The 55,706-nt window shown below is 69.2% G+C and carries 57 protein-coding genes and 3 tRNA genes (2 of these 60 only partly in view); 27 read left to right on the forward strand and 33 right to left on the reverse strand.

Going from position 1 to position 55,706, the window contains the following annotated elements; translation table 11 throughout:
- From ACQP1O_RS15450 to ACQP1O_RS15465, 4 genes are all read right to left on the reverse strand, one after another.
- Positions 1–1,222 carry the 5' portion of an Ig-like domain-containing protein gene (locus ACQP1O_RS15450; RefSeq protein ID WP_433566470.1) on the reverse strand. It extends 266 nt beyond the left edge of the window, so 1,222 of the gene's 1,488 nt are visible here — the first part of the coding sequence; it begins with the start codon at positions 1,220–1,222; the stop codon falls past the left edge of the window.
- 221 nt (positions 1,223–1,443) lie between these two features.
- Positions 1,444–1,998 carry an exonuclease domain-containing protein gene (locus ACQP1O_RS15455; protein WP_433566471.1) on the reverse strand — a complete coding sequence of 185 codons (555 nt, stop codon included), beginning with the start codon at positions 1,996–1,998 and terminating at the stop codon, positions 1,444–1,446.
- Between the two features lie 71 nt (positions 1,999–2,069).
- The gene (locus ACQP1O_RS15460) at positions 2,070–2,849 is read right to left on the reverse strand and encodes an META domain-containing protein (protein WP_433566472.1); all 780 of its coding nucleotides are present in this window, start codon (positions 2,847–2,849) and stop codon (positions 2,070–2,072) included.
- Between the two features lie 87 nt (positions 2,850–2,936).
- Positions 2,937–5,105, reverse strand: a complete 2,169-nt coding sequence (locus ACQP1O_RS15465) for an acyltransferase family protein (RefSeq protein ID WP_433566473.1) — start codon at positions 5,103–5,105, stop codon at positions 2,937–2,939.
- 408 nt (positions 5,106–5,513) lie between these two features.
- Between ACQP1O_RS15465 and ACQP1O_RS15470 the strand changes: the two genes are divergently transcribed.
- A complete protein-coding gene (locus tag ACQP1O_RS15470) occupies positions 5,514–5,984 on the forward strand; it encodes a VOC family protein (protein WP_433566474.1) in 471 nt (156 codons plus the stop codon).
- Positions 5,985–6,004: 20 nt separating this feature from the next.
- Positions 6,005–6,760: a MerR family transcriptional regulator gene (locus ACQP1O_RS15475; RefSeq protein WP_433566475.1), complete on the forward strand. Its 756-nt coding sequence runs from the start codon at positions 6,005–6,007 to the stop codon at positions 6,758–6,760.
- 55 nt (positions 6,761–6,815) lie between these two features.
- Here ACQP1O_RS15475 and ACQP1O_RS15480 read toward each other — a convergent pair whose 3' ends face one another.
- Positions 6,816–7,307 carry a hypothetical protein gene (locus ACQP1O_RS15480; protein ID WP_433566476.1) on the reverse strand — a complete coding sequence of 164 codons (492 nt, stop codon included), beginning with the start codon at positions 7,305–7,307 and terminating at the stop codon, positions 6,816–6,818.
- A 282-nt stretch (positions 7,308–7,589) separates the two neighbouring features.
- Positions 7,590–7,898, reverse strand: a complete 309-nt coding sequence (locus ACQP1O_RS15485; RefSeq protein ID WP_433566477.1) for an excalibur calcium-binding domain-containing protein — start codon at positions 7,896–7,898, stop codon at positions 7,590–7,592.
- A 609-nt stretch (positions 7,899–8,507) separates the two neighbouring features.
- Between ACQP1O_RS15485 and ACQP1O_RS15490 the strand changes: the two genes are divergently transcribed.
- From ACQP1O_RS15490 to secG, 5 genes are all read left to right on the forward strand, one after another.
- Positions 8,508–8,581, forward strand: a tRNA-Met gene (locus tag ACQP1O_RS15490).
- Between the two features lie 87 nt (positions 8,582–8,668).
- Positions 8,669–8,747 (forward strand) — tRNA-Glu (locus ACQP1O_RS15495).
- A gap of 2 nt (positions 8,748–8,749) precedes the next feature.
- Positions 8,750–8,822 (forward strand) — tRNA-Glu (locus tag ACQP1O_RS15500).
- A gap of 90 nt (positions 8,823–8,912) precedes the next feature.
- On the forward strand, positions 8,913–9,047 hold the full coding sequence (locus tag ACQP1O_RS15505; RefSeq protein WP_433566478.1) for a hypothetical protein: 135 nt from the start codon (positions 8,913–8,915) through the stop codon (positions 9,045–9,047).
- 132 nt (positions 9,048–9,179) lie between these two features.
- Complete coding sequence (gene secG / locus ACQP1O_RS15510; RefSeq protein ID WP_433566479.1) at positions 9,180–9,413, forward strand: preprotein translocase subunit SecG; 234 nt, start codon at positions 9,180–9,182, stop codon at positions 9,411–9,413.
- A 66-nt stretch (positions 9,414–9,479) separates the two neighbouring features.
- Here secG and ACQP1O_RS15515 read toward each other — a convergent pair whose 3' ends face one another.
- Entirely contained in the window at positions 9,480–9,821 is a 342-nt protein-coding gene (locus ACQP1O_RS15515; protein WP_354846543.1) for a hypothetical protein, read from the reverse strand.
- On the reverse strand, positions 9,814–10,101 hold the full coding sequence (locus ACQP1O_RS15520; protein ID WP_357003288.1) for a hypothetical protein: 288 nt from the start codon (positions 10,099–10,101) through the stop codon (positions 9,814–9,816). The genes ACQP1O_RS15515 and ACQP1O_RS15520 overlap by 8 nt, the downstream gene beginning before the upstream one ends.
- 147 nt (positions 10,102–10,248) lie before the next feature.
- Here ACQP1O_RS15520 and ACQP1O_RS15525 point away from each other — a divergent pair, with 147 nt between their 5' ends.
- Positions 10,249–10,914, forward strand: coding sequence for a DUF1361 domain-containing protein (locus tag ACQP1O_RS15525; protein ID WP_433566480.1), 666 nt, complete (start codon positions 10,249–10,251; stop codon positions 10,912–10,914).
- Between the two features lie 19 nt (positions 10,915–10,933).
- Here ACQP1O_RS15525 and fadD8 read toward each other — a convergent pair whose 3' ends face one another.
- From fadD8 to ACQP1O_RS15540, 3 genes are read right to left on the reverse strand one after another with little or no spacing between them, the layout of a single operon-like run.
- The gene (gene fadD8 / locus ACQP1O_RS15530; protein WP_433566481.1) at positions 10,934–12,541 is read right to left on the reverse strand and encodes a fatty-acid--CoA ligase FadD8; all 1,608 of its coding nucleotides are present in this window, start codon (positions 12,539–12,541) and stop codon (positions 10,934–10,936) included.
- Between the two features lie 24 nt (positions 12,542–12,565).
- Positions 12,566–13,759: a thiolase C-terminal domain-containing protein gene (locus ACQP1O_RS15535; protein WP_433566482.1), complete on the reverse strand. Its 1,194-nt coding sequence runs from the start codon at positions 13,757–13,759 to the stop codon at positions 12,566–12,568.
- 43 nt (positions 13,760–13,802) lie between these two features.
- Positions 13,803–14,651 (reverse strand): SDR family NAD(P)-dependent oxidoreductase, encoded by an 849-nt coding sequence (locus ACQP1O_RS15540; protein ID WP_433566483.1) that lies wholly within the window; start codon positions 14,649–14,651, stop codon positions 13,803–13,805.
- 53 nt (positions 14,652–14,704) lie between these two features.
- Between ACQP1O_RS15540 and ACQP1O_RS15545 the strand changes: the two genes are divergently transcribed.
- Together ACQP1O_RS15545 and ACQP1O_RS15550 are read left to right on the forward strand one after the other, a co-directional pair.
- The gene (locus ACQP1O_RS15545) at positions 14,705–15,676 is read left to right on the forward strand and encodes an alpha/beta fold hydrolase (protein WP_433566484.1); all 972 of its coding nucleotides are present in this window, start codon (positions 14,705–14,707) and stop codon (positions 15,674–15,676) included.
- Positions 15,677–15,807: 131 nt separating this feature from the next.
- The gene (locus ACQP1O_RS15550; protein WP_433566485.1) at positions 15,808–17,205 is read left to right on the forward strand and encodes an amidase; all 1,398 of its coding nucleotides are present in this window, start codon (positions 15,808–15,810) and stop codon (positions 17,203–17,205) included.
- 16 nt (positions 17,206–17,221) lie between these two features.
- On the opposite strand, the gene ACQP1O_RS15555 is transcribed toward ACQP1O_RS15550, so the two are convergent.
- Positions 17,222–18,385 (reverse strand): lactate 2-monooxygenase, encoded by a 1,164-nt coding sequence (locus ACQP1O_RS15555; protein ID WP_433566486.1) that lies wholly within the window; start codon positions 18,383–18,385, stop codon positions 17,222–17,224.
- A 105-nt stretch (positions 18,386–18,490) separates the two neighbouring features.
- Here ACQP1O_RS15555 and ACQP1O_RS15560 point away from each other — a divergent pair, with 105 nt between their 5' ends.
- A complete protein-coding gene (locus tag ACQP1O_RS15560; RefSeq protein WP_433566487.1) occupies positions 18,491–19,540 on the forward strand; it encodes an Lrp/AsnC family transcriptional regulator in 1,050 nt (349 codons plus the stop codon).
- Positions 19,541–19,599: 59 nt separating this feature from the next.
- On the opposite strand, the gene ACQP1O_RS15565 is transcribed toward ACQP1O_RS15560, so the two are convergent.
- From ACQP1O_RS15565 to ACQP1O_RS15575, 3 genes are all read right to left on the reverse strand, one after another.
- A complete protein-coding gene (locus ACQP1O_RS15565) occupies positions 19,600–20,394 on the reverse strand; it encodes a hypothetical protein (protein ID WP_433566488.1) in 795 nt (264 codons plus the stop codon).
- Between the two features lie 196 nt (positions 20,395–20,590).
- The gene (locus ACQP1O_RS15570) at positions 20,591–22,021 is read right to left on the reverse strand and encodes an FAD-binding oxidoreductase (protein ID WP_433566489.1); all 1,431 of its coding nucleotides are present in this window, start codon (positions 22,019–22,021) and stop codon (positions 20,591–20,593) included.
- Positions 22,022–22,074: 53 nt separating this feature from the next.
- On the reverse strand, positions 22,075–24,978 hold the full coding sequence (locus ACQP1O_RS15575) for an AfsR/SARP family transcriptional regulator (protein WP_433566490.1): 2,904 nt from the start codon (positions 24,976–24,978) through the stop codon (positions 22,075–22,077).
- Positions 24,979–25,070: 92 nt separating this feature from the next.
- Here ACQP1O_RS15575 and ACQP1O_RS15580 point away from each other — a divergent pair, with 92 nt between their 5' ends.
- From ACQP1O_RS15580 to ACQP1O_RS15590, 3 genes are all read left to right on the forward strand, one after another.
- The gene (locus ACQP1O_RS15580) at positions 25,071–25,283 is read left to right on the forward strand and encodes a hypothetical protein (protein ID WP_433566491.1); all 213 of its coding nucleotides are present in this window, start codon (positions 25,071–25,073) and stop codon (positions 25,281–25,283) included.
- Positions 25,284–25,466: 183 nt separating this feature from the next.
- Positions 25,467–25,727 (forward strand): hypothetical protein, encoded by a 261-nt coding sequence (locus tag ACQP1O_RS15585; protein ID WP_433566492.1) that lies wholly within the window; start codon positions 25,467–25,469, stop codon positions 25,725–25,727.
- A complete protein-coding gene (locus ACQP1O_RS15590; RefSeq protein WP_433566493.1) occupies positions 25,724–26,140 on the forward strand; it encodes a hypothetical protein in 417 nt (138 codons plus the stop codon). The genes ACQP1O_RS15585 and ACQP1O_RS15590 overlap by 4 nt, the downstream gene beginning before the upstream one ends.
- Before the next feature lie 61 nt (positions 26,141–26,201).
- On the opposite strand, the gene pgl is transcribed toward ACQP1O_RS15590, so the two are convergent.
- From pgl to tkt, 5 genes are read right to left on the reverse strand one after another with little or no spacing between them, the layout of a single operon-like run.
- On the reverse strand, positions 26,202–26,936 hold the full coding sequence (pgl, locus tag ACQP1O_RS15595; protein WP_433566494.1) for a 6-phosphogluconolactonase: 735 nt from the start codon (positions 26,934–26,936) through the stop codon (positions 26,202–26,204).
- The gene (gene opcA, locus ACQP1O_RS15600; protein WP_433566495.1) at positions 26,929–27,837 is read right to left on the reverse strand and encodes a glucose-6-phosphate dehydrogenase assembly protein OpcA; all 909 of its coding nucleotides are present in this window, start codon (positions 27,835–27,837) and stop codon (positions 26,929–26,931) included. Before opcA ends, pgl begins: the two co-directional genes overlap by 8 nt.
- Positions 27,834–29,396 carry a glucose-6-phosphate dehydrogenase gene (gene zwf / locus ACQP1O_RS15605; protein WP_433566496.1) on the reverse strand — a complete coding sequence of 521 codons (1,563 nt, stop codon included), beginning with the start codon at positions 29,394–29,396 and terminating at the stop codon, positions 27,834–27,836. Before zwf ends, opcA begins: the two co-directional genes overlap by 4 nt.
- A 2-nt stretch (positions 29,397–29,398) precedes the next feature.
- Positions 29,399–30,529, reverse strand: coding sequence for a transaldolase (gene tal, locus ACQP1O_RS15610; protein ID WP_433566497.1), 1,131 nt, complete (start codon positions 30,527–30,529; stop codon positions 29,399–29,401).
- Between the two features lie 4 nt (positions 30,530–30,533).
- Entirely contained in the window at positions 30,534–32,678 is a 2,145-nt protein-coding gene (tkt, locus tag ACQP1O_RS15615) for a transketolase (RefSeq protein ID WP_433566498.1), read from the reverse strand.
- A gap of 385 nt (positions 32,679–33,063) precedes the next feature.
- Here tkt and ACQP1O_RS15620 point away from each other — a divergent pair, with 385 nt between their 5' ends.
- Positions 33,064–34,050 carry a heme o synthase gene (locus ACQP1O_RS15620; protein WP_433566499.1) on the forward strand — a complete coding sequence of 329 codons (987 nt, stop codon included), beginning with the start codon at positions 33,064–33,066 and terminating at the stop codon, positions 34,048–34,050.
- Positions 34,051–34,138: 88 nt separating this feature from the next.
- Positions 34,139–34,780, forward strand: a complete 642-nt coding sequence (locus ACQP1O_RS15625; RefSeq protein ID WP_433566500.1) for a dihydrofolate reductase family protein — start codon at positions 34,139–34,141, stop codon at positions 34,778–34,780.
- Between the two features lie 33 nt (positions 34,781–34,813).
- Here the strand turns inward: ACQP1O_RS15625 and ACQP1O_RS15630 are convergent, their stop codons facing one another.
- From ACQP1O_RS15630 to ACQP1O_RS15645, 4 genes are all read right to left on the reverse strand, one after another.
- Entirely contained in the window at positions 34,814–35,410 is a 597-nt protein-coding gene (locus ACQP1O_RS15630; protein WP_433566501.1) for a helix-turn-helix domain-containing protein, read from the reverse strand.
- Positions 35,411–35,747: 337 nt separating this feature from the next.
- Complete coding sequence (locus ACQP1O_RS15635) at positions 35,748–36,614, reverse strand: alpha/beta fold hydrolase (RefSeq protein WP_433566502.1); 867 nt, start codon at positions 36,612–36,614, stop codon at positions 35,748–35,750.
- A 547-nt stretch (positions 36,615–37,161) separates the two neighbouring features.
- The gene (locus tag ACQP1O_RS15640; RefSeq protein WP_433566503.1) at positions 37,162–38,541 is read right to left on the reverse strand and encodes a hypothetical protein; all 1,380 of its coding nucleotides are present in this window, start codon (positions 38,539–38,541) and stop codon (positions 37,162–37,164) included.
- 214 nt (positions 38,542–38,755) lie between these two features.
- Positions 38,756–40,222: an FAD-dependent monooxygenase gene (locus ACQP1O_RS15645; RefSeq protein ID WP_433566504.1), complete on the reverse strand. Its 1,467-nt coding sequence runs from the start codon at positions 40,220–40,222 to the stop codon at positions 38,756–38,758.
- A gap of 80 nt (positions 40,223–40,302) precedes the next feature.
- Here ACQP1O_RS15645 and ACQP1O_RS15650 point away from each other — a divergent pair, with 80 nt between their 5' ends.
- Positions 40,303–40,911 (forward strand): TetR/AcrR family transcriptional regulator, encoded by a 609-nt coding sequence (locus ACQP1O_RS15650; protein WP_433566505.1) that lies wholly within the window; start codon positions 40,303–40,305, stop codon positions 40,909–40,911.
- Between the two features lie 8 nt (positions 40,912–40,919).
- Here ACQP1O_RS15650 and ACQP1O_RS15655 read toward each other — a convergent pair whose 3' ends face one another.
- Positions 40,920–41,885, reverse strand: a complete 966-nt coding sequence (locus ACQP1O_RS15655) for a quinone oxidoreductase family protein (RefSeq protein WP_433566506.1) — start codon at positions 41,883–41,885, stop codon at positions 40,920–40,922.
- A gap of 107 nt (positions 41,886–41,992) precedes the next feature.
- Here ACQP1O_RS15655 and ACQP1O_RS15660 point away from each other — a divergent pair, with 107 nt between their 5' ends.
- Together ACQP1O_RS15660 and ACQP1O_RS15665 are read left to right on the forward strand one after the other, a co-directional pair.
- Positions 41,993–42,343: a hypothetical protein gene (locus ACQP1O_RS15660; protein WP_433566507.1), complete on the forward strand. Its 351-nt coding sequence runs from the start codon at positions 41,993–41,995 to the stop codon at positions 42,341–42,343.
- A gap of 41 nt (positions 42,344–42,384) precedes the next feature.
- Positions 42,385–43,095, forward strand: coding sequence for a GntR family transcriptional regulator (locus tag ACQP1O_RS15665; protein ID WP_433566508.1), 711 nt, complete (start codon positions 42,385–42,387; stop codon positions 43,093–43,095).
- A gap of 102 nt (positions 43,096–43,197) precedes the next feature.
- Here the strand turns inward: ACQP1O_RS15665 and ACQP1O_RS15670 are convergent, their stop codons facing one another.
- Both ACQP1O_RS15670 and ACQP1O_RS15675 read right to left on the reverse strand, forming a co-directional pair.
- Positions 43,198–43,647, reverse strand: coding sequence for a PTS sugar transporter subunit IIA (locus ACQP1O_RS15670; protein WP_433566509.1), 450 nt, complete (start codon positions 43,645–43,647; stop codon positions 43,198–43,200).
- Between the two features lie 5 nt (positions 43,648–43,652).
- Positions 43,653–43,883, reverse strand: a complete 231-nt coding sequence (locus ACQP1O_RS15675; RefSeq protein WP_379387209.1) for a glucose PTS transporter subunit EIIB — start codon at positions 43,881–43,883, stop codon at positions 43,653–43,655.
- Positions 43,884–44,006: 123 nt separating this feature from the next.
- On the opposite strand from ACQP1O_RS15675, the gene ACQP1O_RS15680 reads away from it, so the two are divergent.
- The 5 genes from ACQP1O_RS15680 to nagB are packed head-to-tail and all read left to right on the forward strand — an operon-like array spanning position 44,007 to position 49,128.
- Entirely contained in the window at positions 44,007–45,290 is a 1,284-nt protein-coding gene (locus ACQP1O_RS15680) for a PTS transporter subunit EIIC (protein ID WP_433566510.1), read from the forward strand.
- A complete protein-coding gene (locus ACQP1O_RS15685; protein ID WP_357003343.1) occupies positions 45,287–45,550 on the forward strand; it encodes an HPr family phosphocarrier protein in 264 nt (87 codons plus the stop codon). Before ACQP1O_RS15680 ends, ACQP1O_RS15685 begins: the two co-directional genes overlap by 4 nt.
- Complete coding sequence (gene ptsP, locus ACQP1O_RS15690; RefSeq protein ID WP_433566511.1) at positions 45,540–47,195, forward strand: phosphoenolpyruvate--protein phosphotransferase; 1,656 nt, start codon at positions 45,540–45,542, stop codon at positions 47,193–47,195. The genes ACQP1O_RS15685 and ptsP overlap by 11 nt, the downstream gene beginning before the upstream one ends.
- The gene (locus ACQP1O_RS15695) at positions 47,192–48,358 is read left to right on the forward strand and encodes an N-acetylglucosamine-6-phosphate deacetylase (RefSeq protein ID WP_433566512.1); all 1,167 of its coding nucleotides are present in this window, start codon (positions 47,192–47,194) and stop codon (positions 48,356–48,358) included. The genes ptsP and ACQP1O_RS15695 overlap by 4 nt, the downstream gene beginning before the upstream one ends.
- On the forward strand, positions 48,346–49,128 hold the full coding sequence (gene nagB, locus ACQP1O_RS15700; RefSeq protein ID WP_433566513.1) for a glucosamine-6-phosphate deaminase: 783 nt from the start codon (positions 48,346–48,348) through the stop codon (positions 49,126–49,128). Before ACQP1O_RS15695 ends, nagB begins: the two co-directional genes overlap by 13 nt.
- Positions 49,129–49,131: 3 nt before the next feature.
- Here nagB and ACQP1O_RS15705 read toward each other — a convergent pair whose 3' ends face one another.
- The gene (locus ACQP1O_RS15705; protein WP_433567695.1) at positions 49,132–49,503 is read right to left on the reverse strand and encodes a limonene-1,2-epoxide hydrolase family protein; all 372 of its coding nucleotides are present in this window, start codon (positions 49,501–49,503) and stop codon (positions 49,132–49,134) included.
- Between the two features lie 140 nt (positions 49,504–49,643).
- Positions 49,644–50,234 carry a TetR/AcrR family transcriptional regulator gene (locus tag ACQP1O_RS15710; protein WP_433566514.1) on the reverse strand — a complete coding sequence of 197 codons (591 nt, stop codon included), beginning with the start codon at positions 50,232–50,234 and terminating at the stop codon, positions 49,644–49,646.
- 70 nt (positions 50,235–50,304) lie between these two features.
- Here ACQP1O_RS15710 and ACQP1O_RS15715 point away from each other — a divergent pair, with 70 nt between their 5' ends.
- Positions 50,305–51,153, forward strand: a complete 849-nt coding sequence (locus ACQP1O_RS15715) for a class I SAM-dependent methyltransferase (RefSeq protein WP_433566515.1) — start codon at positions 50,305–50,307, stop codon at positions 51,151–51,153.
- 169 nt (positions 51,154–51,322) lie between these two features.
- On the opposite strand, the gene ACQP1O_RS15720 is transcribed toward ACQP1O_RS15715, so the two are convergent.
- Positions 51,323–52,231, reverse strand: a complete 909-nt coding sequence (locus ACQP1O_RS15720) for a sigma-70 family RNA polymerase sigma factor (RefSeq protein WP_433566516.1) — start codon at positions 52,229–52,231, stop codon at positions 51,323–51,325.
- Between the two features lie 170 nt (positions 52,232–52,401).
- Here ACQP1O_RS15720 and ACQP1O_RS15725 point away from each other — a divergent pair, with 170 nt between their 5' ends.
- Both ACQP1O_RS15725 and ACQP1O_RS15730 read left to right on the forward strand, forming a co-directional pair.
- The gene (locus tag ACQP1O_RS15725) at positions 52,402–52,926 is read left to right on the forward strand and encodes a cupin domain-containing protein (RefSeq protein ID WP_433566517.1); all 525 of its coding nucleotides are present in this window, start codon (positions 52,402–52,404) and stop codon (positions 52,924–52,926) included.
- Between the two features lie 7 nt (positions 52,927–52,933).
- The gene (locus tag ACQP1O_RS15730) at positions 52,934–53,806 is read left to right on the forward strand and encodes a class I SAM-dependent methyltransferase (protein ID WP_433566518.1); all 873 of its coding nucleotides are present in this window, start codon (positions 52,934–52,936) and stop codon (positions 53,804–53,806) included.
- Positions 53,807–53,811: 5 nt separating this feature from the next.
- Here ACQP1O_RS15730 and ACQP1O_RS15735 read toward each other — a convergent pair whose 3' ends face one another.
- From ACQP1O_RS15735 to ACQP1O_RS15745, 3 genes are all read right to left on the reverse strand, one after another.
- Entirely contained in the window at positions 53,812–54,198 is a 387-nt protein-coding gene (locus ACQP1O_RS15735; RefSeq protein ID WP_433566519.1) for a hypothetical protein, read from the reverse strand.
- An 82-nt stretch (positions 54,199–54,280) separates the two neighbouring features.
- Positions 54,281–54,853: a hypothetical protein gene (locus tag ACQP1O_RS15740; RefSeq protein ID WP_433566520.1), complete on the reverse strand. Its 573-nt coding sequence runs from the start codon at positions 54,851–54,853 to the stop codon at positions 54,281–54,283.
- Positions 54,854–55,235: 382 nt separating this feature from the next.
- Positions 55,236–55,706: the final stretch of a DUF1152 domain-containing protein gene (locus ACQP1O_RS15745; protein ID WP_433566521.1), read on the reverse strand. Its footprint extends 495 nt past the window's final position; only the last 471 of its 966 coding nucleotides appear in the window; the start codon falls outside the window, past its right edge; it ends in the stop codon at positions 55,236–55,238.

Genomic DNA, 55,706 nt, shown 5'->3' on the forward strand with positions numbered 1-55,706 from the left:
CGTTTCCGGGCTTGATCGTCGCGGTCACGGTGGTGGCCTTGCCGACCTGCGCGCCCGAGATCGGGGAAAGGGTCGTCGTCGAGTCGGTGGCCTGGGCCGGGGCGTCGGCCACGGCGACCTGGGTGGTGGTGGACGAACCGGTGACACCGTCGCGCCCGGAGAAGGCGGCCTGCAGGAGGTGGTTGCCGGCGGTGGCCGGGGTCCACGCGTAGATGGCCGTGCCGTCCCCGCCGACCGGGATTGTGGCGAGCGAGGTGTCGCCGTCGCGGATCTCGACCGTGCCGCCGGCTGCGGCCGGGCTCACGGTCGCGGTGAGGGTGACCGACCGGCCGACCTGCGCACCGGATCCGGCGGTCAGGCTGACGGTGGAGCCGGTGTTCTGCTCGGAGACCTGCACGGTGACCGGCGCGGACTGGGATCCGGCGGCGGCGTCGGTGCCGGCGTACTTCGCGGAGAGGGTGTGGGCGCCCTTCACGGCCGGGGTCCACGCGTAGGTGGCGGTGCCGTTGTCGCCGAGCGACCCGCTGCCGAGTTCGCTGGTGCCGTCGTAGAAGGTCACCGGGTCGCCGGCCGCGCCGCCGGTCACGGTCGCGGACAGCGTGGTCGCCACGCCGACCCGCCCGTTCTGGACCGGGGCAAGCACGGTGGTGGAGGTGTTCTTGCCGACCGTGATCGAAGGGCCCCTGGTGCCGTAGTTCCCCGACCCGAGCGACCCGCCGTAGTCCATCCCGCTGGTCAGCGCTGTGCCGCGCGGGCAGTCGTGGCCGACCCTGTACTGGACGGTGAAGATCGGGGAGCGATGGAACCCGGGCCGATTCTGGACCGACCAGTCGGTGACCCCGAATGCCACGCGGACATAGCCCTGGCCGTTGCCCTCGTCGGCCTTGACCTCAGGATTGTCGACGGGATAGTCGCCGTCGTTCCCGGTCATCTTGGCCGAGCCGGTGACAAAGGTCAGGCAGGCCGCGTGCCGGTCCTTGATGTTGTAGATGAACTCGTCGGTCCAACTGTTGCGCTCGAATTTCGTGCTGACCGTGATGGTGTCGCCCTCGGCGGGCGAGGTATTGCTGACCGTCCGGGTGAACTGCGAGGATCCGTCGTTCCACATGATCGTCCCGGTCTCCGCCCCGGCCTGGCCGGCGCCGAGGAGCGTCAGCGCGCCGACGGCCGTGGTGGTCGCGGCGCAGGCTGCCATCCCGCGTGTCATTACCCTGTGTGCCATGGTGTTCCCTGTGTGATCGGTGCGGAGGCGTGCGTCGTCGCGGTCGGGGTGAGCAACCGGATCGGCCTCCGCCGAGAATCGTGATGTCAGACGCCGGGAACATTAGGGCGGCGCGGATCAGAGCTGAAACAATAATTCGCGACGGCTTCACAAGCTGACGTTGTGAGTCCGATCGCCGCTGAAATGACCTGCACGGCAGTGTTTTCACACCGTCGCCACATTCAGCCCGGCCAGGAGTCCTTCGCCATCATGTCGGCGATCAACGCCGCTATGTTCCAGGCGTCGTCCCCGCCACGATGATGAGTCCCCTCGAGCGGTAATCCCGCCAGCCGCAAAGCCCCTGCCATCCCGTAGCGGCGCGTGGTGTCCCGCGCGGCCGAGAAGGCCGGCTTGGCATTGGTATGCCTGCTGCCGAACGGGTACCGCACCCCCATCCCCTCGCACTGCGCGGTCAACTGTTTGCGGTCGTAGTCACCCCAGCTCGCCCACGGCCGCGAATCGGCGTGAAATTCGGTGCGCAGCAACTCGCACGCCTCCGCGAACCCGATTCCCGCCGCCACCTGATCCGCGGTGAGTGTGGTCAGCTGCGTACAGAATTCGCTGACCCTCGAACGCTCGGGCCGCACCAGGATGCTGTGCTTGCTCACCCGCTCCCGGGTGACCGTATCGAGCACGCACAACCCGATCTCGATGATCTCGTTCGGCTGTCCCGGCGGATTGGGGCCCTCCCAGCAGGTGGCCTCCACATCCACCACATTCAGATATCTCTCGTCCATACGACCGCACGCTAGCGCGTGGATACCCGTGTACGACAACGATTTTCGGTGGCACACCACCGGAGGGCCACTCACTCCGCGCGCAGTTTCAATCCCGTGTCGTTGCCGGTGTTGCGAAGGGTCAGTTCGTTCGAATCGATGGTGGCCTTGGTTTTTCCGTCCAGCGCCTGCAGCACCTGCTGCTCGACCTCCATGACCTGCGGGTCGCACATCATGCGGGTGGTCGCGATCTGGAAGGTGACAGTGTCGTCGTCGATCTGGGCCGTGCCGGTCATGGTGTTGCAGCCCGCGCTGCCCGAAACCTTGCCGTCCGGGGTGATGGTGAGGGCGGGGCGGACCTCGTCGAGGGCGGCCGAGTGGACCTCGGCGTCGGGGCGCAGCAGGGCGGTCACGATCCAGGGCGTGCCGATCAGCGGTTTGTCCGGGTGGGCGGCCTTGCGGTCGAGCATGGTGACCGTGGAGCCGTTGCCCTTCAGGGTGAGCGTGTCGCCGGTCAGCGTCCAGGTCGGCTGGGAGCGCAGCAGGCCGTCCTGCCAGCCGTCCGCGCCCGCGACATCGCCCGGGCATGCCATGAGCGTGGTCGCCATCTCACCTACCTCGAGTGTATTGCCTTGCAGGTCAACGATTCCGGTGGCGGTATTGCAGCCGGAGGCGGCCGTGATGCGCCCGTCGGCGAAGGTCAGGGTCAGCGGCCCGCCACCCGGTATCGGGGTGCCCGTCACCGCGGTCGAGACGAAGGAGCGGCCCATGGGCGAGGCGGGCGGGATCTCGTTGACGCCGCCGTTGGGGGAGCATCCGGCGGCGGTCACGACGGTCAGCGCGAGCAAGACCCACAGACGAGTTGCTGGCATATGCCCGATCGTACGGCGATCACGCCGGCATCCCGAGCGCGGACGCGAGCGTCTGCTCGATCGAGTTCGCGAACGAGCCCGCGCAGCTCAGCCATGGGCGAGCGCCTGGTCGGTGAGTGCGCCGATGGCCGGTCCGAGTGTCCGGGCGTAGCTGACCGTGAGGTGGTTGTCGTCGCGGTACACCAGGGTATTGCCGACGATGAGGGGACAGCGGACGGCGGTGCAGAACAGTGCGGTGAGGTCGGCGTACCGGCCGCCTCCGGCGACGGCCGCCGCCTGCTCGGCCACGACACCCGCGTCGTTCACCGCGACCGGTCGCTCGGGGGTGCATGCCAAGGCATCGTCGATGTGCTCGGACAGGCATGCCGGCACGGTGGTGTGCGGATCGGGGATCGGCCCGAGAACGAGGACGGCCGAGCCGATCGCGCGCAGCTGGGCAACCAGGCGGGTCAGGCCATCGATCCAGGCACGGTCATAGGAGACGAAGCCGAAATCTCCGCCGTAGCGTCGGGACATGCTCACCACGATCAGCCGCGGGCGTTCGCTCTGCAGCCGGGTCAGCACCTGGCCGCGCCATTGCTCGCATTCGGTGTACTCCCGATCCAGATACGGACTCGTGATGGGCAGGTCCAGCAGTGGGCAGGTGACCTTCGCCATGGTCTCGAGCCGCATGCCCCGCGCGGCGGCGATCGGCTCCACCGCCGGACTCCACATCGCGGCGTGCGAATCACCGACCAAGGCCACGGTGGTGGCCGAGTCGGGATTACCCGAGGCACATTCGGGCTGACCCACATCGCGCCAGGAGCGCACACACCCATTGGTGAACACGTCTGCCTTGTCGCCGGACGCGTTGCCGAGCGAGGGGGTGAGATTCGACGGGACAGCCCGGATTTCGGCGGAGTCGGCGACCGCCGACTGCGTTTGTGCCACCAGTTGCCGGACCGCTTCGTCGCGGGGGTCGGCGGCAGGAGCGGACGATGCAGGGGGCGCGACGAGCGTGAGCGCCGGCGCCGACATGCCGCGGCCGACCGGGGCGGGGACGAGTACGAGCAGTGCCACCGCCACACAGATGGCGACAGTAGTGCACGCGCCGCCACAGGCGAGGCTGAGCCTGGCCGAGCTCCGCAACGGTGCGGCGAAGCGGACCGGATTCTCGACCGACCAGTGCGTCAGCAGCGCGAGTCCGCCGGTCATCATGACCGCGCCGAGTGCGTCGACGCGCCCGAGCGGGTGGCCGAGCGCCAGGGGCGCCAGCAGCAACACCGGCCAATGCCACAGATACAGGGTGTAGGACAGGCCGCCGATCGCCCGCACCCGAGCCGGAGCCAGTATCCGACCAACCCCGAATCGTGGTGCGGCACAGCCGGACACGATCACCAGAACCGCCCCCAGGACAGGCAGCAGCGCCGCGGCGCCGGGATACGGTGTCCTGCCGTTCAGCTGGGTGCAGGCCGCGACGATCAGGACCAGGCCGATCCATCCGACGAGCACGGCCACCGACTTCGGCAGCCGGGACCATACGACGGCCGAGAGCGCCACCATGCCGCCGACCGCCAGCTCCCAGGCCCGAGCGGGCAGCGAGAAGAAGGCCCATGGCGGCAGTACACGGGTCCACATCAGCGAGATCGCGAACGAGGCGGCCGCGACAACCGCGAGCACGATCAGGTACGGCAGCAGCGTGGCCGATCCGGTTCGTCGCCGCCGCACGAGCCAGGCCGTCGTCATGATGACCACCGGCCACAGCAGATAGAACTGCTCCTCCACACCGAGCGACCAGAACTGCTGGAACGGCGACGGCGGCGCATCGGCGGCGAGGTAGTCGGTGCCGTGCAGGGCGAGCCGGTAGTTCCCGGCGTACAACGCGCTCGCGATCGCGTCGCCGAGGATCTGGCGGGCCTGCAGCGGCGGCAGGAGCACCGCCGCGCCGATCGCGGTGGTAACCAGGACGATGCTCGCGGCGGGCAGCAGCCGACGAGCCCGTGCGCCGTAGAACCGGGCCAGCTCGATGGTGCCGGTGGCCGTTGCCTCCCGGCAGAGTATTCCGGTGATCAGGAAGCCCGAAATCATGAAAAAGACATCCACGCCGACGAATCCGCCACCGAGCCCTGGCGCACCCGCATGGAAGAACACGACGGCCAGCACCGCGACCGCTCGCAACCCTTCGATATCGGGCCGAAATCCCTCTCTGGGCGGCGTTGCATCCTGAACCCGGTCTGCCTGCCGATTTATCAATCCGCTTCCGGCCGTGTCCGTCATGGGGCTGCATTGTTATCGATCGGGTCGGCCATGTCACCGCGACTCTCCGGGTGGTCCGGTTTGCCGCCTCCACTGCGCACCATCGCCGTGCAGCCCGTGCCGATCGCGTCCTGCCACGGTTGGGCTGGATGTTTGCTGCACGCCCGGCAGCGGGCGGGATGGTCGGACGTGAATGACGTTTCCCGCCCGCGGCGCACTCGGCAGCAGCGCCGGGCAGCCGCGAACCGCTTTTGATGCTGCTGCACCTGTTCTCGGGTGAGGCCGTGGTGCGTGGGGTCTTCCAGCGACCGGACCGGACACCGCCTCTCCGTCTCGTGGAGGCCATGCCGGCGGTCCACTGCGCCCGCGCCTCGACTCCGGCGGCGCCGGGTTGACCTTGCCGCTACGTCAACTCATAGCGTCGAGGCCATGAGCGAGCCCACCGAACCGGCCATCGACCGGACCATCTACCCCATGCCCATGTTCGCCACCTTCCGGGTGCGCGACCTCGCCGCCGCAACCGCCTGCTACGCGGCCGCCGGATTCATCGCGCTGGCAACCATTCCGGACGCCGACGGCACACCCGTCCTGGTGCACCTGCGGCGGATGAAGTACCAGGACCTGCTGCTGGTCCCGGGCGAACCGGCGCCGGGCAGCACGACGGTCACCTTCGCCGCCGGCGGCGCGGACCTCACCTCACTGGCGAAAGCCCTGCGGGAGCGCCATCTCCCGGGCCTCGGCGTGGAAGGTCCCGCGGACACCGCGTGGTACACCACGGATGTCACCCTCGACGACCCGGACGGCAACCGGGTCATCTTCACCGCACCCCGCGAGGCCGAGCTCGATCGGGCCAAGGAGTGGGCGGCGACCTTCGAGGGCGACTGGGTCGGCAAGAATTAGCGACGAGACGGGAGGGCTTCGTGGAGTGGACGATTCAGCAACTGGCCGACAGCGCCGGCGTCACCAGCCGCACGCTGCGTCACTATGACGAGATCGGGCTGCTCCCGCCCGCCCGGGTCGGCCACAACGGCTACCGCTTCTACGACGCCGATTCGGTGGCACGGCTGCAGCGCATCCTGCTGCTGCGCGAGCTCGGCCTGAGCCTGCCGGTGATCGCCGAGGTCCTCGACCGCGAACACGACGCCGACAAGGCCCTGCACACCCATCTGCGGTTGCTCGAAGACGAACGCGCCCGCCTCGACGAGCGCATCCGGATCCTGCGCCACACCCTCGACGCGCGCGCCGGAGTCGACGGATCGCTGCAGATGATGCTGGAGGGTTTCAACGACCCCTACCGCGACGAGGTCGTATCCCGCTGGGGTGAACGCGCTTTCGCCGTGAGCAACCAGTGGTGGCACGGCAAGTCGTTGCGGGAGCAGCGGGAGTGGAAGCGTGACATCGACGATATGATCGCGTGCTGGATCGCCGCCCGCGAGGACGGGTGCGCCCCGGACTCCGAGCGCGCGCAGGCGCTGGCCGCCCGGCACGTGGCGTGGTTGCGGGCCATCCCCGGAACACCACTGGCGGACGGTGATCGGGAGCGCTCGATCGCCATGATCGGCGGACTCGGACGGATGTACGTCGAGGACGAACGGTTCGCCGCCGCCTACGGCGGACCCGAACACGCTGTCTTCGTATGTGATTCGCTCGACGAATATGTGCGCCGGACACTGTGAAGCCCTGCCGTGCCGCGAAATGCATGCCCGGCAGGGCTTTTCACGCGCGTACGGCTCAGCTGCCGTAGACCTGGCTGGAGTTGAACGAGAACTGGTGTCCCATCGAGCTGCACTGCACCCCGCCGCGGTAGCCCTGCGTGCACGTCGCGCCCGCGTAGCTGATGCTGGCCGGAGACCACACGTCACCGCTGGACGGCAGTGCCTGGTTGCCGCCGGGCTGGGTGTGGCCGGTGCCGCTGTTCCATTCCGGGTGGGCGGGCCAGGCGGCGTTGTCGATGATCGCGGCCGGGGCGTACGGCACCGGATAGGCCTGGCCATTGGGCCCGGCCAGCGACACGTACATCAGCGCGCCCGCCGGGTTGATATCGCAGCCGACGATGCCGTTGGCGGCGATCGAACAGTTGAAGCCACCGATATTGAAGAACGCGGTGTCTCCGACGAGGAAACCCGACGGATCGGTGGGGTCGGCGGAAGCGACGCCGGTGCTGAGGAACAGGGCGCTCCCGGCCGCGGCGGCGAGCAGGACAGATCGAGCTTTCAGCGTCATGAGTGCCTCTCCTGTAGTGAACCACCTTCGATAGCCGATCATGTGCTATTGCTATCAGCACTGGTTAACGGATATTACAGGTGGGCTCGCTCGTCCTGTGGTGGCGGTGGGAATCCTGGGTGGCCTGCTTTTCTCCCAGGTCGATAGCTGTGAATAAGCTGTCGACCTGACGAGTGTCCGAAGCGGGAATTCCGTGCCCGCGGCACTCTCACCATGGGCCCCGCAGGGTTCGTGCACTGCCACGGGATCTTCCCACAGACCCGGGGGCGCGCCCCGGAAAAGCTATTTCTCGCAGGCGATTCCGTCGCCATCGCGGTCCAATTCGCGGCGATACCCCGGCTCTCCCCGATGCAGCGGCGCGGCACCTGCCCTCTTCGCCTCGGTGCAACTGCGGTAATACACCGACGGGGCGCTGGTAGTTTCCGGCGCTGGGGCAGGCGCAGCGGCGGGCGGGGGCGGTGCGGCAGCGGGCACGGAAGGCACCTCCGCCGATGCGCCGGGAATCGAAGTGGAAGGCAGCGGAACGATCGACGTAACCGGCGCAGACACGGTCGTGCTGCTGGCCGGCGCCGCAGCGGTCGTGGTGGCCACTATCAATGTCGCAGTCGGCCGGGTTGTGGCAGTCGTCGGAGACGGCGATGTCGCACCACACCCTGAAATCAGTGCAACGGCGGCGACGGCGGCAGTGATCAGGATGCTATGTCGTAGCGGAGGCAAAAGAGTAACCCTTCGTCGTGGCGTGGATCAGCGCGGGCAATCCGGTCGAAACCACTGCTACGGATGGCACACGCACGTCACGACCATTCACCGATTTCTTGCGGCCATGCGCCTTTCAGCAAATGCTTGGCACGATATGTCTGCCGGTAACCAAGCCAACGAATACCGTTGCGCCCCTGCCTACCCAGGAACCACGCCAACAGCGGAGACAATCCACCATGCGAACCACCACTACCGTTGTCCTGGCCCTGCGGGTAGTGAGTCTCACGTAGAGACCCTGGACCCTTGGAAATTCAGTTGCGGTGCACCAGTTTCCGCTGCGAATGTTGTTGTACCGCAAGCTCGATGGGTCGGCGGTCTCGGAAGGTTCCGGCCTGTGGAGGTCAGCCGGTCTTGAAAACCGGAGGCGGGCAACGTGTCCCGGGGGTTCGACTCCTCAGCTTTCCGCGGTGTTTCCGTCGCGAGACGGGACCGAATGGGCGTAGCGGTGTGGCGCAGCTCGGCAGCGCAGCGGACTCATGATCCGAAGGTCGTCGGTTCGAATCCGGCCACCGCCATCAACTGGTTGAGCACATGGTGTGCACGGGGGCTGTAAACCTCCCGCCTGCGGGCACAGGTGGTTCGATTCCATCCAGCCGGACGATGGCGTAGTTGCTCTGTCGGCACGGGCAGCCTGACTTTCACTCAGGACCCACGTCGGTTCGACTCCGACCTACGTCACCAACGACCTCGTGCCGCGCTGGCCCGGCACCCTGACTCTCACTCAGGACGACATGGGTTCGATTCCCATCGAGGTCACGACGATTCCTGGCTCAGTGGTCGGAGCGCCGCCTCGATAGGCGGGGGCCGTTGACGATGCAGGAGTCTCGTGGGCTGAGACAATCTCTCATGCGAACAACCACAGTCGTCGTGCTCGGCGTGGCCGCCGCGGTGCTGGTCGCGGTGCACGCGACGCCGGTTTACTGGGTTGTCTGGTCCGTGCTGGTCGTACTTGCGACTGCGCTCTGGCTTGTTCGGCGCTGACCGTGCGCCTCATCGTGGCGTTCGAGCTCAGCAAGATCATCCATTGGTTCCGGCCGTCACCGTATGCCCCTGGCCACGGCCGTTGCTGGCCTGATTCGGGGTGTTCGGTATCGACCGCATACACTGTCGGCCATGCGGATGTTCCTGGATATCCTCCTCGTTATCACCAGCGTGCTGCTGGTGCTGCTGGTGCTGCTGCACCGGGCCAAGGGCGGAGGTCTGTCCAGCCTCTTCGGTGGTGGTGTGCAGTCGAGCCTGTCGGGGTCCACGGTTGTCGAGAAGAACCTCGATCGCATCACGATCTTCCTCGGGTTGGTCTGGCTGATCTCCATTCTCGGCATCGGCCTCGAAATCAAGTTCTCCTAGCCCCAAGCTCCTGAGATCGCCCGGGCACCCACCAGGTGCCCGGGCGATTCGTCGTGCGCGGCAGGGTCACCGCGGATGACGTTGCACGGGTGACAGATTCGCGAGGGCGGCGCTGAGGGCCCGGCGGGCGTCGGCGCGGCTGATGGGAGTGTCGTCGTCGAGGGCGGCCAGTTCGATGGTGAGGAAGTCGCGGATCAGGTCGGACATGCTCACGCCGCGATGGTCGGCCTCGGCGCGGATGCGCTGATCCATGGCGTAGGGGAGCCGGACCGTGCGCAGCACCGTGACGGGGGTGTCGGGGCCGGGGAGGTCGGGTTCGGGGGCGTCCTCGTCGAAGGTGAGGCTGTCGAGGAAGTCGCGGGCTTCGTCGGCCGTGTGCGGGTAGCCCTTGTCCGGATAGTCAGTCATGGTCCGCCTCCCATTGTTCGAACTGGGCGAGAAGCCTTCCGGTCACCGGCCGGACGCCGACGACCTGCTGGTCCCACTGCGACAGCGGACGCACCACCACCGCCAGCGGCTGCCCCGCGCCGGTGCGGCCGATGATCATGAGAGCGGGCAGCCCGCCCGTCCCGCGCACCGGTCGCGGCCAGCGCCGGTCCGGGCCGGTCAGGACCCGCATGATCTCCTCGGGTGCGATGCCGAGCCGGGCCGCGACGTCGAGGGCCCACTCGGGAATCTCATATCCCACGGCCGCATAATACGATCGTAAAACAGCTGGTCGCCACCTGTCGACCGGCCTTTCGCGGATAGCGCGGGCGTGTCGGTGGCAGGAGTGTTGCCAACGGGTGTCGCCAACTCGCATGACGCGCCGCGCCGAGATCGGCATCATGAACGAATGGACCCGGTGAAGACGGTCGCGCCGAGCCTTGCGGGGGTGCTGGACCGGAATCTGTTCTGGATGGTGTGGAACACCGTATTGGCCTGGATCCCGGTGGCTTTGGCGCTACTGGTGTTCCGCGGCGCGCGCGATGACGAACGGCGACTACCGATTTCGCCGGTGTGGTGGGGCGGATCGGTGCTGTTGCTGCTGTTCCTGCCCAATGCGCCCTACGTGGTGACCGATCTGGTGCACCTGCGCGACGACATCCGCGCGGCCGGCAACGGCCCGGTGGTGACGACGATCCTGCCGGTCTACGGCGTGTTCATCGCCTCCGGTTTCGTCGCCTACTACCTGGTGCTGGCCGAGCTGGGCCGCTTCCTGGAGGCGCGCGGGCTGGGCGCGTGGCGCACCCCGGTGACGCTCGCGATCCATTTGCTGTGCGCGATAGGCGTTTTCCTGGGCCGCTGGGTGCGATTGAACAGCTGGGAGCCGGTGGTGCAGCCGCGCGGCACCTTCGATCGCATGATGCTGGCGCTGAGCTGGAACTGGGCACCGGTGCTCATCGCGGCCATGTTCGTGGCAACGGCCCTGGGGCACTTCGTGACCCGGGCCGTGGTGGAGGCGGGCATCGACAGCGCCCGCCGGGGCGCCCGGCTGATCCGAACCCGGAAGTTCGCCTAGCCGAGCGCCCACGGGGACATCAGGCGATGCCCAGGCGCTCCTGAGCCAGCACGCGGATCGCCTTCTTGTCCGGCTTGCCCAGTCCGGTCAGCGGCAGCTCCTCGATCACCACCACGTGCTTGGGGACCTGCACCGAACCCTTGCGCTGCTTGACCGCGGCCTGGATCTCGGCGGTGACCACCTCGATCGCGGCCGGGTCGGCCGCGGTGGCGGGGTCGAGGACCAGCACGGCGGTCACGGCCTCGCCCCAATGCGCGTCCGGCACACCGACCACCGCGACGGTGACCACCTTCGGGTGTTCGGAGACAACGTCTTCCACCTCGCGCGGGAAGACGTTGAACCCGCCGGTGACGACCATGTCCTTGGAACGCCCGACGATGAACAGGAATCCGTCCTCGTCCTGGCGGGCCAGATCGCCGGTGCGCAGCCAGCCGTTCTTGAACGTATCGGCGGTGACCTCCGGCAGATTCAGGTAGCCGGCGGCGAGCAGTGGCCCGGAGACGCAGATCTCGCCGACCTCACCCTGCGGGACCGGTTTGTCCTCGCCGTCCAGCAGCGCCACCCGGATCGCGGTCGAGGGCCGGCCACACGAGGTGAGCCGTTCCTTGTCGTGCTCGTCCTTGCCCAGGTAGCTGATCGCCATCGGCGCCTCGGACTGCCCGAAGTACTGGGCGAAGATCGGCCCGAAGCGATCGATGGCCTCCTGCAACCGATTCGGGTCGATGGCCGAGGCCCCGTAGTACACCGTCTCCAGCGAGGACAGGTCCCGGGTCTTGGAATCCGGGTGATCGAGCAGCGCGTACAGCATGGACGGCACCAGCATGGTCGCCGAGATCTTGTGCTCCTCGATGGCGCGCAGCACTTCTCCGGCGTCGAAACGCGGCAGCACCACGCACTGCCCACCCAGCAGCACGACCGGCAGGAAGAACGCCGCGCCCGCATGCGAGAGCGGCGTGCAGATCAGGAACTTGGGCCGCTTGGGCCACTCCCACTCCGAGAGCTGGATCTGCGTCATGGTGTTCATGGTCAGCGCGGTGCCGATCACGCCCTTGGGCTTGCCGGTCGTGCCGCCGGTGTAGCTGATGGAGATGACGTCGGAGGGCAGCAGCTCCACCGCCTCCACCGGACGCGGCTCGTACTTGTCGGCGGTCGCCAGCAGATCCACGCCGACATCGGCAAGCAGTTCGGGCACCGGGCCCAGCACCAGGATCTTGGTCAGCGTCGGCACCATGTCGACCAGTTCCCGGGCGCGCTGCACGAACGCGGGCACCGGATCCAGGATGAGCGTCGAAATGCCCGCGTCGGCAAGCACATACGCGTGATCGTCCAGGCCGCCGATGGGGTGCAGGGCGGTACGCCGCGAGCCCACGATCTGGCCGGCGCCGATGGTGAACAGCACCTCGGGCCGGTTCAACGCGAGCACGCCGACCGGGGTGCCGGTGGTGACGCCGTGCTCGGCGAAGGCGTCGATGTAGCGGCTCATGCCGTCGAGCACCTCACCGCCGGTGAGGACGTGGTCGCCGAGGGTGAGGACCGGGCGGTTGCGGTGCCGCTTCAGTCCGGCCACCAGGGCGTGCCCGTTGTGCACGGGCAGTCGCAGCAGGGTGTCGGGATCGAGTGTGGTCATGGGATTCTCAACTCCGTCCGATGGTCACGCCGTGTGGGCCGCGTACAGGGTGACGACCACCGCGCCGCCCAGGCCCAGATTGTGCGCCAGCGCGGTGCGCGCGCCCGCGACCTGCCGCTCGCCCGCGAGTCCGCGCAGCTGCCAGCTCAATTCGGTGCACTGCGCCAGGCCGGTCGCGCCGAGCGGGTGGCCCTTGGAGATCAGGCCGCCCGACGGGTTGACCACCCAGGTGCCGCCGTAGGTGGTGGCGCCGGACTCGATCAGCGCGCCCGACTCGCCCTCGCCGCACAGGCCCAGCGCCTCGTAGGTGATGAGCTCGTTGATGGAGAAGCAGTCGTGCAGCTCGATCACGTCGACGTCGGCGACACCGATTCCGGCGCGGGAGAACACCTTCGAGGCCGCCGCTCGGGTCATGGGCGCGCCCACCACGTCGATCATGGAGCCGGTGGAGAAGGCGGTGTTGTCGTCGGTGGCCAGCTCCTGGGCCAGGATCTCGATGGCCTGGCCCTCGAGGCCGTTGGCCTTGACGAACTCCTCGCTCACCACGACCGCGGCGGCCGCACCATCGGACATGGGCGAACACTGCGAGCGGGTCAGCGGGCCGTGCACCGGCTTGTCGCCCAGCACCTGTTCGAGGGTGTAGGCATCCTGGAACTGCGCCAGCGGGTTCCGGGTCGAGTGCTCGTGGTTCTTGACCGCGACCGCCGCCAGCTGCTCAGGCGTGGTGCCGTAGCGCTTCATGTGCTCGATGGCGGCATTGCCGAAGAACTGGGTGGTGATCGGCGCGGCGGAGAACTCGAAGTGCTCCTTGTTCACCTTCAGGTGCGCGTCGACGGTGGTGACCTTGGGCTTGGTGGCCGGACCGGCCATGGCCTCCTTGGTCATCTGCTCGAAGCCGACGGCCAGGGCCACATCGGTGATGCCGGCGGCCACCCACTCGCGGGCGAACATGAGCGCGGTGGAACCGGTGGCGCAGTTGTTGTTCACATTGACGATCGGGATGCCGGTCAGGCCGATGTCGTAGAGGGCGCGCTGCCCGGCGGCCGAGGGCTGGAAGACGTAGCCGACCGCGGCGCGCTGCACCTGGTCGTAGGTGACGCCCGCGTCCTTCAGCGCGCCGTTCACGGCCTCGGCGACCATCTCCGGGTAGGTCCACTCGCGGGAACCGATCTTGACGAACGGCGTCATGTTCACGCCGACGACGAAAACGCGTCGCATAGGGTTGTCCACTCCTGTTCTTCGGGAACGTGATTCGTGATGTCTAGTCGGCGCGCGGGACGCGGCCGTCGAGGTCGGTGAAGCCGTAGGCCTCGGCCAGGTCGGCGACCTTCCAGGCTTTACCGGTGCGCGCCAGGCGATCCGGATCCGCGGCCAGCGCGACCACGGCGCGGCCGGCGAAGTGCGGGGTCTCGGCCTCGTCGAGATCGAAGGTGCCCTCGCCGGGCAGGGTGACCAGGCGGCGGCCCTGCGCATCGGCCGGAACCATTTGCAGCAGTTCGGTGTTCACGACGCCCGGCCAGATCGAGACCGCGGTCGCGCCGGTGCCGTCGAGGTCGTGCGCCATGTCGGCGGTGAGCCGGTCCACGGCGGCCTTGCCGACGCCGTAGACCGCGTTGTGCATCTGGCGGATCGCGCCGGGGGAGGACACGCTCACGATCAGGCCCTGCGACTCGATGAGCAGCGGCGCGGCGAAAACGCTTGCCACGTAATGGGATCGGACGCCGATATCGAAGCCCTCGTCCCACGCCTTCGGCGGCACCTCCCAGAACTTGCGGCCGATCCAGCGTGCCGACGCGGGGGAGTTGTAGACATTGTTGACCAGCACGTCGAGCCGGCCCTGCTCGTCACGGACCTGCGCGAACAGCTTCTCCACGGCCGCGTCGTCGCGGTGATCGCAGACCACCGGCACCCCGATCCCGCCCAGGGCGTCGATCTCGGCGGCGGTCCCGGCCACGGTGCCCGGCAGGTGCCCGGCCGTGACGGTGCGCCCGGTGACGTACACCGTCGCCCCGGCCGCGCCCAGCTCCAGGGCGATGCCCTTGCCGATGCCGCGGCTGGCGCCGGTCACCACCGCGACCTTTCCGGCGAGAATCTTGGGTATTTCGCTCACGACCTCTGGACATTACCTTGAAATAGGAACGTGTTCTAGAAATTGGAGGCGGAGTGGAACTGACGCATCGGACGATCGACACCGGGGAGGTCCGCATGCACGTCGCGGATCAGGGCGAGGGCTTCCCGGTCGTCTTCTGCCACGGGTTTCCGCACACCTGGTTCATGTGGCACCACCAGCTCGACGCCGTCGCCGCGGCCGGCTACCGTGCCCTCGCCCCCGACCTGCGCGGATACGGCCGCACCGAGGCGCCCGCCGACCCGGAGGCCTACACCAACGCCGCCGTCATCGGCGACCTGATGGCCCTGCTCGACGACATCGGCGCGGAGCGGGCGGTCTTCGTCGGCCTCGACTTCGGCGCGCAGCTGGTGTGGGAGCTGAGCCTGCGCGCCCCCGAGCGGGTGGCCGCCGCCATGGTCCTGAACAACCCGTTCGCCCCGCGCCCGCCGCGCGCCCCGTCGGCCTTCTGGACCAGAGCGGCCGAACGCCACTTCCTGCACCTGTCCTACTTCCAGACCCCCGGCATCGCCGACGCCGAACTCGCCGCGGACCCGCGCGGCTTCCTGGCCCGCGTCTACTACTCGCTCTCCGGCGACTACCACTACCTCGACACCTGGAAGAACCCGCCCGGCCTCGGCTACCTCGACGTCCTCCCGCAGGCTCCCGCCCTGCCCTGGCCGTGGCTCTCGGAAGCCGAATTCGACACCCTGGTCCAGGATTTCGAGCGCACCGGCTTCACCGGCGGCCTCAACTGGTACCGCAATCTCGACCGCAACTGGGAACTCACCGCCGCCTACGCCGACGCCAAGGTCGAGGTCCCCACCTTCTTCCTCTACGGCCGGAACGATCCCGACATGGAGGGCTTCAGCGGCCGCGACCCCCTGGCCACCCTCCGCGCCAACGTCCTCGACCTCCGCGAGGTCGTCGAGGTCCCGGCCGCGGGCCACCTGGTCCAGCTCGAGCGCCCCGACGCGGTCAACACCTTCCTCACCGATGCCCTGAAGAGCCTCGGCCTCCCGGCGTAACCCGGCCCGACCGGTGGCCCGGGACATCGGGCCCGGTCACCGGTCGATTCGAGGATCCTGCTGTTCGGGTGTCCAGTGGGGGGCGTAGCGTCGTGCAGACATCGGGTGTTGTCGACCAGGAGGCCCGGTTCATGGCAGTTCGAGTTCACGCTTTCGGCGATGACGCGCTCGGCGAGCATGACGGGGTGGCCATTGCCGCACTGATCCGCAGCGGTGAGTTGAGTGCGGCCGAGGTTGCCAAGGCGGCCCGGGAGCGGGTGGCGCAGGTGAATCCGGTGTTGCACGCGGTTGTGGTGGAGGCGGATACGCCGCTGGTCTCGGGGGATCGGGATGCGCTGCTGTACGGCGTGCCGACCTTCGTGAAGGACAACACCGATGTGGCCGGGCTGCCGACCCAGCACGGCAGTGCGGCCTGGCGGGCCCGGCCGGCGAAGGCGCACGGACCCTTCACGAAACAGTTTCTGGGCACCGGTATGACCGTGCTCGGCAAGAGCACTCTGCCCGAGTTCGGGCTGAACGCGACGACCGAATTCGTCGATGCCGAACCGACCCCCAATCCGTGGGACACCGAGTTCTCGTCGGGCGCCTCGTCGGGTGGTTCGGCCGCCCTGGTCGCGGCGGGTGCGGTGCCGATCGCGCACGGTAATGACGGTGGCGGTTCCATTCGGATTCCTGCCGCCTGTTGCGGGCTGGTCGGCCTGAAACCGACGCGCGGCCGTCACATCGACGGCCCGCAGGCACGTTCCATGCCGATCAACCTGGTCTCCGAGGGCGTGCTCACCCGCACGGTCCGCGATACCGCCACCTATTTCGCTGCGGCCGAACGCTTCTGGCGCAATCCTGCACTGCCGCCGATCGGGCTCGTCGAGGGGCCCGCCCAGCGGCGGCTGCGCATCGGCCTGCTCAGCGATCCCATCACCGGGGCAACCCTGGACCCGCAGATCCGCACGGTCCTCGAGGACACCGTCGCGCTGCTGGAGGGCCTCGGCCACGAGGTGCGGCCCATCCCCTACCCGGTGGACCGGGGCTTCGCCGAGGACTTCGCCAGCTACTGGGCGATGCTGGCCTTCCTGGGCAGCATCACCGGCAAACTGAGCTTCGGCCGGTCCTTCGATCCCGCCCGCCTCGACCCCTTCACCCGCGGCCTGGCCGCCCGCTTCCGCGGCTCCGCCCTGCGCTCACCCGCTGTGCTGTACCGGCTTTCGCGCCTCCGCCGCGCCTACGGGGACTCCTTCCGCGACGTCGAACTCGTGGTGTCCCCGGTGCTGGCGAGCCTCACACCCCGCCTGGGCTACCTGAGCCCCGGTCAGCCCTTCGACGAGGTGTTCGGCCGCCTGCTGGACTATGTCACCTACACACCGTTCGCGAATGTGACCGGGGCGCCGGCCCTTTCGCTCCCGATGGGCGCATCCGAGTCCGGTCTCCCCATCGGGGTGATGTTCTCCGCCCTCCACGGCGACGAACGCACCCTGCTCGAACTCGCCTACGCCCTCGAATCCGTCCACCCCTTCCGCGGCATCCAGCAGTGACGGGCACGCACCGGCCCTAGACCGAGACCGCGCGCAGCGCCTCGGGCGTCAGATCCTTCAGTGCCGGATACCCGTCCACCGCCATGATCAGATCGGCCTCCGCGAGCAGCGTCCGCAGCACGTGCACGATGCCGTCCGCGCCGCCCAGCGCCAGCCCGTAGGCGTAGGGGCGGCCGATGCCGACCGCGGACGCGCCCAGCGCCAGCGCTTTGATGATGCCCGCGCCCGAGCGCACCCCGGAATCGAACAGCACCGGCAGCCCCTCGGCGGCGGCCACCACCTCGGGCAGCACGTCCAGCGCGGGGAGCCCGCCATTGGCCTGGCGGCCACCGTGATTGGAGCAGTAGATGCCGTCCACGCCCAGATCCCGGGCGCGACGCGCGTCCTCGGGATGGCAGATGCCCTTCACGATCAGCGGCAGCTTCGTCAGCGAGCGCAGCCACGGCAGATCCGCCCAGGTCAGCGGATTGCCGAAAACCTGGATCCAGCGCAGGATCGCCGACTGCGGATCCTGCTCCGGCGACTGCGCCAGGCTCGCCCGGAACACCGGATCGGTGAAATAGTTGGCCAGGCAGTGCCCGCGCAGCTGCGGGAAATTGCCGGTGGACAGATCGCGCGGCCGCCAGCCGGTCACCCAGGTGTCGAGGGTCACCACGATGCCCTTGAACCCCGCCCGCTCGGCCCGCTCCACCAGGCTGGCGGCCAGATCCCGGTCGGTGGGCGTGTAGAGCTGGAAAAAGCCGGGGGTGTCACCGAATTCGGCCGTCACGTCCTCCATCGGATCCACGCTCAGCGTGGACGCCACCATGGGGACGCCGGTGCGCGCCGCGGCCCGCGCGGTCGCCAGATCACCGTGCCCGTCCTGCGCGCACAGGCCGATCACGCCCACCGGTGCCATGAAAACCGGTGCGGGCCAGGTGCTTCCGAACAATTCCACCGACAGGTCACGCTGCTTGGCGCCCACGAACATGCGCGGAATCACGCCCCACCGATCGAACGCCGCCACATTGGCCCGCTGGGTGCGCTCGTCGCCCGCGCCGCCCGCCACATACGACCACACCGACGGCGGGAGCGCCGCCTGCGCCCGCTCGGCCAGCTCCTCGAAGCTCACCGGCAGCGCCGGGACCACCCCGCGCAACCCGTTGAAGTAGATCTCGTTCTGAAAATCACCGAATGCCACGACGCACTCTCCAGTTCCGTCTCTGCCGAAAGGGCCACTGCGATTGTGCGAGACTGGGCATCGGGCACAGGTGAATCGCAGGATACGAGCAGAGGGTGGCAGACGGTGCAGGATGACGTCAGGCTGCTGACCGAGGAGGAGCTCGCGCTCATCCACGCCCTGCAACTGCGGCCCCGCGCCTCGTGGACCGACCTCGGACGGGTGCTCGGCGTGGACCCGGTGACCGTGGCCCGCCGCTGGCAACGGCTCGGTGACCGCGGCGAGGCCTGGATCAGCGTCTCACCCGGCCCGGCGGTGTTCGATCTGCTGTGCGCCGCCTTCGTCGACATCGATTGCGCCGCAGGGCAGACCGACGCGGTGGTCGCTACCCTGGCCGCGCACCCGCACATGCTCACCCTGGAACGCGCGGGTGGCAGCAACCGCATTCTCGCCACCGTCGCCACCGGCGATTTCGGGCAGATGTCGCGCTACACCCTCGACGTGCTGCCGGCCGTCGCGCACATCGCGGCCGTGCGCACCCGCATCGTGACCCACTGGTTCGCCGAGGGCGGCAGCTGGCGCATCGATGCCCTCGCCCCCGGCCAGCGCGACCAGCTGCGCACCCCGCCCGCCCCGGCCGGGGCCGACCGCGGCCGCCGCGTCACCCCGCTGGACCGGGCTCTCATCGGCGCCCTGGCCCGCGACGGCCGCGCCGCACACAGCGTCCTCGCGGCCGCCCTCGGCACCAGCGCCTCGACCGTCAAACGCCGCATCGACGAGCTCACCCGTCTCGGACTGCTCAGCTTCCGCTGCGATTTCGCGCGCCCGCTGGGCGGCTGGCCGGTCGCGGTCACCTTCTGGGCGACCGCGCCCACCGCCGCGCTGCCCGAGATCGGCTACGGGCTCATCCGGCTCCCGCAGACCCGCAACTGCGCCGCCGTCAGCGGCACCCACAATCTGGTGCTGCAGGCTGGACTGCACTCGGTCGCCGAGGTCACCCGCTTCGAAAACCAGATCGCCACACTGCATCCCGAGCTCGTCGTCACCGAACGCACCATCACGCTGCGGCACGAGAAACTGCTCGGCCGCATCCTCGACCGCCACGGCCGCTCCCGTGTCGTGGTGCCACCCGATATCTGGCGGGAAACTGCACCGGCACAGGATGATTCACATTGAGGGTTGGCAATCTGTCACCGGCGCACGGAATTTCGACGCCAATTCTCGGCTGAGGGGTCTCAGAAGTTCGCGTTGAGGTACTCCGCCGCATGGGTCGTCCACAGCATGCCCGTGCCCGGCATATTGTGCCCGGAATACAGCACGTGCTGCCCGTCCGGCCACGGTGTCAGATACCCGATCAGCCCACGCACCGCCGCCTCGTACCGATTCAGGTTCGCCACCGGATCCTGCATCAGGAATTCCAGCAGCTCATGGAAGACCACCGGCGTCAGATTCCCGATCCGCGCCCCCTCGACCAGCGAGAACGGCGAAATCGCGGTATCGATGGCCCGCAGCGGCGAATCGGCGGGGGAGGCGGTGATGATGTCGCCGGGATTCGCGTACTCCCGCACGTCCATATCCAGCGGCCACGCCCCCCGCTGCCCGTGCAGCCCGTATGTCGTTGCCGGGCACAGATTCCCGACCGACTGCCCCGCCCGCCGCATCGGATTGGCGATATTCACCACGAACGCGATCTCCAACGGCGACCCGTCGACATTGGTATAGATACCCGCTCGCACCCCCTGCAGAATCGTGCTCGCCACGATCCCACCCAGCGAATAACTCATCAGCCCACACACATTCGGCGAATCCTGCAACGCCTCGACCCCGGCCGTCACCCCCAACCGCACCGACGTGTCCAGCGACGGCCCCCACGTATCCGGATCCGGCCCGATCGAAGCAGGCCAATCCGGCTCGAAAGACCGGAACTTCCCCGTATCCAGCAGCTTGGTGACATCGTGCAGCATGCCCGCCGGCGTCCCATCGCTGTTCCGCTGCTCCCCGGTACCCCGCAGAGTAATGATGTCGATCATGTCATTCCCTCCGCGCCGAACCTTTCGACGCCTGCGCCCGACGCTAGGCCGGTCCGGCGCCGGGCTCACGAGTAGTGAACTACCCGAATCCGAATCCGGGGCGCCGACTCACACAGGGCTCCGGTCGGCCGGACGGGACCTGCAACACCCCGCGTGGTCCTTCGACCGGTGGCAGGTCCCGCCGGGCCGCCGGGGTTCAGTGCTCGGGCACGGTCCAGCGGGCGGCCGGGCCGAACAGGCCGGCGGGATCGTAGCGGCGGCGAACATCGACCAGGCGCTCGCGCTGGGCGGCGGTCCACGCGGCCATGGTTTCGGTTGCGGGACGGCCGTGTGGATCCGAGGCGAAGTTCGGCGCGGCCGCACCGAGACTCCACGGGGACAGGGCCCCGATCACGGCATCGAGCGCCGCGGGAACCGCCGATGCGATCGGCGGCGCCAGGACGCCGACCGCCAGGAGATTGAACGCCGCCTGCCGGCCCGCGACAGTGGTGGGGGCGAGCGACTCTCGCGCGAGCGCGCCACCGAGGGCACGGATCTCGGCCATGGTGATCGGCAGGCCGCCCGCGGGCCCGGCGGCCGCCAGCAGCGCGTCGACGGCGGCGTCGGGTAGTTCGCGCAGGAGGGTCGACCGATCGGCTGCCGGCATCGGGTCGACCGGGTCGTTGTGGATGGAAGCCAGTGCCGCGTAGGGCATTTCGGCGACGGTGTCCAGCAACGGCGCCGCCACCGGCCGCAGTGGCGCCAGCAGCGCGGCGCCCTCGGCCGGGTCGCCGACATGGGCGTAGCGCAGGTGCAACACCGTGGCTCCGCGCAGCGGCTCCGGAATCTCCGGCAGCGGAGGCAGATTGAGGATCGCCACCGAACTGGTCACGGTCTCCGGCACCGTCGCCATCCAATTCCGCCAGGCCCGCAGCACCTGCGCCGCGTCCTCGATCCGGTAGGTCAGGCCGCCCGCGTACAGGGTGCGGATCGGGAACAGCCGGAAGGTCATCTGTGTGACGATCCCGAAGGCCGCGCCGCCGCCGAGTAGCGCCCGGAACAGCTCGGGTTCGATATCGGGGGAGACCCGGCGCAGGGTGGCGTCCGCGGTCACCACCTCCATAGCGGTGACATGGTCGGCGGCGAAACCATAGGTGCGGGCGATCGGGCCCAGACCGCCGCCCAGGGTATAGCCCACCACGCCGACGCTCGTGGACGATCCCGCGAGTGGGGCGAGGCCGAACGGGGCGACCATGTCCAGGACTCGCTGCCAGCGCACGCCCGCGCCCACGGTGGCGGTGCGGTGATCCCGATCGATCGACACCGCGTCCAGCAGCGAAGTATCGACGAGGATGCTTCCCGGCGGTGTGGGAGCGGCCCCGTGGCCGGTGGCCTGCACCGCGACCCTGTGGCCGGTCGCGTTCGCGATCCTCACGGCGGCCGTGACATCGGCGGCGCTGCTGGCCACCACGATGGCCGCGGCCCGATGCTCGGTCGCGACATTGAATCCGGTCGCCGACAACCGGTAACCGTCCTGGCCGGGCGTGTGGACCTCACCGGCGACCGCCGCGCGCAGGTGTTCGGCGAGCACGGAGCTCGGCATCGGCTCGGCGGTGGTCGGCGCGGGCGGATCGAAGACGCTGGACATGTGGCTCCTGGAAGTCGATGGTGCTGATCGATTTCCAGGAGACCGCGCCACGCTTAGCGCGAACTTAGCTCCCGCCCAGCAACATTGGCGGGTTCCGCGGCGATCGCGCTCACCAGCGCGTTCACCTCGGCACGCGTCATGCTCGCACCCGCCGCCAGACCCGCGTCGAAATCCGCGGGAGGCAACGCCGCCCGAACCGCGGCGGCGTCGCGGGGTGCGTCCAGCGGATCCATCACCTCCGGCAGGAACCCGATCCGCCCTCCCAGCGCCCGCACCGCCCCGAGCAGGCGGGCGCCGTCGGCGGGGCGGCCCCACCAGGCGGCGAGCGCCGCGGCCATATGCACCATCACCAGCCACGAGGTGACATCCCCGTCCAGCTCCAGTGTGGTCTGCATGGTGCGCAACGCCGTGCGGGCGTCGGCAGCGTCGCCGGCGGCCATCGCGCAGCGGGCCAGGGTCCACGACGCGGACGCGACCGGCCAGCGGTGCCCGCAGCGTTCGGCGACCGAAACCGCCTCGCGCAGTGTGTCCCTCGCCGCATCCGGACCCTCGGTGAAGCGCAGGATCATGCCCTCGATCATCAGGGCCTCGGCCAGCTGCCACGGCCGAGCGACCGCACCGGCTTCGGCGACCGCAGCCCGGGCCGCGTCCGCCGCCGCGGTCGAGGGCGCGGCGACCGCGCGCATATACGTTGTCCATGACCGCATCCACGCGGCCGTGGCCCGATCGTCGGTCTCGGCCGCGACATGTACCGCCCGCTCGGTCGCCTCCACAGCGCGGACCGGATCGCCCGACAGGTAGTACAGCCCGCCGAGCCCGCCCAGCGCGGCCGACAATGTCGGACCGTCGACCCCGTGTCCGGGCGGCGTGGTCGCGGCGAGCGCGCCCGTGATCGCCGCGATGCCTTCCCCGATGAACCCATGCCGATACCAGAACCAGTACAGGGCCGCCGCCAGCCGCAGCACATAGCCGGGGTCTCCCGCCGCGAACGCGGACGCGATCGCACTGCGCTGTTCGGCGACATCGGCGCTCAGCGCGTCCAGCAGCTGCGCCGACCGCGCGTCCCGCAGATGCGCCGCCGCGGCCCGGGACCGGTCCAGCACGGTGCGCCGGTGCGCGGCACGCACCCGGGCGAGCTCGTCGGGTTCACAACGGGCCAGCGCGAATTCGCGGATCGACTGCAGCATCCGATAGCGCCGCGGCGACGACGCGGGCTGGACTCGCAGCAGCGATCGGCGCACCAGACCGGTCAGCGGTTCGAGAACCGCCATCGGTGTGGACGCACCGTGCACCGCAGCCGCGGCATCGATATCGAAACCTCCGGCGAAGACGGCGATGTCACGCAGCAGCCGCGCCTCGCCGGGATCGAGCAGACGGTAACTCCAGTCGATGGTGTCGGCCAAGCGGCGCTGTCGTGCGGGTGCGGTGCGCGCGCCCCCGGCCAGCAGGGTGAAGCGGTCGGCGAGGCCGTCGGCGATCTGATGTTCGGACAGCACCCGCAGTTGCGCGGTGGCCAGTTCCACCGCGAGCGGGATGCCGTCGAGGTCTGCGCAGATCCGCCGCACCGGTTCGCGTACCCGCTCATCGAGCGTCCAGCCGTCGACCACACCGGCGGCCCGGACGGCGAACAGCTCGACGGCGTCGGCCTCGTCCAGGGGTGAGATCTCGATGATGCGCTCACCGTCGAGCTCGAGTGGCTCCCTGCTGGTGGCCAGGATCCGGACCCGAGGGCAGTGGCTCAACAGCGTGTTCACCACAGCGGCGACTCCGTCGAGGACATGCTCGCAATTGTCCAGTAGCAGCGTGCATTCCCTGCTCGCGAGGATGTCCGCGAGCCGATCCGGCGAGCTCGCGCCCCGGACCTGCACGGCCGCGGCCACCGTGGCGGTGACCAGCTCATCGGATTCGATCGGGGCCAGATCGACCCACCACGGGCCGTCGCCGGCGGGCAGCCGGCGACACGTCTCCAGGGCCAGCCGGGTCTTGCCGACGCCGCCGGTGCCGACCAGTGTCACCAGCCGTGTAGCGCTCACGGCCCGGCCGATTTCGTCGAGTTCGCTTGTGCGGCCGATCAACTGGGTGCGGGGTGCCGGCATCGGCGTGATCGGTGCGAGCGCGGGCGACCCACCCGGCGCCGGCTTCGCAGACCCGCGCAGCAGATCCTCGTCGTGGCGCAGGATCGCGGTCTCCAGTTCGCGCAACCGGACACCGGGTTCGATGCCGAGCTCGGCGTCGAGCAGGCGGCGGACATTCCGCAGGGCCGCAAGGGCATCGGATTGCCGCCCTGCCCGATAGCGGGCCAGCACCGCCAGCTCCCAGGCGCGTTCGTCGAGCGGATGCACCGACACCAGGCCATCGGCATCGGCCAAGGCGGCATCGACGAGGCCGGCGTCGAGCCGCAATTCCACCAGTGCCTTGCGCGCCCGCAGTTCCAGCGCGTTCAGCCTGGCGATCTCGGACCGCACGAAATCGGCGTCGGCCACGTCCGCGTACGGCGCGCCCCGCCATTCGCCCAGCGCCGCCTCGTACGCCCGCAGCCCGGAATCGGGATCACCCGCCGCGCAGGCAGATTCGGCGACCGCGATCTGCTCGGCGAATCGGTGCGCATCGATCCGTTCCGCGACCAGATCCAGCTGGTATCGGGTGCCGCAGCGGCTGATCACACCCTCGGCGCCGCGGCGGCGGTCGGGCTCGAGCCGATCGCGCAGTTTCGAGATCCCGAAATGCAGGGAACCGACCGACGGATCGGGGGCGTCGTGCCACACCTGCTCCAGCAATCGATCGGCCGACACCTCGTGCGGGAACGCGGCGATCAACGCCGCCAGCAATGTTCGTTGCCGCACACCGCCGAGATCGACCGGTCGCCCGGCGACGGTGGCCGCCAGCCCGCCCAGTACGCGCAACCGCACCTGCGGCCGCGCGAGATCATCATCGACTTCACCCCGCGCGTCACCCACGGATCACCTCACTACCAGCTCTCGTCCAGCAATCTAACCTGGCGCGGGAGCCGCACCGCGCATCGGCGTGGATTCGGGCGGCGGGTATTTCCGTGCTGGGCAAGCGCGAGCTCTACGAATCCGCGAACGAACCCATCGACCTGCCTGCCGCGCACACCGGCGCGGTCGCCCGCTACCTGGATTGGGAGATCATCACCAGCAACCGGTCGCGATGGCCCGATGTCGAGCGGCGGTTGCCGTTCCCGGTCGGCGTCGTCGAATTCACCGACCGCCGAACCCTTCGGACTCTGAGCCCCACACTATGACCGACCCTGGTCGAGGTCGCGAGCAACCAACTACTCGATTCCAGCGCTTCGCACCTCTGTGGACCTGCGGGTTCGGTGGATTCGGCATGCGGGTGTGATGGGCACACCGGGCGTCCGGTGCGGCGAGTGTATCGATCGCGGAAATCCTGTAATGCTTCAGGCATTACAGATATGCTTCCAAGCATGGCTGAGAACAAGACCACCATCACTACACGTCCGGCGACCCGTGATGAGCTCCAGACGCTAGCCAGGCCGAACGAGTCGCTCGACGCGGTGATCAACCGCCTGATAGCCCACTACAAGTCGGCCCAGACCCGCAATCGGCTGGCCTGGGAGACGCGCATCGCCGCTGATCGACAGGATGCGAGCGCGGTAGCGTGGGCCGAGAGGCAGGCCGACCTGCTCGAACAGCGGCTGGCGCAACGACAGGCGGCGAAAGGGTGAGCGTCGGTTACGTACTCGATGACACGGTTATCCACGCATACGCATTCGGCGACAGGAATGTCTCCAACCTCATCGCGGTCCTCGACGGTCGAGACATTCGCGTCGCTGTCCCGATTCTGGCGCTGACCGCCGGCCTCGTCGGATTGTCCGACGACCAGCGTGCCCAGGTCAACGGTGTGGTAGAGAATATTCAGTCGATTCTGATCGCGGCCCTCGCCACGACCAACGACGCCGATGAGCTGGCCGACGTCATGGCCGCAGCCGTTGAACCGATCGACTTGCCCGCGGCGCACACTGTGGCGGTAGCCCGCTACCTGGACTGGGAAATCATCACCATCGACCGGACGCGATGGGCCGAGGTCGAGCAACGCCTGCCGTTCCCAGTGAGCATTGTCGAATTTTCCGACGAATAACTGTGCTGGACAACGTGAACGGCGGCCCGGGTGGGACAGCGGAGGACGCCGTTCATCGTGATCAGCTTGGTAGATCCGCGGCGGCGGATTCGTCGAGGAGCCAGGTGGTGGATTCGGTGCCGATGGCGCCGGCGGCGGGGATGTCGAGGGGGGAGGCGTCGTTGAGGGCCGCGGCTACCGCGGCGGCTTTGGCCTCGCCGGAGACGATGAGCATCACGTGACGGGACTTGCGGATGGCGGGGAGGGTCAGGGTGATGCGGACCGCGGGTGGCTTGGGCGAATTGGTTTCGGCCACAACCAGTTCGTGTTCCTCGCGGGTGGCGTCGGTGTGGGGGAACAGCGAATTGATGTGGCCCTCACCGCCCATGCCCAGCAGGTGCAGGTCGAAGGCGCCGTGTTCGGCCAGGTGGGCGTGGACGGTGGCCGAGTACTCGCCGGCGGCCTCGAGCGGGTCGGGGTAGTCGCCGCTGGAGGTCTCGGTGGGGTGGACGCGGGCCGGGTCGACCGGGACGTGGTCCAGCAGGGCCTGGCGGGCCTGCAGTTCATTGCGTTCGGCGTCGCCGGTGGGGACGAAACGCTCGTCGCCCCAGAAGACGTCGAGTTTGGACCAGTCGATGTCGCCGGGGGCCTTGCGGACCCATTCCAGCAGGGCGATACCGGTGCCGCCGCCGGTCAGGACCACCGAGGCGGAGCCGCGCAGACGCTGTGCCTCCACCACCTGGGCGACGAACTTCGCGGCCGCGGCCTGCACGAGTTCGTCGGTGGTGGCGAAGGTTTCGACAGCGGGCTTACTCATAGGTCACCCTTTCGATTCCGGTGAGGGCCTCGGCGTAGATGTCGTCCGCGTCGAGGTGGCGCAGTTCCTCGGCCAGGCAGTCCTTGGTCTCGCGGCGGGCCAGCGCGAAACGCTGGTCGGGTTCACCGGTACGGGAGAGCGTCGCGGTCCGGCCGTGCTGCGGACGCGCGATGGAGATCGACACCGTGGGCCGGTGCATCTCCACCTTGAGCTCGCCGGTGCGCCGCACCACCGGGCAGTCCATCCGAGCGGCCAGCCAGCCCGCCAGCATGTCGAGCGCCGGCTCTTCCTTCAGGCCCGAAATCGTCACGGACTCAACGGGTTCGAACGGAGCCTCGTCCAGCGCCGCCGCCAGCAGCGCCCGCCAGTAGGTGACCCGGCTCCACGCCAGATCGGTGTCGCCGGGCGCGTAGGACTGCCGCCGGCCCTTGATGGTCTCCTGCGGATCCGAGGCGAAGGTCGCGTCGGTGATGCGGCGGGTCGCCAGGCGGCCCACCGAATCCTTGGACGGGAACTCCGGCGCGCCCCGCGGCCACCACGCCACCACGGGGGTGTCGGGCAGCAGGAACGGGATCACCACACTCGACTCGTGCGGCACCAGATCCCCTTGCAGGCGAAGCACTATCACCTCGGCCGCCCCGGCGTCACCGCCGACGCGGATCTGCGCATCCAGCCGGGTCGGGGCCATGCGGTCACCGCGTGCCAGCACTATCACCCGGCACGGGTGCTCCCGGCTGGCGTCGTTGGCGGCGTCGATGGCGTCCTCGGCCTCGGAGCTGTCCAGCGTGCACACCACCAGGGTGAGCACCCGGCCCATGGTTACCACGCCATTGGATTCCCGCAGCTGCACAAGACGTTTCGACACCTCGCGGGTGTCGGTGTCGGGCATGTCGATGATCACGGACGCCGCCATTCCCGCCCGCTGCGCGCGAGCATCTCGTCGGCGGATTCCGGGCCCCAGCCGCCCGCCTCGTACGGGTCGGGCTTGCCGGTCTCGGCCCAGCGCGCGAGCGCGGGATCGAGGATGCGCCAGGACAATTCGACCTCTTCGTTGACCGGGAACAGCGACGGCACCCCGAGCAGCACATCCAGGATGAGCCGCTCGTAGGCCTCGGGGGAGTCCTCGGTGAACGCCTCGCCGTAGCTGAAGTCCATGTTCACGTCGCGCACCTCCATCGACGACCCGGGCACCTTGGACCCGAATCGCATGGTGATGCCCTCGTCCGGCTGGACCCGGATGACCAGCGCGTTCTGCCCGAGCTCCTCGGTCATGGTCTGGTCGAAGGGCAGGTGCGGGGCCCGCTTGAACACCACCGCGATCTCGGTGACGCGGCGGCCCAGCCGTTTCCCGGTGCGCAGATAGAACGGCACCCCCGCCCAGCGGCGGGTCTCCACGGCCAGGGTGATGGCCGCGTAGGTCTCGGTGCGGGAGTTGGGATCGAAACCCTCCTCCTGCAGCAGGCCCACCACCGGCTCACTGCCCTGCCAGCCCGCGGTGTACTGGCCGCGCGCCGTCGTCTCGTCCAGCGGCTCGACGAGTTTCGTCGCCGAGAGCACCTTGATCTTCTCGATCTGCAGCTGCTTGGGCTGGAAGCTCACCGGCTCTTCCATGGCCGTCAGCGCCAGCAGCTGCAGCAGGTGGTTCTGGATGACGTCGCGGGCCGCGCCGATGCCGTCGTAATAGCCCGCGCGACCACCCAGGCCGATGTCCTCGGCCATGGTGATCTGCACATGGTCCACATAGTTGGCGTTCCAGATGGGATCCCACAGCTGGTTGGCGAAGCGCAGCGCCAGAATGTTCTGCACCGTCTCCTTGCCCAGGTAGTGGTCGATGCGGAACACCGAACGCTCCGGGAACACCGTGTTCACCAGGGCATTGAGCTCCTGGGCGCTCTTCAGGTCGTGCCCGAAGGGCTTCTCGATCACCACCCGCCGCCACGGTTCGGGCTGTCCGGCGGGCGAATCCGCGGGCTGGGCCAGACCGTTCTTGGACAGCTGCTCGAGCACGATCGGGAAGTCACTGGGCGGAATCGACAGGTAGAAACCGGTATTGCCGCCGGTCCCGCGATCGCGGTCCAGATCCTTGAGGGTGGTGGCCAGCTTGTGGAAGGCCGCGTCGTCCTCGAACGTGCCGCGGACGAAACGCAGGCCCTCCTTGAGCTGCTGCCACACCTCCTCCCGGAAGGGAGTGCGCGCCGAGGAGGACACCGACTCGTGAACCAGGTTCGCGAAGTCCTCGTCGGTCCAGTCCCGGCGCGCGAAGCCGACCAGGGAGAAGCCCGGGGGCAGCAGCCCCCGGTTCGCCAGGTCGTAGATGGCCGGCAGCACTTTGCGCCGCGACAGGTCACCGGTAACGCCGAATATCACCAAGCTGCACGGTCCAGCGATGCGCGGAACCCGGCTGTCGCGTGTATCGCGCAGCGGGTTCGGCGTCGCGACCGTCGTCGCTGCGCCTGCCACCGTCAGTTTCCTCCCGCCACCTGCAGCTTTTCGGTGGTGGCCACGAGCAGGTCCTCCCAGGAGGCGACGAACTTGTCGACACCCTCGGTCTCGAGGACACCGAACACGTCCGCCAGGTCGATGCCCGCCGCGACCAGCTGATCGAACACCTGCTGCGCCTCGGCGGCCAGGCCCGCGAGCCGGTCGCCTTCCAGCACACCGTGATCGGCGAAGGCCTCGAGGGTCTTCTCCGGCAGCGTGTTGACCGTGTTGGGGCCCACCAGCTGGGTGATGTACATGGTGTCCGGGTACTCCGGGTTCTTCACACCGGTCGAGGCCCACAGCGGACGCTGCTTGTTGCCGCCCGCGGACGCCAGCTTGCGGTAGACGTCGGTGTGCGCACCGCCGTCGAATACATCCTGGTAGGCGGCATAGGCCAAGCGCGCGTTGGCGATTCCGGCCTTGCCGCGCAGGGCGAGCGCCTCCGCGCTGCCGATGGCCTCGAGCCGCTTGTCGATCTCGGTGTCCACGCGGGAGACGAAGAACGAAGCGACGGAATGGATTCCGGCGATGTCGTGCCCGGCGGTGTGGGCGTTGCGCAGACCGTCGAGGTAGGCGCCCATCACCGAGATGTAGCGCTGCACAGAGAAGATCAGCGTCACGTTCACGCTGATGCCCTCGGAGATCACCCGGGTGATGGCGGGCAGGCCCGCCTCGGTGGCCGGGATCTTGATCAGCAGGTTGGGGCGATCCACGATCTTCCACAGCTCGATCGCCTGGGCGACCGTGCCGTCGGTGTCGAAGGCCAGGCGCGGATCCACCTCGATGGACACGCGGCCGTCGACGCCCTTGGTCTCGGCGAAGATGCCGGCGAAGAGGTCGCAGGCCGCGCGCACGTCATCGGTGGTGATGGTGCGAATGGCCGAATCGATGTCCGCGCCGCGGGCGGCGAGCTCGGTGACCTGTTCGTCGTAGGCGTGGCCCTTGGCGAGCGCGCCCTGGAAAATGGTCGGGTTGGTGGTGACACCGACGACATTGCGAGAGTCGATCAGGCCCTGGAGGTTTCCGGACTTGATGCGATCACGCGACAGGTCGTCCAGCCACACCGAGACCCCGGCGGCCGACAGGGCCGCGGTGTTCGTGTTCTGGGTCATGGACTTATCCCTTCACCTTGGCAAGCGAGCGGGTGGCAGCGGCGACGACGGCATCGGCGGTGATGCCGAACTCACGGAACAACGTCTTGTAATCGGCCGAGGCACCGAAGTGCTCGATGGACACGTTCTCACCGGCGTCACCGGTGAAACGGTGCCACGGCATCGCGATACCGGCCTCCACCGAGACGCGGGCCCGCACCGACGGCGGCAGGACCTCATCGCGGTAGGACTGCTCCTGCGCGTCGAACCACTCCACACACGGCATGGACACCACGCGGGTGCCGACACCCTGTGCCTCGAGCGTAGCGCGCGCCTCGACGGCGAGCTGCAGTTCCGAACCGGTGGCGATCAGGATTACCTGCGGTGCGCCGGTGGAGGATTCGGCCAGGATGTAGCCGCCCTTGCGGACGCCCTCGTAGCTGGTGCCCTCCTGGATCGGCAGGTCCTGGCGGGTCAGTGCCAGCGCGGACGGGCCGTCCTGGTGCGGCGGCTCGGAGACCAGGAAGTGCGAATGCCGTTCGGCGCTATCGCGTTCCAGGATGGTGCGCCAGGCGTAGGTGGTCTCGTTGGCGTCGCCGGGGCGGACCACGTTCAGGCCCGGGATGGCGCGCAGTGCGGCGAGGTGCTCGATCGGCTGGTGGGTCGGGCCGTCCTCGCCGAGGCCGATGGAGTCGTGGGTCCACACGTAGGTGACCGGGGTGCGCATGAGCGCGCCCAGGCGCACGGCCGGGCGCATGTAGTCGGAGAACACCAGGAAGGTGCCACCGTACGGACGGGTCGGTCCGTGCAGCGCGATGCCGTTCAGGATCGAGCCCATCGCGTGCTCACGCACACCGAAGTGCAGGGTGCGGCCGTAGGGGTTGGCCTTCCACGCACCGGTGGAGATGGACTCGGGGCCGAACGACGGCACACCCGGCATGGTGGTGTTGTTGGACTCGGCCAGGTCGGCCGAACCGCCCCACAGCTCCGGCAGCACCGGCGCCAGCGCGGCGAGCACCTTGCCCGACGCCTTGCGGGTGGCCATGCCCTTCGGGTCGGCGTCGTAGGTCGGCAGGGTCTCGGCCCAGCCCTCGGGCAGGCGACGCTCCTGCAGGCGGTCGAACAGCGCCTTGTTCTCCGGGTTGGCGGCGGCCCACGCGTCGTACTGCTCCTGCCAGACGGCACGGGCGGCCTTGGCGCGGTCGGCGACATTGCCGCGCGAGTGCGCGATGACCGCGCCGTCCACGTCGAAGCTCTTCTCCGGATCGAAGCCCAGGATCTTCTTGGTGGCCGCGACCTCGTCGGCGCCCAGCGCGGCGCCGTGCGAGGAGCCGGTGTTCATCTTGTTAGGGGCCGGGTAGCCGATGATCGTGCGCAGCAGGACGATCGACGGCTTGTCGGTCTCGGCCTGCGCCGCGGCGATGGCCGCCTCGATGCCGGTCACGTCCTCGCCGCCCTCGACGGTCTGCACGTGCCAGCCGTAGGCGCGGTAGCGCGCGGCGGTGTCCTCGGTGAAGGCGATGCGGGTGTCGTCCTCGATGGAGATCTTGTTGTCGTCGTAGAAGACGATCAGGTTGCCCAGCTGCTGGGTGCCCGCCAGCGAGGACGCCTCGGAGGTGACGCCCTCCTCCATGTCACCGTCGGAGGCCACCACGTAGATAAAGTGGTCGAACGGCGACTTGCCCTGTGCCGCTTCGGGATCGAACAGCCCGCGCTCGCGTCGCGCCGCCATCGCCATGCCGACCGCCGACGCCAGGCCCTGGCCCAGCGGGCCGGTGGTGATCTCGACGTGATCGGTGTGGCGGTACTCCGGGTGACCCGGGGTCAGCGAACCCCACTTGCGCAGGTGCTCGAGGTCGGTCAGCTCGAGACCCATGCCGGCCAGGTACAGCTGGATGTAGAGGGTGAGGCTGGAGTGACCGCAGGAGAGCACGAAACGGTCGCGGCCCGCCCAGGCCGGATCACTGGGATCCAGCCGCATCACACGCTGGAACAGCGTGTACGCGAGCGGGGCCAGGCTCATGGCGGTGCCCGGATGGCCGTTGCCGGTGTTCTGGACCGCATCGGCGGCGAGGACCCGGGCCGTATCGACGGCCCTGGTATCCAGATCGGTCCAGTCGGTGGGGTGGTTCGGCTGAGTGAGCGCGCGGATGTCGTCTGTGACTGACACGACCGAGGTTCTCCTGACCTTCTCGTCAACGATGCGGTTGTGGGCGGCGGGGGATTCGCTGCGTTCGATCCGGGTGCGACGCGGCCGCACCGATCTACAACCACCCTAAAGGGCGGCGTTTCGTGGTCATACGGGAACCCGCAATCACCGCCCGCGGCGTCTCTGGTTCGTGGCGTTTCCCGGACCTGTTCGTGACTGCCCGGTGTACGCATCGCGAACCGGTCTCGGGCCGCGCCGGGGTGGACCTGGTCGGGAGCATGGTCGCCGTGGGTCTACCATGCTCTGTAGTAGTGGCCGCGCCGCACTGGGCTGTGTCTGGGGATCGGCAGAGCGCGCTGCTAGTTCCAGATCGGATCGGATAATGCACGGCGTGCGAGGAGAAACAGTGGGGATTGGGCAACAGCCGGGTGGCGCTCACGGCTCCTCCGGGGCGGTGCTCGCCGACCGTGTGACGGGCAGTGGCCCGCTGGCGGTGGCGGCCAGGCGGGTGCTCGCCTACATCGCGCTGACCAAGCCCCGGGTCATCGAATTGCTGCTCGTCGCGACGATTCCCACCATGCTGCTGGCCGACCGCGGCCACGTCGACATCCGGCTCATCCTGGTCACCCTGTTCGGCGGTTGGATGGGCGCGGCCAGCGCAAACACCCTCAACTGCGTCGCCGACGCCGACATCGACAAGGTGATGAAGCGGACCTCCAAGCGTCCGCTGGCCCGCGAGGCCGTGCCCACCCGCAATGCCTTCGTCTTCGGCGTCACCCTCGGCCTGGCCTCCTTCGCCTGGCTGTGGTGGCAGGCCAATCTGCTCTCGGGCGCGCTGGTCGTGGCGACCATCCTGTTCTACGTCTTCGTCTACACCCTCGGTCTCAAGCGCCGGACCTCGCAGAACGTGGTGTGGGGCGGGGCGGCCGGCTGCATGCCCGCCCTGGTCGGCTGGTCCGCGGCGACCGGAAACATCGGCTGGCCCGCCATCGTGCTGTTCCTGGTGATCTTCTTCTGGACGCCGCCGCACACCTGGGCGCTCGCCATGCGGTACAAGGAGGACTACAAGGCCGCGGGCGTGCCGATGCTCCCGGTCGTCGCCACCGAGCAGACGGTCACCAAGCAGATCGTCATCTACACCTGGCTGACCGTCCTGGCCACCTTCGCCCTGGTCCCCGCCGCCGGTGTGATCTACGCCGCCGTCGCGCTGGTGGCCGGCGCCTGGTTCCTGCTCATGGCCCACCAGCTGTACTCCGGTGTGCGCAAGGGCGAATCGGTCAAGCCCCTGCGACTGTTCCTGCAGTCCAACAACTATCTGGCCGTCGTCTTCTGCGGCCTGGCCGTCGACTCGGTGCTCGGCTGGCACACCCTCGGCCATACCCTCTTCGGCTGATCCTGACGCGCGTGTCGATTCGGCTCCCCGCCGTTCGATGACAGGGTAGGGGCGGAACCGCCGCCCGCTCACCCGAGAGGACCGCGTCATGCCGAAACTTCGCGTCCACAATTTCGCCGTCTCCTTGGACGGTTTCGCCGCCGGGCCCGATCAGGGCCCCGACGCCCCACTGGGGATCGGCGGCGAACGCCTGCACGACTGGGTCTTCCAGACCCGATACGGCCGCGAGATGATCGGCGAGAGCGGTGGCGACCTCGGCGCCGACAACGATCTCCTCGCCGCGGGCGACTGCGGTATCGGGGCCACCATCATGGGCCGCAATATGTTCGGCCCGATCCGCGGCGACTGGCCCGACCACTCCTGGACCGGCTGGTGGGGCGACAACCCGCCGTATCATCACGACACCTTCGTCATGACCCACCACCCCCGTCCCGCGCTTCCGATGCAGGGCGGCACCACCTTCCACTTCGTCTCCGACACCCCCGAAGCCGTCCTGAAGCAGGCTTTCGAAGCGGCCGGAGGCCGCGATGTCCGCCTGGGCGGTGGCGTGGGCACCATCCGCCAGTTCCTGGCGGCGGGCCTGATCGACGAACTGCACGTGGTACAGGTCCCGATCCTGCTGGGGTCCGGCGAACGGCTGTTCCAGGACATCGGCACCCTGCCCGGCTACCGCCTGTCGGACATGATCAGCACCAGGGCCGTCACCCACCTCTGGTTCACCGGGCAATAGGCCCGGGCGCACAGGACCTGTTCGCGCACCGGCTCATTCACCGGCGGCGGTGGGGCGGGGGACCGGACCGCGCAGGATCGCCGCCGCCTCGGTCCCGACGGCTTGTCGCAGTTGCTCGGTCGACATGTCGTCGAGTCCGACGGCATTGCGCAGGAACGGTTCGAACAGCTGCCAGCCGATCATGAACGCGGCCACATTCGCGACGGCCAGGGCGGCGTCCCGGTCGTCGGCATGCTGCGTGCGAGCCTGATCGACCAGGGATTCGATGACCGGGAACCGGCTCTGCATCTGCCCGACCGGGTAGCCGTCGAGGATCGCGCGGGCCAGCACACTCCAGTGCCGGCGCAGGCGCGGGTCGTCCGGTGCGAGCGCGCCCGCCGCGGCGAGCGCCGCGGTTTCGGTGGCCAGGTGATCGAGCACGGCCGTCACCACTTTGTCCTTGGCCCCGAGGTGGCGGAAGACCAATCCGTGGTTGACCCCGGCCCGGTCGGCGATATCCCGGATGGAGGTCGCGGCCGGACCGCGCTCGGCGAACAGGTCGGCGGCGTGGGTGAGCACGGCCGAGACCACGGCGTCGCGCCCGAGCGGTCCGCCTTCGTCCGACGAAGTCCTTGCGGCTGGTGTAGTCATTCGACTACGGTAGCGTACGTCAGGTGTAGTCAATTGACTGCAATCCGGGACAACCGTGCCGTCCAGCATTAGGCCGCGAGCGGCTACTGGCCGCAGACGCGGATCATGGAGCGCGCCTCCCTCATCGGCCCGCGCCTCAGCCGCTGACCCCGAGGTCGCCCGCCGATCGGGGGCGACCGTCCGAATGGCCTCCCCGACGACTCGCGGGGCATGTGATCGATAGCAGCCCTTCGTTTTCCGAGTCGATCATCCCACCCGGCCATGGCATCGGGAGGCGTACGAAGAGCGGTAGAACAGGCGGGGCGAATATTCGCTACCGCGGACTATGCCCAGCCCGTCAGCTCTCGTCGAGGACCTCGCGCAGTCGCTCGGCGAAAGCCTCCGGCTGCCCCGGGTAGCCGCCGTCGGGGCCGGTGAATCCGCCGTGGTGACTGGGGAACACGACCGGGCTGCTGCCCAGGATGGCCGCGGTGGCCTCGGCGGTGCGGCCGGTGAAGACGCCCTTGGACTCCTCGCCCACGGCGATCAGCACCCGCGTGCTCGCCGCCTGCAGCGCCGCGACATCGGGGGCATAGTCGGTCACCGCCCAGGAGGCTTCCGACAGCAGCGGGTCGTCGCGGGTGCCGTCGTCGATGGTGGGCATGCCGAACATGGCCGGATCGGCCGGCGGCTGGGCGAAGTAGGCGTCGGTGAGCTCGCCCTGCCACGACGTCCAGGCGATGAACGCCGCCATGCCCGCGAAGGATCCCTTGGCCTGGTACGCGTCGCGGACCGCGGCGCGGGCGCGCTCGGCGGCCGCGGCATCGTGCAGCACCGGGATCATCGGCGGCTCGTGCGCCACCAGCGTGGCCACATCGTCGGGATGCGCGGTGACCAGGGCCAGCGCGGTGACCGCGCCGCCACTGCTGGCGAACAGGTCCACCGGGCCCACGCCGAGCGCGGTGATCAGCGCGTGCACATCTTCGGCCTGCACGGTCGGCGCATTGTCGGTGCGCCCGTCCTTGCGGACGCTGCGGCCGAGCCCGCGCGGATCGTAGGTGATCACGGTCCGCTCCGGGAAATACGAAGCCAGCGTGGCGAATCCGTCGGCGGTCATGGGCTGGCCGATCATCATGAGCGGCCGGTGCGCGCTCGCGGACGGCGTCGGTCCCAGCAGGTCGTAGGCGAGATCAGCTTCGGGCGTTTCAAGGATGTGTTCGGTCATATCGATAAGGACGGTACCGCGCGGCGGAATTCATCGGTGGCTCCTCGGCGGTGTGTCACGATGGCGGAGTACGGCCGGGCCGACGAATGAGCGGTGCCGGCGCGGCATCTGGGCGCCCGGTGCGGCGGCGGAAGCCGATGGGCTCCTGGACTACTCGGTCGGCATCTCCTCGGCCGCACCGGCTTTCACCGGTTGCGGCGCCTTCACGGCCGCGGTCGCGGGTGATGTGGCCTACCTGCCGTGTGCCGACGGCACCATGGCGATTCGCACGACCGCCCCGGGCGCTGCCACGTGCTGTGGCGCACCACCACTCCCGCACCCCCCAGTGGTGGCCGCCGGGCGCGTCTGAGCGACCGATTGGCACGCCCGCACGCTCTACGCCCTCCGACCCGGCCGTCGGAAATGTGTTCGCCCAGTACGGAACCGGGCCGGCTCCGCACCTCGCCACCCGCGCAGTCGGAAACGGCATGCTCATCCTCGGCGCCACCGTCGGCGTGCAGACCATTCGGTTTCCCGGCCCCGCACCGGATTCCGGTGAGGGGAGCGGTCAGTTGCAGGGCTGCAACGGGAAACAGGCGGGTGCGATGGTGGTCGAGGGCAGCGTCGGGTCGACCGAATGCGGCGAGGTGGTCGTCTGGACGACCGCGGAGTGCGGCGGCTGTTGTTTGCCGGGCGTCGGCGTGGTCCGGCCCGTGCAGGCGATGGCGATCATCAGGATGATCACCGCGAGCACCAGGCCGCCGATGATCGGCAGATCCTTGCGACGCTTCTTGTCGGTCCCGCTCGTGGCCTGCCGCTCGTTCCACAGCGGGAACCTCTCGCGCTCCTGCGACGGACCGGAAGGACCAGGCTGCGACCAGGATTGGGGGCCCGGCCCGAAACCCGGCGGCGCGGGTTGACGCGGCTGCGGCGGTTGCCCGAACTGCGGCGCACCGGACGGTGCGGACAGGGGCTGAGTCGGTGCGGGCTGCGGCGGCCGCCCGGCCGCGGCCGCGCCCGGGATCGGTGTCGGAGGCGGTAGCGTGCCCCGGCTCGGCGCCTTCGGCTCGGACCTGCCCGCCAGCGCGCGGTAGGCCCGCTCGGCCGCGGTCGCCGAGGTGGCACCCGCGATCGCGGCCGCGGCGGCACTGCCTGCGCCGGTGCGGCGCGCCGGATCCTGTTGTACGGCAGGACGATCACCACCGCTCGCGGATTCAGCAGCGGGTCCCGGTTCGGCCGCGCCGGGGCCGCCCTCGGCGGAATGGACGGGCACCGACGGGACCGACGGCACCATCACCTCGGTCGGCCGGTTCGCGAACGGCAGGGGAGCGTCCCGTGCCGAGTCCGGCACCGGGAATCCCTCCGACACCAGATCGGAATAGGTTGCGGCTGCGGCGAACCCGAGCGCCCCCAGCGCCTGCCCGACCTGTCCCGCATCCCACGACGCCGGGGCGCCCTCGGCCAGCGTGGTGAAATAGGCGCGCAGCGAGGACGGCCCGTCGCCGATCAGCACGTCGATACCGGTGGGCAGCGCGCCCTTCTCCAGCTTCACACGACTGCCCAGTTGCGGCACCAGCAGCACCAGCCCGCTGACCGGTACATGCTCGCGTCCGGGCGCGGAACGCAATTGCCCGGCGAGGTCCACGGTCTGGCGGCGCACCCGCTCCAGCGGATCGGCGTCTCCGTCGATGGGTGCGGGCTTGCCGTCCACGGTCCACGGCTGATCCTGCGCGCACGCCAGCGTCCCGGTCACCCGCTCGGTGAATCCGTGCACGCCGACCACCACGCAGGTCTGCGGCGTCCACACCACCACATCGGCGTCCTGGCACTGCACGATGGCGATGCCGGGCACGGCGTGCGGTCCGCTCCAGGATTTGAGCCAGTTCACCACGGTGCGTTCGGTGCTCGACAGCCGCGACGGGTCGTCGTTACGGACCTTCACCAACATCCCAGAACCACCTCTGACCGATGCGCCTCTACCTGCCGGCCGCCCGAACCCTCGCCGCGACCACCTTACGGGGTCGCGGCACCCTCGTGTGGCCGAAAATGTTCGGTCTCAGCGAATCGTCTTGCGCGGCAGCATGATCATTCTGCACGGTCGGCCCAGGACTCGGGATTCCAGGGGCTTCGGCCCGATACGCCCGGAATGCGAACTCCGGCAGCTACCGCTCGGTAGGCGTGCTGCGGGATCCGACATATCCGTCGGGGCGGACGAGCACCCAGCTGCCGTCGGCCGCGTCGTAGGCCTGCTGCGCGTCACCCGCGGCGTCGGTGAATTCACCATTGCCGGAGGCGGATTCCGCCCGGACCACGCGCACGGTCCGCAGGTCCGTCACGGGGGATCCGGCGTGATCGGCCGTCGTGTCCGGGCCGAACAGCAGTAATGTGGCGTGGGGACCGCGGAACAGATCGAACAGCCGCACGGTCTTTCCGTTGGCATCGACCAGGGGTGCGTCGGGGGCGCGGTCACCGGCCCGGAGCCCCGCCGCATCGTCGCCGCTGTGCCGGTAGCTGATGTCGAGCTGATGGGTGCCCTCGCGATCCATGGCATCCGGATCACCCTTCACGGTCTTGTCGAGCAGCTCGCTGCTCAAGCCGAGGATCCGCGCGGCCACGGTGCGGCGCTCGGACTCGTAGCTGTCCAGCAGCGCCTCGCTCGCAGGCCCCGGATCGCGCAGCGCGGCTTCGAGTTTCCAGCCGAGGTTGTAGGCGTCCTGCACACCGGTGTTGAGCCCCTGCCCGCCGGTCGGCGGATGCACGTGCGCGGCGTCTCCGGCCAGGAACACCCGCCCGGCCCGATACCGCTGTGCGAGACGGACATTCGGCCGCCACACCGTCGACCAGGTCAGGTCGCTCAGAACGATGTCGTCACGGCGGGAACGCCGGGTGAGATGGTCCTGCAGGTCCGCCAGCTCGGTGCCGGACTCGGTGTTCAGGCCGGTCGCGAACTGGAACTTTCGCCCACCCGGCAGCGGCATCAGTGCGATGCCGTCCATGGGGGAGGAGCTGTCGGCGAACCAGTACCCGACCGAGTGATCGAGCGCATCCGCGCACAGGTCCCCGAGCAGCATGCGGATCGACTCGTCGGTGCTGCCCTCGAACGGAATCCCCAGCTTCTTGCGCACGACGCTGCGCCCGCCGTCCGCGCCGACCAGATAGTCGGCCCGCACGGTCCCGGTCGCACCCGCGTGCTCGAGCATTACGGTCACCCCGTCGGTGTCCGCGCTGAAATCGACCACGGCCGTGGCGGTTTCGACGCGCACCCCGAACTCGGCCAGCCGCTCGCGCAGCACCCGCTCGGTGTCGGCCTGGGCCAGTACCCACGGATTCGGGTGCGGCACCGCGGATGTGGGCTCCCGCCAAGCGCTCATCCGCCGCTCCATCACGAACTGCCCGTCCAGGTGCACCAGCAGCGGTGCCTGCGGCGCGCCCTGGGCGAGCACCGCGTCGAGCACCCCGAGATCGTCGAACACCTCGAGGGTGCGCGGCTGCAGCCCGTCCCCGCGCGACCCGGCGAAGAATTCGCCGGCCTTGTCGACAATGCGGACCCCGATGCCGCGACGGGCCAGATCGATGGCGAGGGCGAGCCCGGTCGGCCCGGCTCCCGCGACGAGGACCTGCGGATTCATGGTAACTCCAATACTGAATCTGAATTCACTGAATGTGAATTCAGTATTGTGGGTGGTACCTTCCGCTGTCAAGGAGGTGGATGGTGGCAGCCCGCCGCAGTGAGAAGTCGGCCGAGACCGAACAGGCGCTCAAGCACGCCGCCCGGCAGCTGTTCGCCGACCGCGGTTACCTCAACACCAAGATCACCGACATCACCGCGGCCGCGGGCCGGGCCGCGGGCTCGTTCTACAACCACTTCGCGAGCAAGGAAGAGCTGCTCCAGTCGCTGCTGAAAGACCTTGCCGACGAGAGCGATACCTCCGCCGAGGACCCGGCGCACACCGCCGACTTCACCGACCCGGAGTCGGTGCGCTACCACATCGCGAGCTACTGGTCCTTCGCCCGCACGAACTGGCCGGTCCTGCGCGCCGTCCAGCAGGCGGCCCTGGTCAATGACGACTTCGCCCGCATCGCAGCGCGTTTCGCCACCGAGCAGCGTGACGAGGTGGCCGACCACCTCGACGGTTTCGCCCCCGCCGGCCTGCGCCTACCCGGCTCCGCCGACGCCACCCTGGCGATGATGTTCGTCTCGGCCACCGGCCTGTTGCAGGCGGTGGAGGAGGGCGGCCTGGCGCTCACCGACGAGCAGGCCGTGGACGCCCTCACCCGATTCGTCTACCGCGGCCTCACCGGCCACGATCTCGACTGACGAAAACCTCAGGGCACCAACACGATCGAACCGGTGGTCCGGCGTCCCTCCAGATCCCGGTGCGCCTGCTCGGCCTGCGCCAGCCGATAGCTGCCGCCGATCCGGATGTGCAGCGTGCCGTCGGCGATGGCGTTCATGATCTCGCCTGCGCGCCACAGCAATTCGGCCCGATCCCGGGTGTAGTGCGCCAGCGTCGGACGGGTCACGAACAGCGAGCCCAGCGGATTGAGCCGCTGCAGATCGAACGGCGGCACCGGCCCGCTGGCCGCGCCGAACAGCGCCACCATGCCGCGAATCCGGGTGGCCGCCAGGCTGGACTCGAAGGTGGACGCGCCCACGCCGTCATAGGTCGCGGCCACGCCCGCCCCGTCGGTCAGCTCCCGTACCCGCGCCGCGATGTCCTCGTCGTAACCCAGCACCTCGGCCGCCCCGGCGTCCCGCGACAGCTTCTCCTTGTCGTCGGTCGACACCGTGGTGATCACCCGGACCCCGCGCGCTGCCAGCAGCTGCGTCAGGATCAGCCCGACGCCACCGGCTCCGGCGTGCACCAGCACGCTCTCGCCCGGCTCGGGCTGGTAGATCGACTCGATCAGATAGTGCGCCGTCATGCCCTGCAACAGCGCCGACGCCGCCACCGGCGCATCCACCCCGTCGGGCACCGGAATCGCCACGGCCGCAGGCACGACCACCTGCTCGGCGTAACCGGCCGGCGCGGCCGCCCAGGCCACCCGGTCCCCGACCCGGAACTCGGTGACGTCGGGCCCGACCGCGGTGACCACACCGCTGCCCTCGGATCCCGGAATGTAGGGCACCGCCTGCGGATACCGCCCGGTCCGAATGTAGGTGTCGATGAAGTTGATTCCGCTCGCCTGCGTCCGCACCAGCAACTGCCCGGGCCCGGCCTGCGGATCCGGCACCTCCACGTACCGCAGGACTTCGGGACCGCCGTGCTCGGAAACCTGGATGGCGCGCATGGAGTCAGTCTTACATCGCCGCGGCCACGCGGTGCGCGGCGGCTCGCGCAGTGTGAGATGCGCGGCGGTTCATGGACGCTGAATTACCCGTGGGTAAACTGCAGCGCATGAGCGCTACCACCGCCCCGGTATCCGAGAAGCTGTCGCCGTCCGTCGTGGATTCCGTGAAGGGATTCGTCGCCGAGCACGGCGGTTCCGCGACCGCGGTGCTGCAGCCCATCGGCCGCGTCGGCGTCCGCGTCACCCTGGTCGGCGCCGACGGCGTCCTGGGTGACCGCGTCGTCGGATCCATGGCGGCCGCCAAGTCCCTCGTGGAGACCGTGAACGGCCTGTCCGAGACCGAGGAGTGGGACCGCGAGCTCATCTCCAAGGTCACCCCGGCGAAGGGCCACTGGGCCAAGATGGCAGGCTGGGTCGCAAACCAGAAGCGATTCCCCAAGGCGCGCAACGAGAAGTGACCGCGCCCGCAGCCGGCGGGGGCGGAAAGGACCGGATCGACGTGTCAGGGCGTGTGACCAAGCAAGCGCAACTGCGTTCGGCGCTCACCACCCTGTGTGCGAATCTGCGTCCCGGTGAAATGCTGCCCAGCGAACGCCAGTTGTGCGACGACTACCGGGTCAGCCGCATGACCGTGCGCGAGGTACTGGGTCAGCTCGAATCCGAGGGCGTCATCACGCGCGTCCCCGGCAAGGGCACCTTCGTCGCCGAGCGGGTGGCCCGTTCCCGATTGCACATGGCCTCGTTCACCGACGACATGCGCCGGCTGGGCCGCACCCCGAGCACGGTGGTGCTGCACACCGATCATGCGGTGCCGCCGCCGGCCTCGGCGACCGCGCTGGGTCTGACCGCGAATACCAAGGCGTACCACCTGGTTCGGCTGCGGCTGGCCGACGGGCTGCCCATGTCCATCGACGACGGCTGGTACCGCGCCGATCTGCTGCCGGAGCTGCTGGATCACGAACTGACGCAGTCGCTCTACGCGCTGTTCTCCCACGAGTACGACTGCCCGATCGACCGCGCCGAGCAGAGCGTGCGCGCGGTGGCCGCCGATGAGCGGCACGCGGGCTGGCTGGGCACCGAAACCGGCTCGCCGCTACTGGCTTTCGACCGGATCTCGTATTCGCGCGATCGGGCCGTGGAGCACGCGCAGTCCTGGTACCGGGCCGATCGGTACCAGGTCTACATGACCGTCTCGGCCGAGGACAGCTGACCGGCCTCTCGGCAATGAACGAGCCGCCGCCCGATCGGGCAGCGGCTCAATCCTTTTCGGCTGGGTGCGCCTCTTTTCGACTGGTGCGGAGTCGTTCCCGTCTCACATGGAGAACAGCACCGAGCCCGTGGTGACCGGGCCGGTGAGGGCGTTCCGCGCCGATCCCGGGCTGCTGTCCATGACCACCACCGGCACGGCCGCGCTCAGGCCGAGGCGGCGAATGGCGTTGGGGGAGAAGCTGATCAGCGGATCACCCGCGGTGACCCGATCTCCCTCGGCCGCCTTCACCTCGAAGATGTCCGGCTTGCCGACGGTGTCGATGCCGACGTGCAGCAGCACGCCGGTGCCGTCGTCGGTGACGATGACCGCGGCGTGCGGGTGCAACTTCACGATCGATCCGGTGACAGGGGCGACCACGGTGGTGGCGGCATCGGTGTCGAGGGGTTCGATGGCCACGCCGGCGCCCACCATCTCGGCCGAGAAGACCGGATCGGGAACCTCGGACAGGGGCATGGCACGGCCGTCGAGCGGTGCGAGAATCTCGGTGCTCATGGCGGTCAGATGAGGTCGTTGATGTCTTCGGCCAGGGCGTCGGCGCTCGGCCCGACCACGACCTGAACAGCGTCACCCATCTTGACGACGCCGTGCGCCCCTGCGGCCTTCAGTGCCTTCTCGTCGACCAGGTTCGCATCCTTCACCTCGCAGCGCAGGCGGGTGATGCAGCCCTCCACCTCGACAATGTTGCCCGCGCCACCCAGTCCGGCGATGATCTGATCCACTTTCGACATTTTTCCTCCGTGCGTGTCGAGTAGACAAAGCTGGTTATAACCAGTATATGTCTGGTTATAACCAGTGACGCTAGCTGACAATGAACAGTACGCGTGACTCCATTCACAGACTGAGGACCATCCATGGCCGATGCCGTCGAGAGCTCCCGCAAGAAGCTCGATCTATCCGGACTGCAGAAGCTCGGCCGCAGCTTGATGCTGCCGATCGCCACGCTACCCGCTGCCGGACTGTTGCTCCGGCTAGGGCAGGACGACATGCTCGGCCGGTTCTCGCCGATGCGGTCCGTCGCCGCCGTGCTCGCCGGCGCGGGCGGCACCCTCATCGACAACCTGCCGCTGCTGTTCGCGGTCGGCATCGCCATCGGCTGGGCGAAGAAGGCCGACGGTTCCACCGCGCTCGCGGCGGTGGTCGGCTACCTCGCCTTCACCGGTGTCCTCAAGGCCATGTCACCGGTGGTGCTGGACGGCAGCTGCGGCCCGGTCCTGGGCTGGCTGTTCCGGGCGGCGCACTGGAACTGCCCGGTCGTCGACGTCGCAAAGGCCCCGGCCGCACAGCTCGTCAACTTCGGCGTCCTCGGCGGCATCGTGATGGGCCTGACCACGGCCACGCTGTGGCAGCGCTTCCATCGCACCCAGCTACCCGACTACCTGGGGTTCTTCTCCGGCCGCCGCCTGGTGCCGATCCTGACCGCGTGCGCGGCCGTCGTGATCGGCGTGCTCATGTCGTTCATCTACCCCGCCTTCAATTCCGCGCTGACCTGGCTGGGCACCACCGTCGCCGACAACTCGGTCGCGGGCGGCGGCATCTTCGGCTTCGCCAACCGCATGCTGCTGCCGCTGGGCCTGCACCACATCATCAACTCGGTGGTGTGGTTCGTCATCGGCGACTACCACGGCGCGCACGGCGACATCCCGCGCTTCCTGGCCGGCGACCCCTCGGCCGGCACCTTCATGACCGGCTTCTTCCCGATCATGATGTTCGGCCTGCCCGCCGCGGCCATCGCCATCTGGCGCCACGCCCGCCCCGAGCACCGCAAGATGATCGGCGGCATCATGCTGTCGACCGGTCTGACCGCGTTCCTGACCGGCATCACCGAGCCGCTGGAGTTCTCGTTCATCTTCGTGGCCTGGCCGCTGCTGGTGATCCACGCGTTCTTCACCGGCACCTCGCTGGCGCTCACGAATGCGCTCGGGATCCACGACGGGTTCACCTTCTCGGCCGGTGCCATCGACTATCTGCTGAACTTCGGCAAGGCCACCCATCCGCTGCTGCTGATCCCGATCGGACTCGGCTACGCGGCCCTGTACTACGTCACCTTCAGCTTCATCATCAAGCGCTGGAACCTGCCGACACCCGGCCGGGAACCGGACGAGTCCGAGATCGAGAAGGAGAACATCGCAGCATGATCACCCGCACCGCCGTAGTCGCGTCCGAGACCGGACTGCACGCCCGGCCCGCTGCCCTGTTCGCCAAGGCCGCCGGGGAGGCCGGTGTCCCGGTCCAGATCTCGGTCGGCGGCAAGGACCCCGTCGCCGCCAACAGCCTGCTGCAGGTGATGACCCTGGGCGTCAAGCAGGGCGACACCGTCACCCTGCACGCCGAGGACGGCGCCGACGCGGCCCTCGATACGCTGGTGGCGATGCTGGAGACAGATCTTGACGCGTGAGGTGCGCGGTGTCGCCGCCGCTCCCGGGATCGCCGTCGGGTCGGTGAAGTGGCTGGCACCCGCGCCGGTCACCGGCCCGGACGACCCGCCCGGGAGTGACGTCGAGGCCGAAATCGCCCGCGCGGAGGCCGCTTTCGAGACGGTCGCCGGCCGGTATACCGCGCAGGCCCTCGACGCGCAGGGCCCGGCGGCGGACATCCTGTTCATGACCTCGGCGCTGGCCGCGGATCCGGCACTGCTGGATCAGGTGCGCGCCGAGATCCGGGGCGGGACGCCGACCGCGCACTCGGTGACCGAGGCGGTGGCCCACTTCGGGGCGCAACTGGCCGCGCTCGGCGGCATGATGGCCGAACGGGCCGCGGATCTGCGGGATGTGGGCCAGCGGGTGGTGGCCGAGTTGCTCGGGGTGGATCCGCCCGGGATCCCGGACAGTGCCACGACTTTCGTGCTCGCCGCGCAGGATCTGGCGCCCGCCGACACCGCGACGCTGGACCCGGAGCGGGTGATCGGGCTGCTCACGGTGGCGGGCGGGCCGACCTCGCACACCGCCATTCTGGCCAAGGCACTGGGTATTCCGGCCGTGGTCGCCGCACCGGACGCGGCCGGGATCGCCGAGGACACCGAAGTCGTGCTCGACGGCACGGCCGGCGTGGTCGAGGTCGAGCCGACCGCCGCGCGTCGTGAGGAAGTGCTCGCGCTGCGGGCCCGGCAGGCGGCCGCGCCGACCGGTCCGGGCCGGACCGCCGACGGCCACGCCGTACCGCTGCTGGCCAATGTCGGCTCCGCGGCCGATGCGCGGCTGGCGGTCGAACTCGGCGCCGAGGGTGTCGGCCTGTTCCGGACCGAATTCCTGTTCCTGGACCGCAAGTCGGCCCCGACGGTGGCCGAGCAGACCGAGCAGTATGCCGAGATCTTCCGAGTCATGGGCGAGCGGCCGGTCACGGTCCGCACCCTCGATGCCGGATCCGACAAGCCGCTGCCGTTCCTGGACCTGCCGGCTGAGGAGAACCCGGCGCTGGGCGCGCGCGGTCTGCGGTTGAGCAGCGTCGATGAGGGGACACTGCTCGACCAGCTCACGGCCATCGACACCGCGGCCCGGCAGGTCGGCACGCCGGTGCAGGTCATGGCGCCGATGGTCGCGACCGCGGAGGAGGCGGGCTACTTCGCCGCCCGCGCCCGGGACGCCGGGATCGACACCTGCGGCATCATGGTCGAAATCCCGGCCGCCGCACTGTGTTCGGAGCAGCTCGGTGCGGAGGTGGGCTTCTTCTCCATCGGCACCAACGACCTGTCGCAGTACCTGTTCGGCGCGGACCGCATGGCGTCGTCGCTGGCGGCGCTGCACAATCCGTGGCAGCCCGCGCTGGCCGCGACCATCGCCATGACGGTGACCGGCGCGCGGAAGCGCGGCGTCAAGGTCGGGGTCTGCGGCGAATCCGCGTCGAATCCCGAATTCGCCTGTGTGCTGGTGGGTCTCGGCGTCGAGACACTGTCCATGGCGCCCCGCTCGATCGCGGGCGTCCGGGCCCAGCTCGGCGAGGTCACCCTCGAGCAGTGCCGAGCGGCGGCGGCAGCGGTGCGCTCGGCCCGCACCGCCGACGACGCGCACCAGGCCGCGCGCCGGGCATTGGGGCGAGATACGTGACGACCACCCTGCGCGGCCGGGTCGTCACCCTCACCGAGGCGGGCGAGCTCGCCGACGGGGTGGTGTCGTTCGACGGGGCGCGCCTCGACTATGTGGGCCCGGCAACGGGATTCGGCGGTGACCTGCCGGAACTGCCGGACGAGCCGCCGATCATCCTGCCGGGGCTGATCGACGTGCACTGTCACGGCGGCGGCGGATTCGGCTTCCCGGAAACCGATCCCGAGGGCGTGGCCGCCGCCGCGAACTTCCATCGCCGCCGCGGCACCACCACGCTGGTCGCCTCCCTCGTCTCCGCCACCGAGACCGAACTGCGCGACCGGATCGACGTGCTCGGCAAGGCCATCGACGACGGCCTGCTTCTGGGCATCCACCTCGAAGGCCCGTTCATCAGCGAGCACCGGCGCGGAGCCCACGATCCCGATCGGATCATCGCCGGTGATCCGGCATTGCTGGAGCGGCTCCTCGACTACGCGGGCGGCCGCGTCGTGTCGGTGACCGTGGCCCCGGAAACGGCGAACTTCGACGCCCTCGCGGACGTGCTCGCCGACGCGAATGTGATTCTCTCCCTGGGACACACCGTCGCCGACTACGAGCAGTCCGTGCACGCCATGCGCCGCGGCGGGCGGGTGTCCATCACTCATCTGTTCAATGCCATGCCCGAGCTGGCGCACCGCGACGCCAACTTCCTCACCGCCGCCATGGCCGCGGCGGGACGCGGGGATGTGGTGGCCGAGGTCATCGGCGACGGCGTGCACCTGGTCGACGGCACCGTGCGCATGGTCTTCGACACCATCGGTCCGGACAATCTGGCCCTCATCACCGACGCCATGGCCGCCGCCGGGCAACCCGACGGGCGCTACCAGCTCGGCAGCCTGGATGTCGTGGTGCGGGAGGGCATCTCGCGCATCTACCACCCGGACGGGGAGGGCGCCATCGCCGGCGGCACCGCCACCGCCGCGGAAGTGCTGCGCCGCACCGTCTTCCACGCGGGCGTCGAACTCACCGCGGCGGCCACCGCCGCGTGCGCCACCCCGGCCCGCCTGCTCGGCATGGCCGACGACATCGGCGCGCTGGCTCCGGGCTTGCGCGCCGACATCCTGGTCGCCGACCACCACCTCAATCCCGTGACCGTGTACAAGGATGGAACGCCATGGAACTCGTGATCACCGACAGCGCGGCCGAGGCCGGTGTGCTGGCCGGCCGCATCATGGCCGACCACGTGCGCCGGGGCGCCCGTGCCATCGGGCTGGCCACGGGCTCCTCACCGCTGGGCGCCTACCGGGAGCTCATCCGGCAGTATCGCGAGGAGGGCCTGAGCTTCGCCGGCGTGCAGGCGTTCCTGCTCGACGAGTACATCGGCCTGCCGCCGGGACATCCGCAGTCCTACCGGCGATTCATCCGTGACGAGTTCACCTCGCACGTCGACTTCGCCGACACCGACGTCCACAGCCCCGACGGCAATGCCGCCGACATCCCGGCGGCCGCGGCCGCCTACGAACGCGCCATCGCCGAGAACGGGCCCATCGCCGTGCAGATCCTGGGCATCGGCGCGAACGGGCACATCGGCTTCAACGAGCCGGGCTCCTCGCTGCGCTCACGTACCCGGGTCAAGACCCTGACCCCGACGACCCGCGAGGACAACGCGCGCTTCTTCGACGGCGATCTGGCGCAGGTGCCCACCCACGTCCTCACCCAGGGCCTCGGAACCATCGGCGACGCCGGCCATCTCCTCATGATCGCCACCGGCGCGGGCAAGGCCGAAGCGGTCGCCGCCGCGGTGGAGGGCCCGCTCTCCGCGTTCTGCCCGGCGTCGATCCTGCAGATGCACCCGCACGTCACGGTCATCGTCGACCCGGACGCGGCGGCGCGCCTGAAGGCCGCCGACTACTACCGGTTCGCGGTGGCGAACAAGCCCTCCTGGCAGAGCTTCTGAGCCCTACGCGCCCTGCTGCATGGCGGTGAACGGGGCCATGTCGAAGTAGTCCCGCCACGCGGAGATCCGGCCGTCGCTGACCTCGAACACCCCGGTCACCGGCAGCTCGATGTGGTTGTCGCCGAGGGTGAATCGGTCGGTGCGCTCGTTGAGCACGACATTGCCGGTGACGGCCTGGTGGTGGATGTCGAAGTCGATGCCGCCGAACGCGCCGATGAAGCCGCGCAGGAACTCCAGGATCGCGGCCTTGCCGACGAACGGCTGCATCGGAATGTTGTGGTAGACGGCGTCCTCGGTGAAGAACTCGGCGATGGATTCCGGTGTGCCGGTACGCCATTCGGCGCACAGGGCGGTGACGATCTCGGCGGGGGACAGGGTCGTGTGGTCGATGCTCACTGCGGTGGGAGACCTTTCGTACGGGTGACCTGAACTGCAGGGGCCAAATTTCCCGGCGGCCCCGACGGTGTCAAGGGTGGTCTCGCAGTGAGACTCTCACCTGTCCGCGTCTCGGTGTTTCAGGACGTCAGCGCTCCACCCAGGATCGCGGTCACCATGGCGTGCACGGCCTCGGTCTCGGGCCGGGCCGCGGTGCGGTCGGCGAAGAGCAGATGTCCCGATCCGATCAGCGTGCGAGCGAGCAGATCGGCATCGCAGGTGGCCGCGAGGCGGCCCTTGGCGACCTCGGCGGCGAGGTATCCGGCGATCAGCTCGGTGGCCTCGGTCAGGACGGGGACACCGACCGGCCGGCGCTGCCGCAGCCGGGCACGCAGCTCGTCCCGATAGGTGACCAGGCTGACGATGGCCACCGCCACCGTCTCGAACACGGCGGTCAGCGCCTCGGTGAGATTGCCCGGCACCGTGGCCTCCCCGGCCCGGTCGCGCAGTGCGGCGCCGAGCCGCTCCACCCGGACGATCCGGTCCTCGACCAGCTCGGCGAGGAATCCGTCGAAGTCGGCGAAATGCCGGTGCAGCACGCCTTTCGCGCACCCCGCCTCGGCGGTGACGGACCGGCTCGTCAGCCCGCTCGGCCCCTCGCGCAACAAAATCCGCTCGGCCGCGTCGAACAACTGCTCCCGTGCATCCCGAATGGCCACCCCGGTGGGCACCCCGCACTCCTTCACGTCGGCCGGACCCAATCCGTTGCGGAGTGGGCAAGTGCCCACTTAGAGTGGGCGCATGGTCACTCTACCGCCCTCAGGCCCCGAATCCGCAGACCAGAGCCCCCATCTCGCCCGGCAGATCGCGGAGTCGTTCGGTATCGACGCCGCCCGCTACGACCGCACCCGCCCGGCGTATCCCCCCGCCATGATCGAGCGCATCCTCACGGCGAGCCCCGGCAAGGATGTCCTCGACGTCGGCTGCGGAACCGGTATCGCGACCAGGCAGTTCCGCGATGCCGGATGCACGGTGCTCGGCGTCGAACCCGATGCCCGCATGGCCGAATTCGCCCGCGAGACCGGCGTCGATGTCGAGGTCGGTACCTTCGAGGACTGGGATCCGGCCGGCCGCACCTTCGACGCCGTGATCGCCGGAACCGCCTGGCACTGGGTCGATCCGGTGCGGGGCACGGCCCGGGCGGTGCAGGTCCTGCGCCCCGGCGGCCGGCTCGCCGCCTTCTGGCCGCTCGCCCAGCTGCCGCCCGACGCGGCCGCGGCCTTCGCCGCGGTCTATCGCCGCCTGCTGCCGGACACACCCGTCGCGCGGGTCGCCGACCGCCCCGCCCTCGAGATCTATCAGCCGATACTCGACAAGGTGGCCAAGGGAATCCGAGAATCCGGAGCCTTCAGCGACCCCCAGCAGTGGCAGTTCGACTGGCGCCACACCTACACCCGCGACGAATGGCTCGACCAGATCCCCACCCACGGCACCCTCACCCAGACCCCACCCGACACCCTCACCGCCGTCCTCGACGGCATCGGCGCGGCCATCGACGCCCTCGGCGGCGCTTTCACCGTCTCCTACGCCACCGTCGTCGTCACAGCCGCACTGCGACCCGGCCGATCCGCCCCGACCGCACCGCGGTGATCCGAAAAGCCTGTGCGGGTTCGTGATCGAGCAGCTCGAGGCAGTCCGGTCACATGCTCGGCTGTGCACCGCGACCCTGCGGCCTGCGTCCGGGAGCATCCGCAGGGCCGGGTCCACCCTCACCGTGCCCGTGTGCGTGCCGGCGTTGCGGTGGCTGTCCGGTGTGCCATCAGGTGATCCGGGATAGCTTGTGCGGGTTGGTGATCGAGTAGATCGTCTGGATTCGGGTGCCCGTGGGGTCCAGGTCGACCACGACGGCCGCCAGGGGGCTCTCGTCGGAGAACACCACGACGCAGGGGTCTTCGGCCACCCAGCGGTAGCGAAGGGCCAGATGCCCGGCGGGGAGGTCGGCGGCCACGGCCATGAAGACCGCGGCGACCCGGTCGCGGCCGTGAACGGGTTCCAGGCTCTGGGCCCGGCCCGCGCCGCCGCTGTCGGTCCACAGGGTGACGTCGGGGGCGAGGACCTCGAGCATGGTGGCGAGGTCACCGCGCAGGGTGGCCTCTGCCAGGCGCTCGCTCAGCCCGGCCTCGAAGTGCTGGTCACGCCGGCGAGGCCGGCGCTCGTGGATGTGCTTGCGGGCGCGGGAGGCGAGCTGGCGGACCGCGGTGGGGGAGCGGTCGAGCATGGTCGCGATCTCGGGGTGGCCGAAGCCGAACACATCGTGCAGGACGAAGACCGCGCGCTCGAGCGGGGACAGGGTTTCCAGGACCACGAGGACCGCCATGGACAGCGATTCCTTGCGTTCCACGACGCCGGACACCTCGTCCTCGGTGGTGACCAGCGGTTCGGGAAGCCAAGGGCCGACATAGGTTTCGCGTCGTCTGCCTATCTCGGTGCGCCGCGCCAGGGCGTGGTTGGCGACCACCCGGACCAGGTAGGCGCGGGCATTGTGGACCGGTGCCGCGGCGGGGTCACGGTGCCGCGCCGCCCACGCCAGCCATGCCTCCTGGAGCACGTCTTCGGTATCGGCGACGCTGCCGAGCATGTTGTATCCGACCGCGAACAGCAGTTCGCGGTAGTCGAGAAAGCGCGCGGTGACCTCGTCGGAGGCCGCGTGCGGTGGCTGTGCCGTCATGATTCGTCTCCCTTCTCTCGCCACCGAAGAGCCGGGCGGCCCGGAAACTGTGACATGGTGGGCCGGATCGTGTTCCGTGTCACCGAAACCCGCGCCCATGTCACTGTTCGCGGTCACCGTGCCTCTGTGTTGTCGTCCGGGGAGGGTCCCCGGGGCCGAGGAGGCCGACCATGACCACCACACCCTCCGGCGCGGACCGCGCCCTGTTCATCCGGGCCGGCGAGGCCGAACAGCTGCCGGGCCTGGGCGTGCACCTGTACGCCGACCACGAGATGACCGGCGGAAAGCTCAGCGCCAACCGCGCGGTCCTGCCCGCCGGCACCGACGGCCCGCCGCCGCACTTCCACACCACATCCGCCGAACTGTTCTTCCTGCTGGGCGGCACGCTGAGGGTACTGGCTGGGGAGGAGATCCTCACCATGGGTGAGGGGGATTTCCTGCTGGTTCCGCCCGCCATGGTGCACGCCTGGGCCGCCCCCGCCGATTCGGCGGCCGATGTGCTGATCGTGTTCACGCCCGGCATCGAACGCTTCGAATACTTCCGGATGGGTGAGCGGCTCCGCCGCGGTGACGGCGATCCGCTCGAAATCCTGCGCACCCAGGAGCGTTTCGACAATCACTTCGTCGACAGCCCGCTCTGGCGCGAATCCCGGATCGACCCGGCGGCGGGCGAACCATGGCGCCGGCGCCGATAATGAACCCGTGACCGAGCGTGCAGCGAGCCGGACAGCGGTCCTGGTCTGCCAGGGCCGCGCCGTGGCGGACGGGCGAATGGGCGTCGGGCGGTTCTCCGACCCGGTCGCGGTCGAATTATTGGTCGACGGCGAACGCGAACTGGTCGATCTCGTGCGCGCGGGCGCGGTGCCGAAGGGGTTCGGCGCGCGGATGGAGTACGAATTGCTCTCCGCCACTTCGGAAGTGCTGGCGGCCCGCACGGTCGCCATCGACGATGCGGTGCGGGAGAGCGCGCATCCGCAACTGGTGATCCTGGGCGCGGGGCTGGACGCACGCGCCTGGCGCATGCCCGAACTGGCGGGAGTCGCCGTGTTCGAGGTGGATCATCCGGCCTCCCAGGCCGAGAAGCGGGATCGGCTGGGGGAGCGGGAAGCTCTGGCGGACGTCCGTTTCGTCCCGGTCGATTTCGGCAGGGACTCCCTCGGGGCCGCCCTCACCACAGCCGGCCACGACGAGACGCGGCCCACCACCTGGATCTGGGAGGGCGTCGTCCCCTACCTGACGCCCGCCGAGGTCGCCGAGACCGTCACCGAGGTGGCGAAGCGCAGTGCCACCGGCAGCCGTCTGGTCATCACCTACCCGACCCCCAATCGGGTGTACCACTACGGCCGCAAGGCCATGGAGGTGTTGCTCTCCGTCTCCGGCAGAACCAATCCGATGGCCGGCGAACCGCAGCGTTCGAGCTGGACCCCCGCGGCGATGGCCGCATTGCTCGCCGAACACGGCTTCTCCGTCACCGCCGACCGCGACCTGCAATCGGTCGCGGTCGAGGCGGGAATCGAGGGCAAACGCACCTCGGTCCGCGCCGACGGTCACATCGTCATCGCCGATCGGCGCTGATCCGGTCAGTTCAGTGTGACGACCCAGGAGCCGTTGCAGCCGCGGTTGGTGTCGCGGTTCGGGTCGTAGTTCCAGACAGCCTGCAGGTCCGAGTCCTTCTGAATGTTGAAATCACCCGTCGGCGACTGCACCGGCTGATCGTTGTAGAGCAGCAGGCTCAGGTCGTTCGGGTAGATCGTCCAGGACCCGTTGTAGCCCGCCGGGTAGTTCATGGTCACGGTGGTGGTGCGTCCGGCGTGGTTCTGCACCACGATGCACGAATTCGGATGATTGGACTGGGCCTGGGCCGGTGCCGCGGCCAGCACGATGGCCGCCACCCCGACCGCGGCAGCGGCCACCGGTGCCGCTGCCTTCGCCACCAGACCACGCCCGCCGTTGTGAACGTTCCACATGATGCCTGACCTCCGTTTGAATTCCACCGCCCGAATGGCTGATCGGATGAGACGAAGCTATCCACGGCACCCAGTGGGTCTCTTATGAAATCCTTGTCGTCGCGGCCCGGCGGTTCTCGTCCGCCTCCATCGGATCGGCCGCAATCAGGCCCAGTCGTTCCCGCACCCCTGGAACCGACATATCGGCGTGCCTTATCGCGATCTCGCGGGTCCGTTCTTCACAATCCGTGAGGCATTCGATGGCTCGGCCACGCGGGAAATCGGTCGAGAGGCGGCTCAGCGCCTCGGCGCACCGGATCCTGAGATAGGAATAGACAGTGGAGTCGAAGATCGCTTCGACGACAGGGACCGCGGGCACGTGATCGAGCCGGCCCAGGGCGTCGACCAGACTGCACTGGTCATAGATGTAGTCGTCGCCGCCACCACGGGTGGCCTCGAGACAATCGAACAACCGTGGCGCATCTGATTTTTCGGCGATATCTGTGAGCAGTGACAGCGCTGCGCCACCGATCGAGCTGTTCAGGTCGGCGTGCGCCCGGGCCCAGGCCGATGCCCGAGGTGACCGCAGCCGCCGCAACTGCCGGCGCACCGCGATACGCACAGCCGGCGTGGCGGCACCTTCCGCGAGCACCCTGGGGGCGACGTCCCAGAGCACTGCTTCCCAGCGCTCATCCGTGAGCGCGGCCGGTGAGACCTCTTGAACGAGACCGAATTCCGCGGCAACCCGAAGGATCCGTTCGCGCTCGGCAGCATCTCGCGCCGCCCGCCCGGAAGGCCCTGTCGGCGGGCGTGCCCGCTTCCGCTGTCAGCCGAGAGATACGCCAGGTCGCCGCGGATGTTGCCGTGTGCATACTCGCCGTCACCGGAGGCCTGGAAACTGCCAGGGCCGCAACCCGAATCGAATCGGACGACCTCGCTCGAGTGTCGGCCATCGTGGGTACGCGTCTCGATTCGAGCGCCGGCCATTGGCTCTATCGGGCGGTCGCCTGATGGCCATCGATTGATCGGTTGTGCTGGTGAACGGGGGATGTCGATCGTCAGACGGGGATCGTTCGCCGGGGCCATAGGGGAGTGCGGTCGCGGAACGCTTCGATTGCTGCGGCGACTTCGAATGGTGTTGTGGCGTGGGCGATGTCGTCGCGGTAGAGCACCCGCTCGGCGACGGCGTCCAGGTCGAATCCCCAGACCATCGACATAAGGGGGTTGATGAAAAGTTCGGAGCCCTCGCCGCGCGTGCGGGCCAGGGAGTGGTGATCACCGAATTCGCCGCGGGCGGCGTCGGTGATCGACGCGCAGACGATGCTCTCCTTGCCCGGGGTGTGCTGCTGAACCCGGTCGACGGCCGCCAGCCAGGCATCGACGGCCGCGATGCCTGGCGTGAGAGCGAAGACGCCGTGGTAAGCACCGAGTCCAGCAAGTGCGGCAACGTTTTCCAGGAAATGCGCGTGGCAGACGCCATGGTGGGCATCGACTCCGAACCCGACACACATGGCCAGCTTGACGGGCAG

This window comes from Nocardia sp. CA-151230 (genome assembly GCF_050942175.1).
In the GTDB taxonomy this organism is placed as follows: domain Bacteria; phylum Actinomycetota; class Actinomycetes; order Mycobacteriales; family Mycobacteriaceae; genus Nocardia.

Coding starts and splice junctions, on each gene's coding strand:
- ACQP1O_RS15720 (WP_433566516.1), bottom strand. CDS start 52,231: ATGACGGCACAGCCACCGCACGCGGCCTCCGACGAGGTCACCGCGCGC.
- ACQP1O_RS15455 (WP_433566471.1), bottom strand. CDS start 1,998: ATGGACGAGAGATATCTGAATGTGGTGGATGTGGAGGCCACCTGCTGG.
- ACQP1O_RS15480 (WP_433566476.1), bottom strand. CDS start 7,307: ATGACGCTGAAAGCTCGATCTGTCCTGCTCGCCGCCGCGGCCGGGAGC.
- ACQP1O_RS15735 (WP_433566519.1), bottom strand. CDS start 54,198: ATGTGGAACGTTCACAACGGCGGGCGTGGTCTGGTGGCGAAGGCAGCG.
- ACQP1O_RS15675 (WP_379387209.1), bottom strand. CDS start 43,883: ATGTCGAAAGTGGATCAGATCATCGCCGGACTGGGTGGCGCGGGCAAC.
- ACQP1O_RS15525 (WP_433566480.1), top strand. CDS start 10,249: ATGGACCCGGTGAAGACGGTCGCGCCGAGCCTTGCGGGGGTGCTGGAC.
- ACQP1O_RS15685 (WP_357003343.1), top strand. CDS start 45,287: ATGATCACCCGCACCGCCGTAGTCGCGTCCGAGACCGGACTGCACGCC.
- ACQP1O_RS15570 (WP_433566489.1), bottom strand. CDS start 22,021: ATGTCCAGCGTCTTCGATCCGCCCGCGCCGACCACCGCCGAGCCGATG.
- ACQP1O_RS15650 (WP_433566505.1), top strand. CDS start 40,303: ATGGTGGCAGCCCGCCGCAGTGAGAAGTCGGCCGAGACCGAACAGGCG.
- fadD8 (WP_433566481.1), bottom strand. CDS start 12,541: ATGACCACACTCGATCCCGACACCCTGCTGCGACTGCCCGTGCACAAC.
- pgl (WP_433566494.1), bottom strand. CDS start 26,936: ATGAGTAAGCCCGCTGTCGAAACCTTCGCCACCACCGACGAACTCGTG.
- ACQP1O_RS15725 (WP_433566517.1), top strand. CDS start 52,402: ATGACCACCACACCCTCCGGCGCGGACCGCGCCCTGTTCATCCGGGCC.
- ACQP1O_RS15630 (WP_433566501.1), bottom strand. CDS start 35,410: ATGACTACACCAGCCGCAAGGACTTCGTCGGACGAAGGCGGACCGCTC.
- ACQP1O_RS15635 (WP_433566502.1), bottom strand. CDS start 36,614: ATGACCGAACACATCCTTGAAACGCCCGAAGCTGATCTCGCCTACGAC.
- ACQP1O_RS15660 (WP_433566507.1), top strand. CDS start 41,993: ATGAGCGCTACCACCGCCCCGGTATCCGAGAAGCTGTCGCCGTCCGTC.
- ACQP1O_RS15535 (WP_433566482.1), bottom strand. CDS start 13,759: ATGCGACGCGTTTTCGTCGTCGGCGTGAACATGACGCCGTTCGTCAAG.
- ACQP1O_RS15715 (WP_433566515.1), top strand. CDS start 50,305: ATGGTCACTCTACCGCCCTCAGGCCCCGAATCCGCAGACCAGAGCCCC.
- ACQP1O_RS15625 (WP_433566500.1), top strand. CDS start 34,139: ATGCCGAAACTTCGCGTCCACAATTTCGCCGTCTCCTTGGACGGTTTC.
- ACQP1O_RS15505 (WP_433566478.1), top strand. CDS start 8,913: ATGCGAACAACCACAGTCGTCGTGCTCGGCGTGGCCGCCGCGGTGCTG.
- ACQP1O_RS15550 (WP_433566485.1), top strand. CDS start 15,808: ATGGCAGTTCGAGTTCACGCTTTCGGCGATGACGCGCTCGGCGAGCAT.
- ACQP1O_RS15565 (WP_433566488.1), bottom strand. CDS start 20,394: ATGATCGACATCATTACTCTGCGGGGTACCGGGGAGCAGCGGAACAGC.
- ACQP1O_RS15645 (WP_433566504.1), bottom strand. CDS start 40,222: ATGAATCCGCAGGTCCTCGTCGCGGGAGCCGGGCCGACCGGGCTCGCC.
- secG (WP_433566479.1), top strand. CDS start 9,180: ATGCGGATGTTCCTGGATATCCTCCTCGTTATCACCAGCGTGCTGCTG.
- ACQP1O_RS15460 (WP_433566472.1), bottom strand. CDS start 2,849: ATGCCAGCAACTCGTCTGTGGGTCTTGCTCGCGCTGACCGTCGTGACC.
- ACQP1O_RS15465 (WP_433566473.1), bottom strand. CDS start 5,105: ATGACGGACACGGCCGGAAGCGGATTGATAAATCGGCAGGCAGACCGG.
- ACQP1O_RS15470 (WP_433566474.1), top strand. CDS start 5,514: ATGAGCGAGCCCACCGAACCGGCCATCGACCGGACCATCTACCCCATG.
- ACQP1O_RS15515 (WP_354846543.1), bottom strand. CDS start 9,821: ATGACTGACTATCCGGACAAGGGCTACCCGCACACGGCCGACGAAGCC.
- ACQP1O_RS15585 (WP_433566492.1), top strand. CDS start 25,467: ATGGCTGAGAACAAGACCACCATCACTACACGTCCGGCGACCCGTGAT.
- nagB (WP_433566513.1), top strand. CDS start 48,346: ATGGAACTCGTGATCACCGACAGCGCGGCCGAGGCCGGTGTGCTGGCC.
- ACQP1O_RS15640 (WP_433566503.1), bottom strand. CDS start 38,541: ATGTTGGTGAAGGTCCGTAACGACGACCCGTCGCGGCTGTCGAGCACC.
- ACQP1O_RS15655 (WP_433566506.1), bottom strand. CDS start 41,885: ATGCGCGCCATCCAGGTTTCCGAGCACGGCGGTCCCGAAGTCCTGCGG.
- ACQP1O_RS15680 (WP_433566510.1), top strand. CDS start 44,007: ATGGCCGATGCCGTCGAGAGCTCCCGCAAGAAGCTCGATCTATCCGGA.
- ACQP1O_RS15670 (WP_433566509.1), bottom strand. CDS start 43,647: ATGAGCACCGAGATTCTCGCACCGCTCGACGGCCGTGCCATGCCCCTG.
- tal (WP_433566497.1), bottom strand. CDS start 30,529: ATGACCCAGAACACGAACACCGCGGCCCTGTCGGCCGCCGGGGTCTCG.